This is a genomic window from Paenibacillus sp. S25 (assembly GCF_019454085.1).
Classification (GTDB): domain Bacteria; phylum Bacillota; class Bacilli; order Paenibacillales; family Paenibacillaceae; genus Paenibacillus; species Paenibacillus polymyxa_B.
Genome location: NZ_CP073683.1, coordinates 2,241,616 through 2,299,286, shown reverse-complemented (window position 1 = coordinate 2,299,286; position 57,671 = coordinate 2,241,616). Strand labels below are relative to the sequence as shown.

The following is a 57,671-nucleotide window of genomic DNA, read 5'->3' as shown; positions in this document are numbered from 1 at the left end:
TTAAACTATTAAAAGTATCCGATTTACGATCAATAGATTGAACAAAAATAGACTCTCCCATGTCTTGCAGACGATTTCTCAATTTCCGTTTCAGAGCCACATCTGAAATCTCACCATAACCATCATAATTTTGCCGCGGACGATTACCATTCAGGGGATCGCCATTGGGATTTGCTCTAGTAACCGACAATACAACTGCAAAATCAATTTTGTGATCCAACACGGACATATAATTACTCTCCTTTAATGTACCTACATATTTTTAAAGTTACTTAGGATTTCTGCTGTTCATTCATGTCTAAGGTGTTGTTCTCTTTGTTGTCGTTATTACCCTCAAGATCTTTTTTATGATTATTATGGTAGATTTCATAGCGTTGGCTACTGAGTCCTAGCAAGTATTTCCCAGTCAATGGCTTATTGTTGAATTCGTTGAAGGGGATTTTGTGAAGCACTTCATCAATCATATTGGAATAATAGCTTAAGCGTTTACCAAGTCTGGCCTGATGTGGCTGCAAGGCATTCTGAATGGTCCTCCAGGTTCTTTCCGGATGTTGTGAGAATGCATTCATATATCGGATTGCATTGGTAGATCGCTTCTCATCCTTGTCTAATGCGCTTCGTTCCATCACATCTGCTATCGCTAACAATCTGCCAAATAAATAACTGCGATCCATATTTTCTTTATCTAATGCCACATTGTATCCCTCCCGTTGGTTAACCAAAGCACATGTCACGCTCAGTGTTTTCTCCCATTCCCACTTGTCCATGGATACCGGGTTAGAGGCGCGGTTAATAGCACTCCTCACAATATCCTGAGGAATGTTTTGACCATCTACTATACAGGGGAGCATTCGTTCCATCAAACCCTTAACGAGTTTATCATTAGCCTTTGAACCGTATGCTGCAAAAGCAATATCTTTCGTTGCTGGAGCACCCCAAAATTGTAAATATTCACCCTGCTCATCCTTCCGATAGCGATGAAGCCATACACAGGTGGAATGCCAGTGAATAAGCTTTTCAAAATACAATTTTTTATCCAAATTACGATAATAGATCACAGCCATCCGCCCTGTTGTTGCTGAGTCAAGTACAAGAATATTGACTTTTGCTTTGGAATTAGATTTGACAGCTAGTGTATTGGCATAACCCGTTAACGCTTTGGCTAATTCAAAAGCAAACTCTTCGTTTGTATGACTTTTTATTTCTTTAGCCTTGGATGGCAAGCCCATTGCAAAGATATTATCATTTTCGGTAAAATTCAGAATACTCGGTTCATCATTTCCCCACACTAGAAAAACTCGTTGCTCCATGACTTTACCTTGACGGTTAATGAGCCATTTTAAGGCATTATGAGCCTTTTGAGATACTTCATAACTGATACTTGCAGCTTCATGACTGTGGGCAAATCGTCCTCTGAACGTGAATCCACTCGTATCATTGGCGGAAATCAACTTCGCCTTATCCCCGGAATTTCTGATTTTATTGGCATGCTTGTCTGTGCTAGGGAGCTGCCTTCCGGTAACATAGCAAATGTCTTCTTCTCCCAGTAATTGACTATAGTAACCAACAAATGAATCGTACACTTCTTTATCTTCCCATACTTTAGCTAAAACTTTATCTGGAGAATACACATTAAAACGAATGAATACACTCTCTTGTTCACCAGGAACTGCTGTAAATATAGGTGGTTTTTCCCCATGAATAGGTTCGTACTTCTTGTCCCATGTACTTATTAATTTTTGATCCGCATCAAGATATAAAATAGACATGTCTACTAAGTCTTTAATCAGGCAGCGCTTGCTTAAGTAACGGTATATGCTTTTCACCTTAGAAGTAGCATAATCTGAAGTAGCCCAGCCTTCCAACTGCTGAATATAAGCAGAAAACGGCTCTTCTTTTTTTATTTTTCCACCATATGCTACAAAATCTCCGGCAACATAGCTTAATTTATCATGCAGCGGATAAGGTGATATGACAGAGCCGGCTCTACTGGCGGATTTTTCAGTAGAAGGAATCAATGTACTAAACTCATTTTTATCCAATATCCTGGCTGAATGAAAATCACCTTGTTCTGTAACTTCGACTTCGATCTGCGCATTTTGGGTCGTGTGGGAAATAGGCAACAATGTATATTCACGATCATTATGTTTCTTCTCAATCACACCAACACGGTCAAGATTAGATTCATACGTTTCATATAAATTTAGCAACCAGCTCATTTAATTCCCCCACCCTTCCCATTGCGCAAGCAGCTCATCAGCGGATTGAACGTTATTTTCATCAAACCGTTTAGGTTGCATATTCGCTATTGTGCGAACTTGAGTGCATTCCTCCGGCCGAATAAAATCAATGACTCCGTCCTTCATTACTGGATTCCACAAACGGACTTCCATTTGATCCCTGCCTGTCTCATCTGGATAGTTAATTCCATGTACCATATTGCCTAAATGAATGTCACCATAGTTATCGTAAAAACCTGCTTCTATACCAAATTCACAAGGCTCTACATAAGCTTGACATTCTCGTGTACCTAGAAAAATATCTCTACGTCCACCAGCAAGTAATGATCGCTTGAGAATGTTATGATGCTTATTCTCATTACGGTCATATTCCATCTCGGGACGATGCGGATTAAATACAAAATGAGCCTGAACCTCATAACAGGGATCTTTCAAGTAAGTATAATTAGCAAGGGTATTACCACCACCATATTCGATGGGACGAACGCCTTTGGATTCCATCCGAATTGCATGAAGGACACGAACTTTGTCTACTACCATCATAATCGTAGGCTTCCAATAAATACTTTCGACAATACCTTTTAACGCCTGATACGTTGGGACACTATAAGTTAATTTCTCTCCACCAAGTTTGGTTAGTGGATCTGTGAACAGTGCATAATCTCCATAAACTTTAAATTCGATCGCATTTCTCAACTAGCATTTACCTCCTTTCTATGACTATTTTTTCTAAACCCAGTACCAGAATATTACTTTTGGCAGGGTCAGTCAATGTAGATTATAAGTCCCTAGTCCCAATCAAAGAGTTTTTAAAGGATAAATCCACTATGCAGACTGTCATTTTCAAGGTTAAGTCCATAACAGTCATCATAAGCTCCATCGGTTAGTGCATATATTTTTCCATCCAAAAAAGAAACTAACCCCTTATTTTGATCTAATCGGTCTTTCTCATAGTTAAATATATTAATAGTGAATTGTTGTGCCCTGCGTAACAAATCGGTAAGGTCTTCTATGCTTTGCTGTCCATTTAGGTCTGCGATGATCTCCTTTCCTTCTTTTTCTCCATCCCCATAAGGAACAATTACCGCCGTAGTATGATCCTCAATGACTTGAAAATGGTCCGCTGCGGTCCTATAGCTATTCGCTAAGAATAAGGGAAGAATCGTCTCATTTTCTTTGCAATAAGATTGAAAATAAGTATTTTCTATACGATTGGCATATAATAGTTCAGTCATGTTTTTTCTCAATTTAGGAATAAAATAATTTAAGTCGGTCTTTAACTCGGAATAATATTTTTGAAAATATATTTCCATGGACTGAGCTGATAATACGTTTCCGCCTAAGCAAGTTTTGTTACGTTTTAAGTCAATGAACATTTTTCTGGAAATCTCTTTACCTATTCTGATTTCTTTTAATCGCTTGAGATCTTCTTCTTCATGATCAATGACATATACTTGCTTCATTCTATCTTCTCCGTGGCGATTACATCTGCCCGCCGCCTGAGCAATGGAATCCAAACCAGCCAAGGACCGAATGACACACTTAAAACTGATATCCACTCCCGCTTCAATTAATTGTGTACTGATGCAAACGACAGGCTCTTTATGTTGCAGGTGATTTTTAACTTTCTCCAATATGGAATTGCGATGAGCTGGACACATGGATGTACTTAAATGGTAGATCGGGACTGTACCGCTTCCTTCTTTTAATCTGTGATATAGGTTTTTCACCACTGTTTTTGTATTTAAAATAACGAGCACGCTTTGTTCATCAGCAAGTCTTTCCTCAACAAAGTCGGCAAGTTTCTCTGTATTAAATTTCATATCCGTTGCTTTATCCACAATTTCAACCCGCTTAAACGCTTCTATAACCTGGTTCAGGTCATGCACCATTTCTGCATCTGGTTCGATCTCTAGCTTGTTATGTACAAAATCCAATTCGGGTTGTGTAGCCGTGCAGAGAACAATACCTGAATGAGCATATGTTTTCAAAAAATTCACTGCTTGATTAAATAATGAAATACAATGAGTAGGGACTTTTTGTACTTCATCAAAAATAATGACAGACTCGCTTAAATTGTGAAGTCTACGGATATTTCTACTGCCGCCAGCATAAAAAACATTTAAAAATTGCACCATTGTGGTGAAAATGATCGGCGAATCCCAATTGTCCTTAGCCAGCTTTAATTTTTGACGCGTACTCACAATTACATCTTCAAGCTCATTACTCTCTCCCTCTTCTACATCGTCCATGACCACATTAGAGTGATGTTCCAGAATATTCGCATCGTCCACTATTATTTCGCGAACTTCTCGGGCATTTTGTTCAATAATGGTCGTAAATGGAACGACATAAATAATATGTTTCTTCTTAAATGTTACAGCATGTTTTAAGGCATAACGAAAGCTGGCGAGCGTCTTTCCACCGCCTGTGGGGATCGAGAGCGTATGTATTCCAGAGGGCCTTTCTGCAAACTGTTCGCATTGTTCGGACATTTCTTTTCGAAGTAGATTAATAGGTGTATTGGCATCCCTGGCTGCTTGTAGGGATTTGATGTGCATCATTAATTTTTCGTAATACTCATGAAATAACATTTGGTGATTCATTGCTTCAACTGCGATCTTATCGCCTGTGTTCTTATTTTCTTCAAAGCAGCGAGTATTGGTTCGATCTGCATCGATCAAAGCGCTAAACACAAACTTGGATAAATACATCAATTTGAGTTCAAAATCTGCCTCATCATCTCGGTTCATATATTGATCCAACTCAGCCTTTGCTTGATTCACATAATCAAAAAATGTAGATTTCTCCATGACCTGCTTATAGAAAAACGCTACTGCATCTTCAAACCCTTCTATCTCTAGGTCACGCACCCGATACAAAAATCTTGATTCCAGCTGTGGGTTTAAAAAATCCTGCAAATAAGAATGGTGTGAAATAATAGCGTTTGCTACAACTTCGGTCAATACATATTTGATAAATAAATCCTGCTTATCGAATGTGCCTTGAGGTTGAATGTGAAAAAGATTAAATAATAACTTTCCACCCGCACTAGAATGATCTACACTTCCTCGTTTCGGTGGATTGTCAGGATTTTGTACCGCCAAACGTATGTAATTTTGAAACTTTTCCGTGTACTTCCCCAAGTCATGAAGCATGCCAGCGAGTCCGGTGATATGTCGAATACCTATTTTGTCTCCATAAATTTCTGCTAATTGTTGAGTTTCCAATAGATGTTCGGCAACCGTTTGAATCTCTTGGTCGCTTTCCCGTATGTGGGCGATATATTGCATTTTTTAATCTCCTTTAATTTTCTTCGTGAATAACCTCTTCCAAGTAATGACTAACCACATCGGAAGCCAAAAAAGCATAAATAAAATATAGATCGCAGCAATAACACCTTTCTGACCTATTAAATGATAAAGATCATGTAGAGATTGATAAAGACCCTCTCTAGCTGTTGACAGTTCCTCATCGTTTTCCTCTTGGTTCTCTTGCTGCATTTCCTGTGCACGTTCTGTTAATTCCTTAGATACAAACCAATATCCCACGATAAGGCCTATACCTAGATAGATATAAAAATATAGACCAGGAATGAATAATAAATTCATCTATTTTCCTCCTTTAAGCAAATACTTAATCTGTATAATCGTGCCTTAAGGTAAATAGCGACAGCATCTACAATCCCCACTTGGATATTTCCCGTTGTTAAGTGAATTCATAGATAATGCTAATATAATTGTCCTCGCGTTGTAATTTCTCTTCCTTTCCTCTCTTATCTACTTAATTCAAGGATTTCGGTTTCACACCCATAGCTCTATATTCATTTTATGACTTTTAGGTGGTTATTGTGAAGAGACTTGTATTCCGCTTAAAATACTAGATTCTCTTCTACTTACTAATCATATTAGATCTATTCTCGTTATGTAAACAAATATTATTTATAGTCATGTGGAAATAGTATTTTTAGAGAGAACCAAACTAATAATCTTAAAGTTCATAAAACAAATTATATATTGGCTCCAATCATGTAAATTCTGCTGAGAGTTGTTATGCAAGGTTGCGAACACTATAGATACTTCAATCCACATACTCGTATAGAGTGCGACGTAGTCGAATTTTCCGACAGCTTTGCCTGAATAGTCATTTCAATCCACGCACTCATATAGAGTGCGACCTTTATGGTATGGACGGACTACAAATTGTAATGAACTTATTTCAATCCACGCACTCATATAGAGTGCGACAATAGCACGTCCGCTCGATATTGATTTTTTCGAAATTTCAATCCACGCACTCATATAGAGTGCGACTCCGATACATCAAAAGATCCAAATGTTTTATTTTTATTTCAATCCACGCACTCATATAGAGTGCGACTTAAGTTTCCAGCCAAGAGAAAAGGCAACAGGTATAATTTCAATCCACGCACTCATATAGAGTGCGACGAAAATTTGCAAAGCGTCCCCATCGTTACCCGTTATATTTCAATCCACGCACTCATATAGAGTGCGACTCTATATCCACCGCGGATGTCGAGGACAACCAGATCATTTCAATCCACGCACTCATATAGAGTGCGACGCAATCCTCCAGAAAACTTCCTAAGTGCAACAAATATTTCAATCCACGCACTCATATAGAGTGCGACGGTTTTGCACTGTACCCTATTGTCGTCATGCAGTGGATTTCAATCCACGCACTCATATAGAGTGCGACGACATGGTAACTGCTAAGAGTTTTTGGGTTTGGACATTTCAATCCACGCACTCATATAGAGTGCGACGTAGACGGTGAAGGCGTTGTATATTACAGCCAAATTTCAATCCACGCACTCATATAGAGTGCGACTACGACAGTGTAGATGATTTTAAAAAAGCTGAAGATATTTCAATCCACGCACTCATATAGAGTGCGACTGCGAAAATGAAGGAATTAATACCCTAATAATATCAATTCCATACATTTTCGAAAAAAAACGATGCTAAAAAAGCTTGAATCGACTATTGACTTCTAACCAAGAAAGCTAATCCGAATCCATTTCGACAAATTTCGAGGTGCGAAGGATCCGGGGTTTTTATGTGAGCTTCACATTCGCACCGTAACCAAGACAATACACTCAGGATACCACAAAACATTTCTCCATCCCAGAGAATGCTCTATTTTCTAAAACAATAACGACTCTGCTCCATCAATGACAATTTGTGCGCCAGTAATGTGACGCGAATGATCTGAGGCCAAAAATGTCACCAAATCAGCTACCTGCTCGGGTTGACCCGGTCCATCTGCCAATGGTTGTCCTCCTTCGGGAAACTTGACGGGGATGGCAATTTGCTTTAACCCTTCCGATTTCTCCGTGGTTTCATCAATATTCGTCGAAATGGCACCCGGATAGATGACATTCACACGAATACGAAACTTAGCCAGCTCCAGCGCAGCCATTTTAGCAAAACCAGTTTGACCCGCCTTCGATGTGCTGTAGGCTGACATCCCAAAGCTGGTAAAGCGCTGATTTCCATTAATGGAGCTGGTAATGATAATGCTACCGCCACCGTTCTTTTTCAAATGCGGTACTGTATACTTCACCGTCAGAAAGGTGCCATCCAGATTGGTAGATAATGTTTGCCGCCAATCCTCAATGCTCAGATCCTCGATCGGTCCGACGACCCCGTTAATCCCGGCATTAGCAAAAATGATATGCAGACCGCCAAATAATTCAACCGCTTCCAGAACTGCTTTTTCCACACGCACCGGATCGGCAATGTCCACGTCAAATGCCCGCGCTGACCCTTCACGTATAGCATTAATTTCTCTTTCTGTCTCCAAAATGCGCTCATTACTTACGTCAAAAAGAGCGACATTCGCTCCTTCTCTAGCCATTTGAATGGCCGTTGCCTTGCCAATGCCAGAACCAGCCCCCGTGATTAGAGCGGTTTTGCCTTCAAAGCGTGCTCCTCCTGCATATGTGTAGCTCATATGTATCGCTCCCTTTCAGTAATCTGTATAATCACAAGATTACCCAAAAGGATATACTTTATAATCACCATTTTGCGCATTTTTTGCTATTCCTTTGCGATATTTAAGAAAGGGACGAATATTACGCGCATTAACGCGTCTTTCCTTCTCCTCCTCGTTACATTCTATAAATATCTTAACGAATCGTATTTTTCTATGTATTCATCAAAAAAAGGACGTTCTACAACCATGGATATGGATGTAGAATGTCCTTTTGCTTATTTACCACTGCAGCTCAATAAATGCAGCATCATCATCAAGTCCCCCGGTATGGGATGCATCCAGCAATACCTGTATCTGCTCATCAGGGACAGGCTCGCGAATGGGGTCCAAATCGGATAAACCGTCCGTATACACCTGTAATCTCATCGGCATATCTGCGGGTATACTTCTTTCATACCAATGAGGCTTCCCTCCAATCGGCCCACGACTTGTAGACCAGCGCTCCGCTGTAGAAAAGGTATGATCGAACAACTCGCTAATTTCCTCGGCACCGTTCCATAGTCGCAAACGTGAATCCCCTTGCCAGGCAAGTCGGAGACGGCCACGGCTACCACGCTTCGGCAGTTCGATTTTTCCGCAAATATACATGGACTGACTTCCCTGACGACGTTTATCTTCCAATACAGAACGCATTAAGCCTGATTCGTGATCCAAAGGCTGCCGATCCAGTTCCTCTGCCGCTGTACCTGCCAAACGTTCAAGGTACACTCTCAACTGATCAGCAGACAGATCTTGTCCCCGTTCCATCCAATCCAGTAAAGAAGAACCCAGATAGCGGGCTGCAAAATCTCCTCGGTAACTGAGCCCGACACCATCACACAAGACAAAACAACAGACGGATTTATGAATACGTACTGCGGCGAAATCCTGTCCGCTTTCTCCCATACTGGCAGATTCGGCAGATCTTCCATAGCCATAACGACACATAAAACGACTGTGATGAGATGATAAAGGCTGATCGCCTGTCTGAGAGCTTATGTAAGCAAATTGCTGAGTCAGCCTTGCATTCATTCCCTTTTTTTTGCTCGCGGGGAGCAGGGACAGCAGTGGATTCATGCTTTTACCTCCTTACCGTACAGGCGTTGCGGCCGACATTTGGAACCCAATGGACACCAGTTCCGCACAGGTTCCGGGCAGCATCATAATGGCTCCTTCACCTAACTGATAATCTGCCTCAAATAGCATTTCTCGATAGCTTTCAGGCAGTACAGAAGACATATCACGCAATTTCACAGCATGTTCATCCTGCAACGGCGTATTATGCGTCAGACCTCTCCAGCGACGGGGGTCCTGAATAGGCGCTTCTAGCAACCTGTCGGATAAAAATATATTTTCCACTAGTACATTACCGTCCGGTACACTCATGCTCATAATGCGCTTCGCAATTGGTTCCGGATCATCGCCTGTGGAAACCCCATCTGTCATATGACAGACCAAAGGTGCAGGACAATCCTGCATTCCTGGTAATTCAGCCTGCAAAATACGTTCAGCTTGCAAGAAGGCTTTTGCTGAATCTGAGAATCGTTTGGGTGTCAAATCGGGCAACGAACCAATGGCCGCGATTTCATCAATTCCCTTGACACCATTCAGCAGATCATACACGTCGTCACTATAAGCTAAAATCGCAATCCGATAGCGTGCTGTCAGCCGATTTCCTTTGGTTGATCGGAAAACCATCTGCCGGATCGCCAACGATATAGCTTCATATACAACGTCAATACGCCGCCGCCCCTCCATCAGCATGTTCATCGACGCGCTGATGTCAATCAGGTAAATGATCAGGGCGGGAGTGCGTTGTGAAGCCTGTATTGTATAATTCATGGTTTGTACATGCTCCCCTCAGTTACCTTCTATCTTCATCTGTTTTGTAGCTATCATTCCGCCCATATATAAACATATGAAATATTAAATTTTAGGCAGTCTAAAATTCGTATCGCCTAAAAAATTATAGATCGAGGAAGCCCGATATCCCACTTCGCCTACCGAACGATAATAAGAAGGATTACTATCATATAGTGTTCTAAAACGCTTCGCAAAGCTCTTTGCCTTCGCAGCGCTTCCACCTTCCTGAGAGGCATATGCCTTGTTGTACAGGGAAATAAGCTGAAGAACGTTCTCCTTGTTTCGTGCATGCATGGACTCTTTTTGCTTTTGTTCCGCCTCGGCTGCTGCCTTACGAGCTGCCTCTTCCTGGGCGGCACGGGCTTCCTGCTCCTTTTTCAAAGCCAAGTATTTTTCATACTTTGCCTGTTGATCATACGCTTTTTGCTTCGCCAACTTGGCAGCCGCCTGCTTATTTTGTTCCTTTTGGGCGAGATAAGCTTCATATTTAACCTGTTGATCGATAAGGGCTTGCTGTTTCTTCTGCTCTTCCTGTTGCTTTTGAGCAGCAAGTACCTGCTGTTTGGCCTGCTGTTCCGCTTCCTGGCGTTGTTTCTCCGTCAGCAATTTTTGAGCGGCTTCCTGCTCGGCTGCCAGCTTTTCCTCGGCCGCCTTTGCAGCCTTCGCTGCCTCTTCCTGCTTGGCTGCCTCGATTTGTCGCTGATTGGACTGATCTGCAAGAATATTCACGGCTGGGATTCCAGCTGCCAGCAGAACAACCGCGGCCGCAGTTGTCACGATAAACGCTTTGGAGCGATACCAGGCTTTTGATTTTTCAGGTTGCTCCGGCGTCTTGGGATTCAACTGCTCCTCTAGCCCTGTGATCGCAGCCGACACCTCCACATGCAGAGGACTGCCGTCTTCTACAAAATGATACAACGACCGGTATACTTCCAACGCTGCAGCAGGTTTGTTTTGCTGCTCCAAATCACGTGCCTGTTGGAACAGCTTATCCGTTACCCCACGCTCTCCCTGCTCCAGGGCAGCCTGATTTAGCAGTGCAGCCTGTTCAGCTTTGAGCGGTGCAGGTGCTGACAAAGAGGGTGCAGCTTCATTGGCAAGGCCACTTGCCGCTGCCGATTCTATTGTTTCTGTCGCAGCAGGCTCCGGTTCTATAGCCTCAACTGGAATTTCCTGCTCAGTAACCGCATTAAGTACAACCAGCCATTCGCCAAAAGTAGGGCAACTGCTTAAATCCTGACTATCCCAGGCACGACTGAACAATTCTACCACCTTGCTGCCCCAACGGGATTCAAGTGATTTTCGTAAAATAAAATAACGTTCGCAAGGCGTCTGCATTTCATGCTGATCAAAATAACTTTCGCCCCACGCTTTGTCGACTACTACACGGTCAGACCAGCCTAGCATTTCTCCTATAATAATTGCCCCTGCAAAACGGTCTGCATACGCACTCCATAACCCGCTGTGGACGGTACGATGTGCGGCATACCCTGGCGAACCTGCCAATAGAGCGTCTGGACGATCCATTTTAGTACTATACATTTGTTCCACGTCCACCAATTCCACAGCTGACGTGCCTTGAGGCAGTTCCACTTCAGAAAAAAACGGAAGCATCACATTCGGCGCCGATAAATCACAGTGCGCCAATCCTTTTTGCTCCATAGCTGAACCGATCCCTGCCAATGCTCTGGCTAAAGCCAGACTATCGGAAGCCTCAAGCTGACGCTGATCTGTGAGACAATCGAACCATGTCATACCATGAACCCATGGCATCAGCACCGCATACAGCAAATCAGGCTGCTCGGCAATCAGACTTCCGTTTCTTTCTGGAGTGAGCACATCACGCTTGCATACCTGCAAACCAGGAATATCCCCGTATGCTTCCATATGCTCAGATTGATAAACCATAGCCGGGATGCGGAACTTCGGAAAAAACACTTTAAGGGCTTTTGCCTCATGCGGTGCTCCGTTTTTGGCATTCAGTTGATATACAATTCCCTGCCGCCCTGCTTGAGCATAGGCTAAACCGGGTGCAGCGGGATGTCGTCCAACCACATAAGCTGTGCCGTTTATGATCAATTCGTCTCCCGGATTCGGTTGAAAAGACATGAAACATCCCTCTCCTTACATCATTCAGTATGCTAGTTTTCCTCACCTTATTATATACATCTATGGATGGCAAGAAAACCGGGTATCCGAAGATCGCCCGGTTTTTCCTGAACATCCTGTGCCAAACCGTGAGGAATGGCTCACATATTGCTTCTTATAGAGTGGTATATGATAAGTTAATGCCTATCAGGCAAGGCAACTTATTTCGTTTGGTCAACCGTACGGAATTTGTTAGCGATAGCTGTCAATTCTTGGCTGATGCTGTTCAAAGTCGTTACGAAAGCTTGCATTTGTTTGCTAGCTTCCTGAAACTCTTGGAAGAAGCGTTGTTTAGTCATACCTTCCCATTGACCTTCCATACCTGAGATGGACTGTGTCAAACTGGAAACGATCTGTTGGCTTTGCTCACCACTTTGTTTAAATTGGTTAGCCACCTGATCAACCTGTTCTGGGGTAATTAAAATGCGTCCTGCCATTTTTTGCGTCCTCCTTGATGATAAAGATGTTTTTGTTTTATCTAGTTCAAATTGTACTATGGCTATTTAATTCCCTACAAAAGGCAAAGGACCTAATTGTAACAATCCCACTTTTTAACTATAAAACAGCACCTAACAGTATAATATTAACAAAACAACCACCTAATAAGTCCCATAAAACCGGGAACTGCGAAACGAATCAAGTAAATTTTGCAGTCGATCCAGAATGTCCCGGAACGCGATCCCAACTAAGCGACCGGTTGATCTCTTGCTGTAGACGGATCAGTAAAATACCAATCCTGCGGACTGCTAGAAGATGCCTGCATCAGAATATCCTGATGCAACGTTTCTACATCCGAAGACTGTACGCCAGCAATGGCATGTACGACAGACTGCGGGTTTGAAATCAGACTGCCTGCTTCCGAAGCTTGCCCAGGCAGAATAGACGGCGATTGCTGATTCGACCAATCGAGCATCGTGACAGGTCGTCCCAATGGTTGGCTGGCAAATGACAGAATCGTTTGATAGTTGTGGTCAACAGACTGAAACTGCTCTGCCTTTCGGTTCAGTTGTGTACCTGATGTATGGAGGTAAGCATGGATCTGTTCTGACATCCGCTTGGCCTGCATCCAATGATTCAAGATCGCCTCGCGTGCAGATACATCCCAATCCAGCGATTGTAACGCCTGCTCCAAACCTGCTGTTAACTGTTGAATTTGCTCCGCCGCATGCTGTAGCTGCCCGCTAAGCCCCCGAAGCACATCCGGTTCAACTCGAATGCGCATATCCATCACCCTTCTTCTGTCACTTCTTCATTCACTGCCGACTGTTTCAACCAATTTAATAATAAATCCACAAACTGATCCCTTGAAGCCATAGCTGCAATCAGCCAGTCTCCGTTACCACTTGAGCTCATTCGAAATATCCAGTTCATTGCAGGACACAGGACAAAGGCTGCCCGTTGTGATTCCCACTCCCTGCCGTTCCATACCAGCAATTGCAGTTCTCCCTCGGCTACACGGGAACTCAAAGACTGAGCCAGTCTTGCAGCCCCCTCTGCATCTCCGCTAGCCTCGGTCAGTTTACTGCTGATCAGAGACACACTTTCTCCTGTCGATTGCTCGTGAATTTTATTAAATGCCTGCTTGGAGAACATAAGTGCGGGGGATTCAGGCACAAGTCGATCTACCCAACCCATTTTATCAATCAATGTCTCGCAAGCCTTTTCCACATTACCCAGATCATACAGTCGATACTCATCGGGTTCATCAGCGGATTTCACGAGTTCCACTACACGCTCGTTCGTGCAATGGAGATAGCCTTCAAACTGCTTACCTCCCCGCACATAGCGTATACGGCAAGCCCTGTTGGATAATCCCGCGATCGCGACTCTTGAGAAAACGGTAGGAGGCATTGCTAGCTCTTTGCCCTTATCTACCCGCTTTAGATAACCCTTTTCCAAAAGAGTAGCTTTTACCTGCTCCCACTCTTCCGCCAACTCCTCTGCTAGATAGCCCTTAAACGGATCTTCCACCCCAAGCAGTCTGTCAGAACCCAGTACGCCTGCCAGAAAAAACAGTTCCTTCGCCTTGAGGGTTATTAACTTCTGCTTGGAAGCTTGAAACGTTAACATTATGAGCCACCTCCCTTCAAACTACAACATGCCATCGGTCACGAATTTTCGTTATCCAATCCTCACAGCTAACTTGCTCTGAGAAGGGAATTGCCGCTTTTATCCTGGTAAATTTGCGCCGTACGTAGTATCCCTGCCCAGGTGGCAGGACTTTTAGGCCACCAGCAGCGGCGTTCGCCTCCGAATAAGGGATACGAAAGAACGATAGATCATTCGAATCTAGTGTTCCAAATAGCATACCGCTTTGGCTTGCCTTGACATCATTAAACCAGTCCACACCAAAGGTAGGGAAATCAGATGGCACACCCGATAGCACGACATGCACATTGCGATCACGTCCCAACCGTACAATGGCGGAGAGCTGATCCTTTATCATAAAATCGTTCAGTTGCTTACTTAACATATCCGCATCATCAATGACCAGGAGCAATTCGGGATCATTCCCCTCCTTGTTCCGCTGTTGAACGATATCATACACTTTCTGTACCAGAGGTCCCATTTCTTCCTCGCTTTCGGCAGCAGCCTTAACATGAGGAAGATGCCGTAATCTAGATAGTCCTCCGCCTCCATAGCGTGTATCGATCGTATAGACTTCCAATTGATCAGGTGATGTGTAATAAGCAAGCGATATAATCCAGCTCATTAGAAAAGAGGTTTTTCCACCCTCCATTGGACTACCCACTATAAAATTGGGTCCTTCTTTCAGATTCAGGAGAAAAGGCTCAAGATCGTCACTCTGTAGACCTACAGGTACTTCATAAGGAAGTGCACCCGATGGTCCACTTGTTCGATCCCACTGCTGAAGCAGTTCCGACAGTGGAATCCGCTCAGGTAATTGGAGGATGGCTGGTGCGTGCTTGCCTTTCCATTCCTGCACAATGCCAGTAATATTGCGGCGTAGCCGTGCTGATCGCTCCGCCTCATCTTCTCCTGGTGAAGGCAATGCCGTCTGGAACTCCAGCGGAGGAACATGCCCTTTAACCAGAGCGCGGCCTGGAATTAACGGTCCTGGCGTTTTGGCTGGTCGTCCTACCGCATAGTAATAGTCACTCGGGTCGGACATTTCAAAAGAAACAGCATTCGGTATGTTACTGCGGAATTTCTCAAACACATCGGTAATCCGGTTCGCTGTAATGATAAACGTAATACCTAGACTGCCTCCTTCTCGCAAAAGAGATTCCAGCAGTTCATTTTCATCTGGATAAGCATTGCGGAAATTAAGATATCCATCAATAACTACGACAATTTGCGGAATATCCTCGACAGCAGAACGTCGATAAGAGCTTATTGTTTTGACACCAGCCTCGGAAAGCATTTCCTTGCGTATGGCCACCATCTTGAACAGATAACGGAACAGTCGCTTGATCCGGTCATCCTCCTCAGCCATCATAACAGCCCCGATTTGGGGAAGCTCCCCAAAGTCGCGCATCGTTCGACCCATATCAATGATATAACCGTTCCAATGATTCGCTGCAAAACGCTGAGCCGTGGACATCAGCAATGTATGCAAAAAGGTCGTCTTTCCCATGCCCGGCATGCCATACACAGCCCAATGACCATGATCCAGCGATGCATAAATTGGCTCCTGCCGCTGATTCGGCAAATCATCGACCAGACCAATAAGGGCCTTCAGCTCCAAAGCTGATGATGTACTATCTATTTCGGTGCGTGCAGGCAGATTTGTTAAATCCAGCAATTCAGGCAGCGGCGGAAGCCACGGTCCCTGAAGTCGTTCGATCCCTGCCTTAGCAGCCTCATTCGCAATATAATCAATAAATACTTGAAGCTGTTTAGGGGCTTCTTCTCCTTTTAAGCCTGAGCTTGCCCGTTCGCCGCCCGTCAGTAGCGCTTCACGTTTCCCGTTCAGTCTCACTTCATGTACAGGTAGTGCAGAAGAAATATCGCTGTTGCCTATATACGGCGCACCGCTCCAAGCAAACTGCATCTCTTCAAACACCTCGTCGCTACCGACCTGAAAATATCCTCGGCCCGGCTTCGTAATCCACGCGGCATTCGGTATTTTCAACATGTCACGGCTATCACCTTCGCTTTGCACCCGTAAGCAGATGCGGAACCTGGAGTTACTCCAGATCTTATCATCTACGACACCTGCGGGCTTTTGCGTCGCCAAAATCAAATGGACACCTAGTGTCCGCCCAATCGCGGCAATACTGATTAGCTCGTCCATAAACTCTGGCTGATCCCGCTTTAATTGTGCAAATTCATCAATAATAATAACTAGATGAGGCAGCGGTTGTTCCTGCCGCTGCCGGAGTAGTCTGTAATATTCATCAATATGCTGTAAATTGCCTGCATCGTTTAATATCTTCTGTCGACGAACCAGTTCTGCTTTGAGAGATATTTTGGCACGTTCAATCAAATTATTGTCCAAGTTCGTAATCGTACCCACAACATGCGGCAAGTTAACGAACGTGTTGGACATGCCTCCACCCTTGTAATCGATCAGCATAAAAGCAAGATCATGCGGATGAAACTCGGCAGCAAGCGAGGCTACGATGGACTGGATAACCTCACTCTTCCCTGAACCGGTTGTACCGGCGATCAAGCCATGGGGACCATGTCCTTGACGCTCTATCTTATCATGCAGGTTAATCATAATCCTCTTACCGCCTGCTCGCACGCCCATCGGCACAGGTAAGGTATCGGGATGGCGGTTACGTCGCCACCGATCTGCCACGTCCAGTTCTTCCACACTCGCTACGCTCATCATATCAAACAGAGGCAACACAGCGGGAATATCAGAAGCAGAGGAACGCTTCAAGCGAATAGGAGCCATGTACCGTGCCAATGCATCGGCTTCCTCTTTTGACAAACGATCCGGTTTAAAACTTTGCTGTTCAACCTCTGCCGATTCTGATTTGCGGGCATATACGCCCTGCTCTTTGGAAGCCTCCACAATCAGCTGACACTGCATCGGCAAAGCCTCTTTACGAGAAGCCAGCACAATCGTACACGCATCAATGGCTCGGCCATCCTCCAGTAACAACGGCAGCAACGGTTCTTCCTCAATCAGCTGGGTGTCAGATAAAACAACGACATAACACGGGACTTCCATCCCTTTGCCCTGGCGATCATTGCGATTATTTTTACGGCGGTTCAGTCTGGCAAACAGAAAATCAGCTAGTTGATGTGCACTGCTACTGCGGTCTGACATCATCCTCTGGATTCGGTCATCATCCCACACATGTGGGAGCCAGCGCATCCAAGTCCATTCACTTTCCTCTCGCTCGTCATAGAAGGAAGCGATTTTCACTTCATCTGGCGAGTGACGAACCGTCACTTGTGCCAAGATGACTCTTAACGCAGCAAGGGTATGCTCCCGGTCGCCGACCAATCCAACCACTTTGGATTGAAACAGCGGTAATGCAATGGAAGCAGCGTCTACCAGACGAAATTCCTCTTCCAGTTCATCCGCAGCTCCCAACAAAGGATCTCGGTCATAACCGTCTGGGCGTGGAATTTGCAATTTAATATGAAAGGGAACTTGTCCAGTCCCAATACGCACCTGCAAAAAGTCCTCATCCTCCGGTGATCGTTCCCAGAGTGAACTATTGCGGTTTTTGACGATTTGAGTGCATATTTGCGGGTCACCGTGAATTTCATATAGTGTGCGAATTTGCTCCTCGCGTTTCATTTCAAGTTCTTCACGATGCTTTTGGAGCTGTTCCCGGTACATCCGGTCCCGTTCCTCCAGCTTACGCTTGTATTCCTTCTTATTATTTAAATAGACGAAAAAAGGAATCGTATAAGATGTAAGCATCATGACCACGGTGACCATCTGAAACATCAAATAGTTACTGTTACCCATCTTGCCTGTTTTGCTCATATATACGTAAAAGCCTATAGTCACCAACGTCATCATTAACGGAATAAGTATAGATATAATAGAAAAAGACGGCTTGCTCGGCTCAGCCGGAGGCCGTAAAATCTCCAGCTTCTCCTCTCGGAGTGCCGGCCTTAATCTCGGGGATCGCTGGTATAATGCATTCAAGACAAAAGTCCCCCTTTTCGCTTACTATTTCATTTTACCAAGGTTTCATATAATTTCATGTGTGTATTTACCCATTTTTTTCACTTTGAAACAGAGAACGCCTTCCATACACAGGCGCTTCGTCCTGAGTTGTCGAAAAAGCGCGCTGAATACGTACAGTACAGCCTTCCCGCAAGCCTGATCCTGTGAGTAGCTGGTTATCCCCCACCCTGAACCAAAGCCCTTCCGGGAACTTTGCTTCCATAATATATTGCATGCCTTCTGCCGGAGGTTCGCCGAAAATGCGCACACCCAGCATCAGCTTTAAATGTTCCACCGAGTATTCATCAGCTACCTCGATGTCAAACCACTCTGTTTCCTGTCGTCCTGAAAGCACGGTCAGGATCATCTGTCATCCCTCCCGATCCTTAATATATAGCAAAGTTCACGCAAAAAGCCTATTTCTACGGAAATATGGCTATCGTAACTGTAGCATCCGACTATTAGACTGTCAATTTGTTACAAAATACCCACTCTAAAAATAAAACAGCGACTTTAGTCATATTTTCTTACATTAGTAGAGTCATTGGTATCAATAATATGTATTTAGTCGTTTCTAATACGGCTATATACGTCATTTTGTCGATTAGTTAGAACTAAATTCGATTGTTCCCTAGATTGTTGTGAACACTTTGTAAATTTTTCAGACCTTTATGTTTTTATAAGGTGTTTTTAAGGTAATTTTAAGAAACGGGCACTACAATAAAGCCATGAAATAACTCAGGCGAGGTGATTTTTGTGAGAACATTAATTACATTTCAAAACAAACGTATTCCCGTATACTTCAATCAAGAAAATAAGCAACCGGTACAAAAAACTTTAAAACTTCTAAGTAACACTTTGGAGAATAAAATCTCCAGCGGCAAGCGTGCCCTTCAAAAATGTCTTAACTCTTTGATCAGTATAGAGATTGTCGGTTGTGAAGCCATCCTGCATAGCGTTAGTGAAAATGATTCATTGGCATTGTCCCTCTATTAAGAGGGACTTTTTTTTGTCCACATTAGACACAAAAAAGAGAGGGGCATTTCAGCACCCTCTCCATATCAGCAACTTTGAAACATGATACATGTGACTTACCGCAGCTTATGCATTTGATCAGACTCTATTTAAAGTATTCTGCGATAACCTTTTTTACCGCCTCGTTCCTTATTCTGCGCCTTCTCAATCCGTATTCTAAACAGTTCTAGTAAATTAGCGCGTGTATGCTCTTCCCGGCAGTTGTCCAGCTTTTTTAAGATAAAACGGTCAATGGACATATGACTCAGGCTCCTTTACAGCAAGCTGCCCCTGCTTTTCAAGGGGATGATCAGGCTATCCATTTTTAACCATTCTGTACGTTGTTTAAACAGGTACGTTCCTTATAGGATAAAGCAGGCGGGATTACATAGCCTTTAATTAGGGTAAATACATAAAGTTTCGAAAATTTTATCACGTTAAGCCTGGAAGCTATGGACAAGGAGCGAGCAAAAACCATGAGTAAACACATGATTACAAAAATAGGCTGGAACCTTTTATGTGCATTCTTAATCCTAACGATGCTGGCTGCATGCAGCAGGGAAAAAGCTTCAACCCGGAGTATGGCCCAACATGAAGCTGAAGCACGTGCCTACACCGTAACGGGTAATCCCAACCAAGGCGCATCATCCCTTGATGAACGAGCTGCCAATCATACACCTGTTCATCAGCAAAGCAGCAGCTATGTCGAAATATCAGGTGGCGTTAGCATTGATAAAAATACCGTGAAAGTTACAGGACATTCCAACCTCCCGGCCGGAGCACGGATCAAAGGGAATCTTGCGGTCAAAAACTCCCTGTTAACTGGGTACACGGATGAGACCACCATTCAAAAGGACGGAAGTTTTGTACTTCAGGTACAACGCCCTGGAATACAGGGCAGTATGGATCTGACTGTTCTGTTCCGTCCGGATGACCAAGACAATGAGATACGAAATCTGTATGGTAGCGGTGGAAACAAATTGGAAGGTCCTTATGTATATCAATACGAAGAAAACAAACAGCTTTTGCATGAAGTTCGGATTGGGGCTGAATTTGATCCTGAACAAGAACGCAATACTCCTTTAGTTAAGCCCGTCTGGAACAAGCCTAAGGACTACGGTGGCCCTCAAGTGTGGATTAAGCCTGATGTGAAGCAAGAAGGTAACTATTATCATGTATATGCGCGCAGCAATTTGCTGGAAGGGTCGGACGTCAAACTCACGATTGATTTTCCGGGACGATGGCAGTTTGGCTACGATGATCAAACCCAAGTTATGCCTGACGGCTCCTTCAGCATGAGGGTTAAAAAGCCGAGCCTCGCCAACCGCTACACCATAGTCATAAGTTTCGAACCAAACGAAGATATGTGGACCAACGCCAAACAGGCGTACGGTACACAAGGAGAACGTCTTTCGGGACCGTTAGTCAAATCCGCAGACGACAAAGAGGGCTCCAAACAGATTGAAGCCCGTATCCCTATCCAACCCAAATCGTAACAAAACGCAGCATCTAACTTAAAGTTACGGCTGTTCGCCATGAAATACACTTCACAGATACAGCCTATGACACGGTTTCCACGTCTGAGCAGGTACAGAATCTAGTGTCGTCTAACCGCTACGGCTGTATCGTGACTGGCGTGCCTATACTTACCTTCTCCTGAAGCTCAAGCACATCCTTATTCTGCATTCGAATGCAGCCATGTGACACCAGCTTGCCAATGGACCATGGCTCATTGGTGCCGTGAATGCCATAATGCGGCTTGGACAGCCCCATCCAGAACGCTCCGAAAGGGCCGCCGGGATTGGGCTGTTTGTTAATAATCGTAAATTGCCCATGCGGTGTCTGTGTAGCCAGCTTGCCAATACCGACTGGATAACTAAGAACAATCTGATCTCCATCTTTCAAATATAAACGACGATCCGATAAATCCACCACAATGCTGTAGTTCGGCATATATTCACCCCTTTATACCATATGCCGACTACAACATAGATTTTCTTATATTTTTACATTTGATGCTTCACTGCAGTTCGGCTTACCACTCCACATCACGTCGCCAGCCGCTTCGCTGATCCCTACGACCCGGGGTTGTGCTTGAACGGCTATCTTTCCTGCGCCGGTCTGCCTCCTTACGCGCCTGATATTCCAGTTCCCGCTGCATTTTGCGATAATTGTTCACTCTGGATTCCGACAATTCCCCTCTCTCTATAGCTTCCTCCACTGCACATCCAGCTTCGCCCTTATGCTTGCAATCTGCAAAACGGCATTGCTGCGCCGTTTCCATAATATCCGTAAAGGTATGAGCGACACCCATGGAATCATCCCACAGATTTAACTCGCGCATACCAGGTGTATCCAGCAAAACGGCTTGCTTTGCGATGGGAAAAAGCTGTCGGTGAGTGGTTGTGTGCCTGCCCCGGCTGTCTTCCTCCCTCACATCCTGTGTCAGTTGAACCTCAGACCCGGAGAGCCAGTTTACTATCGTGGATTTTCCACTACCGGAAGAGCCTGTCAAAGCAACTGTACAGCCAGGTTGAAGAAACGCCTCCAGTTGCTCTCTGCCTTCGTTCTGCAAAGCAGAAATAACGATAACAGGTACACCAGGGGCAACTCCCTCCGCTTCAGCAACCCGTTGTTCGACATCTTCACAAAGATCACTCTTACTCAAAACGACAACTGGGTTTACCCCGCTGTTCCAAGCCATAATTAAATACCGTTCCAGTCTGCGCATATTAAAATCATGATTCAGCGCATTAACAAGGAACAACGTATCCACATTGGTAGCGATCAGCTGCTCCTTCGTCTCAAAGCCCGCGGCCTGTCTAGATATTCGACTTTTCCGTGGCAAGACGGCATGGATGACTGCATCCGACACTTCATCTGGCGTAGTGATTGCTAGCCAGTCCCCTACGGCAGGCATTTCCGCCGGATCGACAATAGCATGTCGTAGCTTACCTGAAGCCGCTCCCCAGCGTTCTCCATCCATTGTGATAAGCTTCACCTTTTGTCCATAATCGGCAATCAAGCGGGCAGGACGTACCTGTGTATTTCCTGCGCGTTCTTCAAAACTTTGTTTCCATTGGTCCCAAAAACCGTTCCAGTAATCAGACCAACCGTATTCATGTATACTCATTGTTTTCCTCCTGAAATCATTGTTAATTTTTTGATCGTAGTGTTATTGGATCGGTATACATTTTTCTCCCCGCATGCAAACAACGCAAAAAATCCGCAGGGGGTTTCCCTGCGGAGAGTATACGATTCAGGCCGATGTGATCCGTTCGTTCACTTAAGCAAGCAGTCCTCACAGACCACTCCCCCAGAACCAGCAACTGGATAACAAGACGCCTAACCATAAAAAATCCGCAGGGAATCACTCCCTGCGGATTTCGTTGGTTCTACTGTCCAACCAACTGCTAAGCCAAGACTATAGATCTATACAGTCTTTAACCGTGCATCGTCCGTGCGGGAGACAAGTCATTCTGCTGCTGAACCCATCCATTCATGTTCGTACGCATATAACATCGCCTCCTCCTAAAATTTCCTTTATCATACAGGTCCATCAATTGTCTGTCAAGGCTGCCCACGAAACTTTTTTGAAATCTTTGTCAAGTTTCGTTTAGTGTACCTGATCCCAGCGCGTCCACATCTCACGCGGGTTCAATTCGTACATTTCCCGTTCCCTGTACATAAACTGATGCATAATCAGCTCACGACGAATCGTTGCAAAATCCTCATGGTATTGCTTGATCCACTCGTTTAATTCACGTTCAGGATATATGCGGCCTGGCTCCAGCTTTTCTGCCAGCATCTGAAGTACGATTAATTTTTTCTTATACTGCGCAGGGATTTGGCGCAACTTGCCGTCCTTGGAAAAAAAATTGCGTAAGACCGACGCCTCCAACGTTTCATTCAACTCTGACATCTCTTCCTCCCCCTCTCCTTTTTCGAAAATAAATCGCACCGTCGCCTCGGCATGCTGCCGGATCAGCTCTGGATTCAGTGTAAAATACACCATGTTTTTATCACGTCGTTCCTTAATCACCCCTGCCTCACGGAGTTTGGAAGCATGATGTGTAACAGTCGGCTGGGACAAATTCAGCTTTTTCGCCAAAGCTTGACCATGCATCTCCCCACGGGACAAAAGAAGTAATATTCGCATACGCGTTGGATCAGCAAGTGCTTTATGATAATTGACCATTTTATCCAGTTGCATCGTTATTGCACCTCTTTTCACTAGTACATACTTGATATGCAAGCGAATTCAATCACACAAATTAGATATATATCTAATTATATGTTTGATAAAAGTAGCTGTCAATCTTCACCGTCCATCATCTCCTTCTGAAAACGGCTGGATATTGTGTTCGCATTGCGGTAGGATTATTATTTGAAAACTTCTCACATACTGAGCTATTTGTTTCAATCCTGAGATCCGTTTTTAATCGTCAAAATAATGTTAACCCTACAAAACTGGCGTAATAAACCAATACAACTGGAGGTTCATCCAAATGTACGACGTAATCATTATCGGTGGCGGACCCTGCGGACTATCCGCTGCAATCGAATGCAGCCGCAGAGGTTTGCAAACTGTCATTATTGAAAAAAGCAACATCGTTCACTCCATTTTTCTGTATCCGACGAACATGCAGTTTTTTAGCACCGCCGAACTACTGGAAATCGGTGATGTTCCATTCAGCACCCCTAATGACAAACCTTTTCGTCATGAAGCACTGGCGTACTATCGTAAGGTAGCCACTCATTATAACTTGAACATTCAGCATTATGAGGAGGCCCAGTCCATTCATCGCCAGGATGACGGTACATTTACCGTACATACACTGAGCAAAGGGGAAATAACCAAAGCGTATTCGTCACGCTATGTCGTTGTGGCTACAGGATATTTTGATCATCCGAACTATTTGGGCATTCCTGGGGAACAATTGGATAAAGTCACGCACTATTTCAGCGAAGCCCATCCCTATACAGGAACCCGGGTCGCAGTCATCGGTGGCAGTAACTCTGCGGTAGATGCTGCAATGGAATTGGTGCGGGTCGGAGCTACGATTGATATGGTATATCGTCGAAGCGAGTTGTCCCAATACATCAAGCCGTGGGTTCGTCCACTGTTTGACAGTATGGTACAAAAAGGGAAGATCACGCTGCACTTAGGCGCACGCATTACCGAAATTCATCCAGACCATGTCGTAGTCACTCCGCTGGACACTGAAGCATTCCGGCTCGAAAATGATTTTGTACTGGCACTGACTGGATTTCACCCGGAGCGAAAACTGCTGGAGTCTGTCGGCGTCCACATGGCTGAGGATCTGGACAAACCAGAATTTAATCCTGCCACGATGGAAACGAACATCCCAGGTATATATGTCGCTGGGGTCATCGCTTCAGGCAGCAATGCCAATGAGGTGTTTATTGAAACAGGCCGCTGGCACGGGCGACAAATCGCCGAACATATCCAAAGCTAAATAAACGAAGGAGAACATCTGTATGGATTACAGCTCACTTATCTTACTGGTATTGGCTGGTCTTGGGATTGTTAGTGGCAACTCTACCGTGACTATTGCCATGGTTGTATTACTGCTGCTGCGGGTAACCAGCTTTCATTCTGCTTTCCCCTGGCTTGAAAGGTATGGCCTGACGATCGGAATTATTATTTTGACGATTGGGGTCATGACCCCGCTAGCCAGCGGTAAAATCAGTATCAATCAGGTGATGGAGTCTTTCCTGCACTGGAAATCACTGCTCGCGATTGGTATCGGAATTCTGGTAGCCTATCTTGGCGGCCGCGGAGTAACTTTGATGTCTGGACAGCCCATTATTGTGACAGGTCTACTGATCGGGACCGTCATTGGCGTTGCCTTCTTTAAAGGAGTTCCTGTTGGACCTCTGATTGCTGCCGGATTGCTTTCCTTGTTAATCGGCCGCAGCTAAATTCGCACAACAAATATAGGAATAAATGATAGCAATCTGCATGTCGGGCTGAATTCAGTCCCGCTTTGTGGTATACTCATATCGCATAATTTGGTAAATGCAGGAGGCTTGACCGATGTCTCGACAATTTGTAACGGAAGCTGTAATGGTGGCTATATACGGCCAACTACTTACATCTCCCGCCCCTGTGGAATATATAGTGCCTTACACATCACTGCTAGAGCTATACGAATTCCAGGATAGCACAGAGCCGCTCATGGATAATCCTATGGACGATCAACATGTGAAGCGGAAGGTAAGCGAGTTGATCAGTTATTTTGAGGAACCGTTGAATCAGAAGAAAATTCGGCGTGCCCTTCAGATGCCTTGGGCCAAGAGCTTGCCTATTCTATTCGATGCCAATACATCACTCATTATCATTAATGCTGTTGATACTGCGCATTACGGAGAATATTTTGATCCGATTGAGACTGAACTGGTGTTGACAGCTCAGCGTGAATCATTACCTATTCTGACGGATCAATTGGACTGGATCCACCGCATTATCGAAGCTTCCGTACCTGTACATGTGTACGACATTGATGATTTTGATTTTGCACTCGATGGCCCGATACTTAACAACCCTTAACATACGCCATACCCGCCTTAACCACAAAAAAGCGGCGGAGCATCATGTACAGGTTCATCTCCTGTAACACGATACTCCGTCGCTTTTCATGTCCAAGAACAACTATTTGCACGCTATGATTGACAGTGGAGCGCTAAGCTTGTCCATCCTCAACATAGGTGTAAATAATGTCATCATGTTCCTCCAAATACTTAACTTCCAGATGATGGCCCTTCAGATACCAGTAATCCTGGTCCTCCATATAAAACGTAATGCCAGCCGCTTCATGCTGTAATACGGGGTGCTGCGGAGGCTCTACGGCAATTCCCAGAGAAAAGCCTGGATGCAACCCGCCGCCAGAGCTATAGCGAACAAAAAAACGGATCGAATCTCCACGATTCAAACTAAGCTCCTTAATGTACCACTGTGCCGCAGGTTCAGTTACCTGTATGCTCATACGTTATGCTCATCTCCTTGTACAATGACGTCTGCCAACTATATCATAGCATCTTTTAGAATGACCACCAACCGTCCCAACCCAGCGAGCTTCTTGGACAAGTCATATACATTTTTTTGAAAAAGGTTTGACAATTCGCAAAAAAGGGTGTTAAGATTCAACCATACGAGATCCATTTTGAAATTTATTACCAATTCGAACGATTACTCATGTTAGAATGAACCCATTTTGAGGAAGAAAGGAGTGTTACCGGTGCTAAAATTTCCTATTGCATTTTACCCACATCTACAAACACAACAACTTCATACCGGAGCATCTCCCCTGTCGCATCCTTCAGAATTGGGCCATTCACGTTGTATGGTTTAATACGAGTGGCTGCCTGCGTTTGAGCAGTTTTTCAGTGGTGAGTGTGCTGAAAATACCTGCGCGCCATATGATATTGAGATTTAAGGCATATCGTCTGCGGACGGTATGCCTTTTTTGCGCCTGTTGCCGGATCATATTTGTGGTAGCAAGCCGCTGTTGTTTCTTCAAAATGGTACACAACTCTCGAAAGAACTTGTCATGAAAGGATGGGATTCCTCTTGTTTTCGGTACTTAAAAATTTAAGCTGGTTTTTTAAAAGAGAACGAAGCCGATACTCCATTGGATTGTTTTTGCTGATAGCCGTTGGTGTGCTGGAGCTTGCTCCACCTCGGCTGCTAGGTAGTGCCATTGATGAGATTGTGCGCGGTTCGATTTCCTGGTCCTCACTTTGGCGTTATATTTTGTACATCATAGGCATTCTAGCCGTCATCTACTACATTACGTACATATGGATGCACAAGCTGTTTGGTGGTGCCAATCTGGTGGAGCGCTTACTGCGCACACGCTTTATGAATCATCTACTGCGGATGACCCCTCCATTTTTTGAACGTAATCGCACTGGTGATCTGATGGCTCGTGCTACGAACGACCTTCGCTCCGTAGCAAGTACGGCGGGCTTCGGCATGCTGACACTGACAGACTCTACGGTCTATCTGAGCGTTGTATTAGTTGCCATGGGTACCCTAATCAGTTGGAAGTTGACACTGGCAGCTATCCTGCCCCTACCTTTTATTGCACTGGCTATGAGCATTTACGGTAAAGCCGTTCACGAGCGTTACACACTGGCACAAGATGCATTTGGTGATATGAACGATCAGGTGTTGGAATCCGTGGCAGGTATCCGAGTCATTCGCGCCTATGTACAAGAGCGAATGGACGAAAAGCGTTTTGCTGATATTACCGACGATGTATTTCGTAAAAATCTGGCTGTCGCTCGGATGGATGCTCTCTTTGAACCAACGATTCGTTTATGTGTAGGACTTAGCTATGTCATAGGTCTCGGTTATGGTATTTATCTGGTATTTCATAACGATATCACGCTAGGCGAATTGGTCTCCTTTAATATGTACCTAGGAATGATGATTTGGCCGATGTTTGCCATTGGAGAGCTAATTAACATTATGCAGCGCGGTAGCGCTTCCCTGGACCGGGTCAATGAAACTCTCGATGTCCAACCAGACGTTCAGGATGCAGCTCAACCAGTTCCAGTGGACCGCCTCGAATCCATCAGGATGAAAGACGTTACCTTCCGTTACCCTACCTCTACTATTGACAATCTGTCACATGTGAGTCTGGAGCTCAAACGCGGAGAAACGCTAGGCGTCGTCGGTAGAACAGGCAGCGGGAAATCCACTCTGCTCAAACAGCTACTGCATGAATATCCGACGGGTAGCGGTGATATTTTAATCTCCGGCATACGTTTGGAGGACATTGAAGTAGAACAACTACACAGTTGGATCGGCTACGTGCCGCAAGAGCAAATTTTGTTTTCCAAATCGGTGCGCGAGAACATTCAGTTCGGGAAACCTCGTGCAGATGATGACGACATTATGGAAGCTATCCGTACTGCTGCCTTCGACCAGGATTTAGGTACCCTGTCTGATGGGCTGGATACACTGGTCGGAGAAAAAGGTATCGCCCTGTCCGGCGGCCAGAAGCAGCGTGTTTCGCTGGCGCGCGCCTTTATCGGTGATCCGGATATTCTATTGCTCGACGATGCACTATCTGCAGTAGATGCCCGGACGGAAGCAAGAATTATTGACAATATCCGACGTAAGCGCTCGGGTAAAACAACCTTGATCTCCACCCACCGCCTCTCCGCTGTAGAACATGCAGACCGGATCGTCGTGCTGGAGCAAGGACGCATTATTGAGGAAGGAACCCACAGCGAGCTGCTTCAGGCTGACGGATGGTACCGACAACAGTATGAACGGCAACAAGTGGAATCTGATCTGACCTCAGGGGAGGTATCCTAATGAAACCTAATATCGGCAAAAGGCTATTCCAGTACGCGCTGACGAGCAAAGCAGGCTTTATTGCCGCTCTCATCGCTCTGGCTATCGGAGTAGCCGCCGAGCTGGCTGGTCCCTTCATCGCCAAAACGATGATCGACGACCATATGCTCGCTATTGAAAAACCATTTTATGAAACAACTAGTGTGGACGGAACTGTAAGCTATGCTGGAACCCACTTTAAGCGTGAAGATCGCTTTGAGTCCGGGGAGACCAAAGGTCGCGAAGCGAGGATTTTACAAGTTGGGAAATCTTTCGTATTTGTCGATGGCTCGGTTCAAGTGGCTGACGGTAACCGCTCCTTTACGAACGGAACGCTGACTGTGACACGCGGCCCCGACACCTTTCGCTATGAAGCTAAGGCTCTGACAGCTGATGAACTGTATAGCTTTTACAAACCGGAAATGCCCGGTATCTTTCAGCTGATTGGCTGGTATTGCTTCTTCCTAGTTATTTCCATTTTTGCTGAATTCGGCAAAACATACTGGCTGCAATCCTCGGCGAACAAGGTCATTCAAAAGCTTCGGCTTGATCTCTACGCGCACATCCAGCGGCTGCCGGTTTACTTTTTTGATAACTTGCCCGCAGGCAAAGTCGTATCCCGTGTTACGAATGACACTGAGGCAGTGAAAGATTTGTTTGTGGCTGTGCTCTCCAATTTCACTTCAGGGATTGTGACGATGGCAGGAGTATATGTTGCACTCTTTTTGCTGGACTTCAGACTGGGTCTTATCTCTCTGTTTATTGTACCATTACTGATCTTGTGGATTGTATTGTACCGCAAGGTCGCCACCCGCTATAATACGATCATTCGGTCCAGACTCAGTGAAATTAATGCGATTATCAATGAATCGATTCAAGGGATGTCCATTATTCGCGTGTTCCGGCACCAGAAACAAACGCAGCAAGAGTTTGAAGAACTGAATGACGACTATATGAAGCATCAGAATAAAATGCTGAATTTGAACGCCTTCACTTCGCACAATTTAGTCAACGTGTTGAGAAATCTCGCCTTTGCCGTCGTGTTGTGGTATTTCGGATCTGAGGCCCTCGGAACTACAGGTAATGCTGTTTCACTAGGCGTATTGTATGCCTTCGTCGATGTACTGGGTCGACTGTTCCAACCTATGACGGGTATGGTCAACCAACTCGCCGTACTGGATACTTCCATCGTATCCTCAGGACGCGTATTTGAGTTGATGGACGAAACTGGAGAGCCAGTGACGGACGGTACGATGCCGCGCTACAAAGGCCAGGTAGAGTTTAACGACGTTTCCTTTGCCTACAAAAAGGATGATGTACTTAAACATATTTCCTTTACAGCACAGCCCGGGCAAACAGTTGCCCTTGTCGGACATACCGGATCAGGCAAAAGTTCGATTATCAACCTGCTATTCCGGTTCTATGATCCGCAAAAAGGAACGATCACCATTGACGGAACGTCTGTCAAAGACATCCCTAAGCAATGGCTTCGCCATCATATGGGTATTGTTCTTCAAGATCCATATTTGTTTACAGGTACGGTAGCCTCTAATGTCAGTCTCGAAGACAGCCGAATCACGAGAGAACAGGTGAATAAAGCACTGCATGACGTTGGAGCCGACAAATTGCTGGCCCATTTGCCGCAAGGATTCGATGAGCCTGTTATTGAAAAAGGCAGCACCTTATCAGCCGGGCAACGCCAGCTTATTTCCTTCGCTCGTGCACTAGCCTTTGATCCCGCAATTTTAATTCTGGATGAAGCTACTGCCAATATTGACACCGAAACGGAAGCGCTCATCCAATCCGCTCTTGAGGTACTCAAGAAGGGACGTACGACCTTTATCATTGCTCACCGTTTGTCCACCATTCGCAGTGCGGACCAAATTTTGGTGCTGCATCGAGGTGAAATTGTTGAACGGGGTAGCCATGACGAACTTATGGCCCAAGGTGGTCGTTACTTCCAAATGTATCAGCTCCAGTCGGGAACAGTTGCAACAGATTCGGTTTCATCCTCTGCTACGCCTCCTGCGCAAGATGACCTGCTTGCAGGCAAAGTCAGCATTTAAAGCTTGAATAGCGCTATTGCTTAGGGCTAACGATTAACATTTGGTATGAAAAAAACCAGCGAGTCTCCCCTACAAATTGGAGACTCGCTGGTTTTATTTATATCTATAACATGTGGCTCGTGATTTTATTTAGCTACAGACGTGCCTGTTCCTGTGGGCAGAAGCACTGTTCCATCTACTGCTTTAAGCGTAACCTTATACTTGCTGTCTACCAATGTACTTGTGTGGGTATCCGTAATGACCTGAATATTCATTTCCCCTGGCTTTGGACTAGTCAGCTTGTAGTAAATTACTGCGTTCGTATCATCTACGTAGTCGATGTGATCCACTTCAATGCCGTAACCTGGATTAGGTGCCTGGAGACGGGTGATTGTCACGTTGTTCTGCTGGTCATTTGCCTTCTCTATGCTCATACTAATGTTATTTTGTTGAACCGGATCTACAGGCTCAGCCGGATTTTCAGGAGTAGCTTCAACCGTTTTGTGACTTTGTACAAATTCGGATGCGTTATAGACCATTTCTGCTGCCTCCATCCGCGTTACTTTACGATCCGGGTTAAAGTTGCTCTGTTCGTCCAATTTTGCAATTTTGGTCAATAACAGGAATTGAACGGCTGCATTTGATTCCTGGTCTAGTTTTTTGCCATCCGCTACATTAATTAACATACGGACAGTTGGATATTCACCCGTTGCACTCACTGCTTTATACAGAATATTCGCAAATTGTTCTCTTGTCATACGGGTGCTTGGATCAATATCTGGTGACAAAGGGATTTGGTGTTGGGCTGCAATCCGATAGGACTGGGCATACCATGCAGAAGCCGGAATGTTTGCAAAGGAACCCGTTGTGAAATCAGGCATTACCTGAAGATCCATTGCACGAACAACCAAGTGTACTCCTTGTGCATATGTGAGCGTTTGATCCGGTGCAAATTTATCCTTGGTTATTCCTTGAATAATTCCTTTGTCCTGAAGTGAGTTTACGATCTTCTCCTGTTCAGCTCCATTTATATCACGGAAAGCAGAAGCCGACGTAGCTACTGCCAATGAGCAGATGACAAGCAGGGCAGCTGTCACGCTTTTGTTCTTTTTCATGAGATACACCTCCATGTTTACTTTGCTTCTACACTTACCGACGCAATAAAAGCATCAAATGTTTCAAATATGCACAAATTGGTTGCAAAACAGTGGAATACCTGCGATTAGTGTAACCCGTCTAACTCTTTTCTGCTCACAATCTTTATACATACCCAAAAGTGCCTGTAACCGATTAATTTTTTACAGTATTCCTTTGGAAGAGCCAGGTCTGGGTAGCAGTCATCCCGCCAGCAAAAACTCGCTCCCCTTTGTTCGCTTTGCTTACATCCGATTCGGTGCTTTCAGACCAAGAACTTGCAGCGCGCATGCCAGAATATCGGCAGTTTGTTCCGCCAACTGGATACGCCACTGTCCACCATCGACAATCCTTTCCTTGGCGTAAAAACGGTTAAACGCCTGGGCCGTATCCAATGCAAATCTCGCAATAACCGAAGGCTCCAGTTGGCGAACCGCACGTATCAGTTGTCCGTGATAGCGACCCAACTGCTTAAGCAGCGCCCAACCTGCGTCACCCAACATTCCATCCGATACGTCATACAAATCACGAGAATGGCTATCTTGGACAAGGTCGTTGTCGCTAGGATTAGTATTAACATCGGCGCGAGCGTGAGCTTTCTCCAGAAGGCTGCGGATGCGCGCATGAGTATACTGTACATAAGGCCCGGTCTCGCCTTCAAAGGTCAGCGCCTCCTCCAACAAAAAATCCACTTCATTCAGCCGGTTGTTTTTTAAATCACCAAAAATAATCGCCCCAATGCCAACGTCCTCAGCTACTGCCTGTTGTTCCTGCAAATCGGGGTTCTTCTGAGTAATGATGGCTTGAGCACGCGCTATGGCTTCATCCAGCACCTCCTCCAGTTTGACAACTTTTCCGCGTCTTGTGGACATTTTCTTACCCGCAAACCGCATTAATCCAAACGGCACATGCTCACATTGCTCCGCCCAAGCCTCCCCTGCATGCTTCAGCACCGCAAACACCTGCTGGAAATGCAACTTCTGTTCTCCACCAACGACGTACAGCAACCGATCAGCCTTCATCACTTCATGACGATAAATCGCTGTTGCCAGATCACGTGTCGGATAAATGGTGGTCCCATCCTTTTTTAGAATAAGACACGGAGGCAGTTCCTCATCTTCCAGACGAACCACGAGCGCACCATCACTTTCCTCCAGCAATCCTTTTGCTCTTAATTGAGCAACAACTGCCTGCATCTTATCATTGTAAAAACTTTCTCCCAGCACATGGTCAAATGTAATGTTCAGACGCTGGTACATACGATCAAATTCACCCAGACTGACTTCAACAAAAAACTCCCATAGTTGTTGAGCCTCAGCATCCCCATGCTCCAAACGTCGGAACCACTCGCGGCCTTCATCCTCCAAAGTCGGATCATGCTCGGCCTCCTGATGAAAACGAACATATAGCTTCAGCGATTCACCAATCGGATCATGTTGTAGCTGCTCCTCATTTCCCCATCTTTTATAGGCCGCAATTTGCTTGCCAAACTGTGTTCCCCAATCCCCAAGATGATTCACACTAATTGGAATATATCCGGTTTCACCAAGAATGCGATACAAGGCAGCACCAATAACAGTAGAGCGAAGATGACCGATACCAAACGGTTTGGCAATATTGGGCGAGGACATATCAATAACTACCCGCTGTCCGTGCCCGATATTGGGCCTGAGGAAATCAGCCTTGCTCAATTCAGTAAGCATAAGCGGAATATGAACAGATCGATCCAATGTTATATTTACATAGGCACCCGATGCTGTAGCAGTTAAACCTTCTTCATGATTCACTAGCTCCGCCAATTCCAGTGCAATGTGCTGTGGAGACTTTCGAAACTTTTTAGCCAGCACAAAACAGGGAAACGCCACATCTCCCCATTCAGGCTGCGGAGGCACCTCAAATAATGATAAAATTTCTTTCTCCTCCAAGCCCGTATGGGCCAATATCGCTTGAGCAGCAATCCTCATCAACATGATCTCTCTCCTTCTTTTTATAAGATCTAACAAAAAAAGCCCCCGCCTCTTGAAATAAATCAAGAGACGAGAACTTTAATATCCCCGCGGTACCACTCTTCGTAAATCGGTTGTGTAGCTACAGCTAACTTACACAAAATCGCGATTTCACTCCAATGACTAATAACGGTGTCTGCCGGGCTGATCTACTAGAAGCTCTGCTCGTTGGATCAACCGTCTCCCGGGTGCGCTTCACATCGGACCTCATACCGGCTTACACCTCTTCCGGCTCGCTGTAATGATACGGCTCCGCTGCTACTCTCCCGTTCCATGACGTTAATTCCAATCATTATACAAACCTATTCAGTAGAAAGCAACCTTTTATTTCCTCTTCACGCACTAGTTCCATATATGTAATTACACTGCCACCAATTGGCGGCATGCCTGAACGCAACGACGACAGGCTTCTGCACAATGTTTGCAATGATCATGGGAATGCTTGCTGCATTCAGCAGCACATACCTCACAGGCCTTGGCGCACAGCTCACAGATTTGCTCGGCAAAATCCGTTCCGCGCTGCAGCATTTGAGCAGCAAATCCGCATATTTCTGCACATTCCCTACTCACTCGAATACATTCACGCAGCATAGCTAAATCATATTCCTTCAAACTCGCTACGTAACATACATTGCAAGCGTTCATACATTCCAGGCAAGCATCCACGCATTGTTGGTATGAATGATTCATATTACATTACCTCCCAGTTGTTGACCCTGCTGTACTATTACCCGCTGACCCTTGAGATTAATCATTTGATGTGCGCGCTTTCAATAAAATAAAAACAAAATAATCCCGACTTATGTAAGGAAGTGTACTATATTCCAGTGTGCAAGTGCAAGGATATTAATCACATGGATTTTTAGCCCCTGTTTCTGACTTGCATACGCTCAGTCATTGCTCTATTGTAAAAAGTGTATGTCTAACCACCGATCAAGGAGTGAGCATTTCAATGAATATGTCTTCTGTAGAGGAGCACCGACAGGAATCCCCGCAACAGGTTAATTGCATGGTCGTAACTGTCTCGGACACACGCACTGTGGAAACAGATACTGGGGGACGACTGCTCATGGATCTACTAGAAACCAATGGATATAAGGTTGTTCGATATGTCATCGTCAAGGATGACTACGAAGGTATTCAGCAATTAGTATCCGAAGCAGTGGCACAGAATGACATCGAAGCTGTACTTTTGACAGGCGGCACTGGTATTTCTACACGTGATACTACATATGAAGCCGTCTCCTCTCTACTGGATAAGGAGCTACCTGGTTTTGGGGAAATCTTCCGTTATTTAAGCTTTGCTGAGGACATTGGTTCAGCAGCTATCTTAAGCCGGGCTGTAGCTGGCACTGTGGGCCAGACAGCTGTATTTTCTATGCCTGGCTCACGCGGAGCCGTTCGTTTGGCAATGGAACGCATTATTGTCCCTGAGCTACGACATGTGATGAGAGAAATTTATAAATAAGCTCCTATTTCCTACATGCTGCGACACAAAAAGGCACCCCATACATTATGAGGTGCCTCTTCCAACTATTCTTTTTCTTCAACTTCGGGCTGCATATAGCTGTCGATCAGCTTTTGCTTCAGCTCCCATACCTTCTCGCTCAGATTTACACGATAAATTTCAGGGTTCAGCTTCCGCAAATATTCTGGCCAAAACAGTTTCAACTGTGAAGTATGGTAGGCACGAATTTCATCCAGTTCAGGAAGCTCATATACCTTCTGTCCATTTATAAAAATAGGCTCAAGCATTGGTACAGCTTCATAATTTTCTACATACTTCTTCATATACGGATGCAAAGGGTTAAACAGCTTCAGGCGCTTACCATTACGCGGACGCTCTTCATCCGGGAAAGAAATATAATCGGCTACAGCTCTCCCTTTCTTCTTATCCACAATGCGATATACATCCTTCTTGCCTGGTGTGGATACTTTTTCTGGATTACCCGAGATCTTAATCGTCGGCAACATTTCGCCATCCACTTCACGCTCAACCAGCTTGTACACCCCGCCAAGCGAAGGTTGATCTGAAGCCGTAATAAGCTGTGTTCCTACACCCCATACATCAATACGTGCCCCTTGTGCTTTCAGGTTAAAAATCGTATTTTCATCCAAATCATTGGAAGCTACAATTTGTACGTAATCTAAGCCTTCAGCATCGAGCATTTCCCGCGCCTGAATGGATAGATAAGCCAAGTCACCGCTATCCAGACGGATTGCATTCATACGCTTGCCCTGACTCTCCAGCATTTTTGCTGTCCGAATCGCATGAGGAACACCGCTTTCCAGCGTGTCAAAGGTGTCTACCAACAGTGTAACCTGGTCTGGTAAAACCTTCGCATACACGTCAAACGCCTCCTGCTCCGTCATAAAGGTCTGCACCCATGAATGGGCATGTGTCCCCTTCGTCGGGATTCCAAAGTGCTCGCCTGCCAGCATATTAGAAGTCGCGTCAAAACCTGCAACATAAGCTGCCCGTGCTCCCCAAATCGCTGCGTCAGCTTCCTGCGCACGCCGTGTTCCAAATTCGAGCAGTGTATCGTCACTTGCCACCTGCTTGATGCGCGATGCCTTTGTCGCAATGAGTGTCTGATAGTTCATAAAATTCAGCAATGCCGTCTCAACAAGCTGCGTTTCCATAATCGTTCCTTCGACACGTACCAGAGGCTCGTTTGGAAAAACAAGTGCCCCTTCTTTCATCGAATGGACCGTTCCACCAAACTTAAACTGGCGAAGCGCCTCCATGAACATGGGATCGTACTTCTCCTCCTGTTCAGACAGGTAGCGAATGTCCTCTTCTGTAAACCGCAAATTTGCAATGTAATTCACAATGCGTTCCAGACCAGCGAACACGGCGTATCCATTACCGAAAGGGAGCTTACGAAAATACGCCTCGAACACAGCTTTACGCTGGTGACTTCCGTTCACCCAATGGGCGTACATCATATTAATCTGATATTTATCTGTATGTAATGCGAGGCTCGTTGACTGCATCGTAATCATCCTCTCTGACTGTCCCCAGGTTTGTGGCGGCGACCGCCTCATCTGCCCAGATTCAGCAATATACGGCTCCATTTTGTTATCGGACATTGGTGCACAATCGTTAAGTTATTTTACTTCTTCTGGCGTAAAACCGTATCCTCAGCCGACCGTACCGCAGCTCCAAGACTTCCCTCAAAATGACCCAAAGCCCAATCATGTCCAGCTTGATTAAAGTTCGCCACAGCGTCCTTGTATACAGTAATAGCAAAACCTTTGTTATAAGCATCTACAGCCGTATGCAGCACACATATATCTGTACACACACCAATCAGATGGACTTCCAGAACACCACGTTCACGCAGCCTGAGCTCCAGATCTGTGCCTGCAAAAGCACTGTACCGTGTTTTATCCAACCAGTAGATAAGATCACTTTGTTGTTCATAGAGGCTACGAAGCTTTCCATACAAATGTCGTCCGTTGGTTCCACGTATATTATGTGGAGGAAAGAGTTTGCTCTCCGGATGATAAAGGTCGTTCTCCTCATGCAAATCCACAGCCATGACAACAAAGTCCCCTTGATCCACATATGCCTGCGTAATTGCTGCGATCCGTTCATCCAACTCAATCGCAGGTTGTCCTACAGGCAAACTACCGTCCACAAAATCTTTCGTGTAATCAATAACAATTAGTGCCTGCATCGTACGGTCAGCTCCTTATCCTCAAAGTGAAATTGTACGTTCTATGCGTAACCTATTACATTAGACGTTACGTGTAGATAGATAAACGCGGTACTCTGTCACTAAAACGGTACAACTGTGCCGGTCTTTGTGAATACTGGTTGGAACTGAGCGGTTTGCCGTTCTCATCACGCACCTCTTCCAGTATTCCCTGCCTGCTACGAGTCGATGTTATTTTGCGAATAAAGTTTGGCTCTTCGAAATCCGGTACGACACTCTGAATCACCTGATATAATTCACCCAGTGTAAAATGTAGCGGTAAAAACTGCTTGGCTATTGTCGTCTGAAGCATCTGCAACTGAATTTTGCGATAAGCATCTACTATGATATCCCGGTGATCGAATGCCAGCTCCAATTCCTCCAACGCTTCGCGGATCGTGAATAGCCCGACCTCGGAAGCATCATCGGCCGCCTGACGCTGTTCCAACATCCATTCTTCTACCAGCGCAAAAAACGCATGCGATATGATCCACCCGCGCGGATCACGTCCCGGTCCACTATATACACCCAAATACTCCAGATGCCCGCCGTCCACACCCGTTTCCTCTAACAGCTCCCGCTTGGCAGCTCCATACATGGATTCATCTTCCTGACAAAACCCTCCAGGCAACGCCCAGCGTCCTGCAAAAGGCCAACTGCGGCGCTTGATGAGCATGACTTTCAGCTCCCGAATCGGCAATGTCTTTGTTACCGTCTTGCGCTCCCGCTTCGTTAAGGTAAACATAACGATATCCGCCGGAGCTCCATCCGGGGTACGGTATTTCTTAATGTTGTATGACGCCTTTTGCGCCTCTTCGTTTATACGATTGCTATCCATTGGCATCACCATATTATATCGTTTTGATAAATTCATTATGACATAATAAAAATTTTTGTCAAGTGTCAGGCCTTGCCTGAATCACTTGCTTGTGTACGTAATACTCGGAAGGTTGCTGTAGATGTAGAACCAAGTGTGCCTTCACTATCTCTTACTTCCGCCTCAGTGGTTATCGTTCGACCTCCCTGATGGAGAATTCGCGCCCTAACCTCCAGTCGTCCTTGCCTCATGGCTGACAAGAAATGAACATTCAGGTTCGTCGTTACACATGGATCCATATTTCGTGAAGCCATACTGACCATCCCCATCGCCTGATCCATCAATGAAGTAAGTACACCCCCATGGACAATACCCATCACATTGGTATGCTCTTGTTTGGCCTCCAAAGCGATCTGTACCTCGTTTGCATCAGCTGCAACCAGTTCACACCCTAAATACTCCCAAAAAGTATTATTCTCTCCCTCTAGCATCTTACCCAACTTATCCATTCCCTTGCTTCCATCCCTTCTATGTTGTCCCATTTCTCTTGATGTCCTATAACCATATACGACGGCAAAATGCTTTCGAAAAAAAGGCGTGGAAGCTACGCCTCCACACCATAGATTTCATTCTAATCACTGCAATTTGACGAGGAAGTGCTTTTTCCCTCTTCTACGTTTACCTTCTCAGCAACGGTATCACGGATCGCCATAATCACCATTTGCAGTAACTCATTAATTTCCACCTGACTCTGCTGAAACTCCGTTACAATTGGAATACCGTCAAGCTCTTCCTGTAGCTCCTGAAGTTCGGCCTCTATTTTGGCAATCATTTTTTGATTCTTCAAGGATTCAAATGCTACAATTTCCTTTTGCTTCTTTTTCATCGTTGCAATCAGTTGCTGGATGCGCCCATGATCCTGAATCTTTTCTTCTGCTTTTCGGAATACCTGTACTTCCTCACTGCTACCCAAAATACCTGCCAATTCTTTGGCTTTTGCCAATATCATTTCGCGATTGACCAAATGATCATGCTGGCGCGCCGCCGATTGAAGTTCTGTTTGTTGCAACCGCTCCTCTGTCATTGTCCATCGCTCCTTTTCTCACTTAGACGGCCTTGCACACAGCCCTTTACTCAGACCGCATGCAACCCGCTAGAATATTCTTTTATCCGTTAACTGCTACAGCCGTTTCAACCAGATCACCTTTGATGTAAAAGGTCATAGGTTCCGTAATTTTCACTTGAACAAAGGAACCAATCAGGTCCTTAGAACCCTCAAAATGTACAAGCTTATTGGAACGGGTCCGACCGGCAAGCACTTTGCTGTCATTTTTGCTCTCGCCTTCCACCAGCACTTCAACCACTTCGCCACGCAATCGACTATTAAAGCGAAGGCTGTTTTGGTTCACAGCAATGTTCAGACGCCGGAGACGCTCTTTTTTGACCGACATAGGCACATTATCTTCCATCGAAGCAGCTGGTGTACCTTCACGTGGTGAATAAATAAATGTGTAGGCAAAGTCATAGCCGACCTCGCGCACCAGGGATAGAGTATCTTCAAACTGCTCGTCTGTTTCGCCCGGGAAACCTACGATGATATCTGTTGTCAGAGAAGCATGCGGAACAGCTGCTTTAATCTTCGCGGCCAGTTCCAGAACACGCTCACGGGTATATTTTCGGTTCATTTTCTTCAATATATCCGTATTACCGGATTGAACAGGCAGATGGATATGCTCCACCAAATTGCCACCCTTACCAAGCACTTCAACCAAATGGTCATCAAAATCACGTGGATGTGATGTCGTAAAACGTACACGCGGGATATTGATTTTGCGCATATCATCCATCAGATCCCCGAATCTGTAATTCAAATCTTTCAAATCCTTGCCATAAGCGTTAACATTCTGCCCCAGTAAGGTGATTTCTTTAAAGCCTTGACGTGCCAAATCCCGTACTTCAGCAATAACATCCTCTGGACGACGGCTTCTTTCCTTACCACGTGTAAAAGGAACAATGCAATAGGTGCAAAATTTATCACAACCGTACATAATGTTCACCCAAGCCCGCATACCCTCGCGCTTCTTCGGCAAGTTTTCGATAATGTCGCCTTCCTTAGACCACACTTCGACCACCATTTCTTTGCTAAAGAGTGCTTCCTTGACGAGCTGAGGCAGACGATGAATATTATGGGTACCAAAAATCATATCGACAAAACCGTGTTTTTGCATAATCCGGTTAACGACATTCTCTTCTTGTGACATGCAGCCACACACGCCGAGCAGCAGTCCTGGCTTTTCTGTTTTGAGATGCTTGAGGTGACCCAGCTCCCCAAACACTTTATCCTCCGCATTTTCACGGATAGCACAAGTGTTCAGTAAAATGATGTCTGCTTCCTTCCGATCCTCGGTTGCCTGGTAGCCCATTTGCTCCAGCAAGCCTTTTATGGTTTCGGAATCATGCTCGTTCATTTGGCAACCGAATGTGTATACGACATAATGCTTTCCCTTACCGATATGCTTTAGCTCATCCGGGACTGCGTTATCATATAATACCTGTACATCCTCTTTACCGCGTTGCTTTTCTTTTCTATGGTTCGGCTCCGCCATAATGTTGATTTCACGTCCGCGAATACGGATCTTTTTGCTATGCTCATCTTCAGAAATAATCTTCGCATCCGAGAAATCAAAATATTTGGAGTAATCTTTTGTTTTCTTTTCCATTCCTTAGTCACTCCTTACACCATCTATTTCACGAGCTAATTTGTGATTTTACTGTATCTTTGGGCATGGGTAAATTTATTTTAAGTTCTAAAAACCTTTAAAAAAGGCATTACACTAAATTATAGCATGATTTATAGGCCATCGCCATAGATCAGCCGCAGAACCATTGAGTGCAATTTGAACTCATGTTCTTTTTGTACATAAGTGAAGTATTTGTGAACTATAGAGTATGTAAAAAGCCCGATTCTTTTGCAAGAATCGGACTCTTCAAGCCTTCCGGCATTTAAATACGTGTATATTAGTCTACGATTTCAGCGTTGTCACCGTTTTTCACACCGGCTCCGTTCGCTTCATCTGTATCAATGTGCATATCCAAAGCAAAAGAATCGGACACACGTGCAAGAACATTTTCAAATACAAGGCCACGTTCGCCGCCGACACGTACTTTCAGCAACTGCTTGTCCTTAATGTCCCATTTAGCTGCATCAGATGTATGGAAATGAATATGGCGGGCTGCTACAATCACGCCTTCTTGCAGTTCCACTTCACCAGCTGGTCCTTTTACCGTGATTCCTGGTGTACCATCAATGCTACCAGATTCGCGTACAGGTGCTTTTACACCAATAGCAAAGGAATCAGTGCGAGAGATTTCCAATTGGGATGCAGGACGAGCAGGTCCCAAAATGCGAACCTTATCAAATTGGCCCTTAGAACCAATTACAGCTACCGTTTCATTTGCGGCAAATTGTCCTGGTTGGGACAAAGGTTTAAATTCAGTTAATTGATAGCCTGCTCCGAACAAAATTTCAATATGCTCTTGAGTCAGGTGAATATGACGGGCTGAAACGCCGACAGGTACGATTTTACTCATCGTGTGGTCACTCCTTTTTCTCTATACAATACTTTACACATCCATGCTATTATACTCCTATTTTGCCAAGAAAGAAAAGGAGAGCGTATAAAGTTCCCTTTTTCGCCCCAATCAGCGTTAAATATCGTCCATAGAAATCGGATCAAACCGTCGTTTTAGCGAACAAGAGAAAGAAAAGCATGATTTCAGCTACGATGAGATGAGGGGGAACGACAATAAATATATTAAGGATAAACAGGACACAGAGTATTCCAGTTAAGAAAAAAATGACTCTGAGACGAGGTTTAAGATGACTTAATCGGTACTGATGAAATACCAGCAAAACCGACAAAAAGTAAATAAAAACAGAAGCAAAGGTAAAGCAAAGCACAAAGATATAGTCTACTTGTCCCAAAAACAAGAGCTGTATTGAAGCAGCTAGCATGCTAAGGGAAAGATAAATAAACAAATGTCCATAAATAATAGTCTGTCCTGCTGATTGTTTTGATTTATCTACGCGCTTCTCCATATTCTCAAAGTATTGCCACCAGATTGCGATGACTAACACAAAAGCCAAAGCAGCAAATACAACGGAAGAAACTGTAAAATGATCGGATTGTAAAACAGAAAGCATACTTATCACAGATTCGCCAAGCAAAATTAAGGTGAACTGTGCAAAGCGTTCTAAAAGATGCTCCGTATGGATAGGTGTGATCACCAACTTTTTACGGCCAATCAAAGGAACGAGGATATCAATAGCTATACCGGTATATAAAATCAAATATCGAATCCAAGAATCAAAGAAGAGGGAGAAACTAGAGATGACTATTCCAATCCAAAAATAAATTCCGAAAAAACGAGCTGTTTCCTGTTTATGAGCCGTTTCTTTGGGTGCCGAAAGTAAATATTGAACGACAGTCAAACCTCTTAACCCAATATAGCCAACAAAAAAAGATACATAATACGCATCAAAATCTATATTCAGGCTGGCGGTCATGATCAACACGAAAAACAATTGCAGGATCATAAAAATTCGATGTGTTATACTGTCTTGCCCAAAACGATTGTTGTAGACCGTTTGCCCCACCCAAGCCCACCATATTGGGATAAAAATCATAATAAACTTTTCCATATGTTCCCATGAGATACTACCATGCTCAACATGTAGCAAAACATGAGTGGCCTTGGAGACAGCAGCTACGAACAACAAGTCATAAAAGAGCTCAAGCCAGGTAACCTTTTTTATCAACATTATGTAATGGAGCCCCCTCTGATATGGCGGTGCAGCATGGTGACCCGTCAGTCTCGCTCCAACGTCTGCCGTATTTCTGCAAATGTTATTTTAGCACCATGCAATTCTAAGATGCTCCAATTATTTCGTAATCCTTCTCGCTTTGTCAAGAGTGTTCGCAGCTAAAAATCCCCTCTATAAATAGCTATTTAAGAAGAAATTTTGGAAGGCAGATTCGTTTGCAAGTATTCCAGCGCATGTCCTCCCAGCCATCCCTTGACCAGCTCCTCAGGGTAATGCTTCAGCAGCAGTTCTGCAAAAATCGGATATTTCCCCGAGTGCTCCAGCCCTTGCACATGGTGCTCGATACCATCAAAATCAGAGCCAAACATCAAATGCCTTTCGCCGCCTAATGAACAAATATGCTCAATGTGTGGTAGCAGATCCTCAGCAGTTACCATGCCCTGCTCTTTGAGAAACATTGTGACGAAGGTCAAACCAATCCGTCCGTTACGAGCGATCAGTGCACGAATCTGTTCATCCCGTAGATTTCGAGGATGAGCACATCTCGCAAAGGCATTCGAATGCGAGGCGATGGGTGGTAGAGCTGCCTCCTCTAGCACCTCCCAGAAGCCCTGTACGGACAAATGCGATACATCTAGCAGCAGTCCCAGATCATTACAGCGATTGACCAAATCGCGCCCCTTGCTAGTCAGCCCGCCACCTCTATGTTCCATAATGCCGTCAGCTGCCCAGTTCGCATAATTCCACGTCAGCCCAATCAATCGTATTCCCATAGCATAGCACAATTCTGCATAAAATGGCTTCCCTTCCAGCGCATCTACCCCCTCCAGTGAGAGCAAAGCCCAAGGTGCCCATGTATGATCCGTCCCACTACCACCCACATACGTTATCTTTTCCATGCGCTTCTCTTTTCCTGCCTGCTTTACTTGCTCCTTCTGATGCACTGCGGACGTATTTTTACACATTACCAAGTCTTCCTTCCACAGCAATGGTCTCAACCCACCGGAGATAGAGGTAACATGCTGCCTGAACAACTCAATTTGACGAATCACATGCTCAAATCTTGGCGTGCCCAATACCTGAGAAATATATATAGCAAATGTTTGCAACCGCACGTTACCTTCTAGCAAACGTTCTTTTGTCACATCAAGCGATGGATGACTGAAATCGATCTGCGCATCGAGCTGCATTTTACATAACACATCACAATGAAAGTCAACAACTGGCCAATTCACTTTTAGCTTATCATTCATGCACCTTACCTCCATCTATAGATTGAAGCACCACAAATTTATTTTAAAAATCATAGTAACAGACTCACAAAGCAAAAAAGCCCGTTTACAAATCGTAAACAGGCTCAGGCAACTTACATTTATTATCTTGGCTCTACAATCAATTTGATCGCAGTCCGATCTTCTCCATCAATAACAATGTCTGTAAAAGCAGGAATACAAATCAAATCCACTCCGCTTGGTGCGACAAATCCCCGGGCAATGGCTACCGCTTTAATGGCTTGGTTTAGTGCACCCGCTCCAATCGCCTGTAATTCTGCATTTCCGCGTTCACGCAGTACTCCTGCGAGTGCGCCTGCAACTGAATTGGGATTGGATTTTGCTGATACTTTTAATACATCCATAGTAAGTACCTCCCCTGGGAATGATGATGGTTTGATTCCACTATTAGATGTTATTCGAGGGTCAGCAAAAAATTCCTGCTTTTTGGTGACAGTTTTCCTTATTCTTTCCTTAAGTGCTCACAAAAAGGTTAATCCATCCGCCATTCATCTTCTTTGAGTCTGATTTTCTGAATTTTGCGGGCTTTTCCATCATTATCATTCAGCTCTACGCTGATGGCATGAAAATGCCATTTGCCCATGTCCACTTGAAAACGTACCGGAAGCTGGGTCTGGAATTTCTGTAACACAGCCTCTTTCTGCATCCCAAGCACTCCCTCATAAGGACCTACCATTCCCGCATCTGTCTGATACGCAGTTCCTTGTGGCAAAATCGTATCATCATTGCTCTGTACATGTGTGTGCGTACCTACCACGATTGAAGCACGTCCATCCAAATGCCAACCCATAGCGATTTTTTCCGAGGTTGCTTCGGCGTGGAAATCAACTAGGATATGTTTATGTTTTTTGCGCAGCTCATCGACAATTTCATCTGCTGCACGAAATGGATCGTCAATAGCTGGCAAAAAGGTTCTACCTTGCAGATTAACAATAGCCAGCTCCTTACCTCCACCCTTTACAACGGTGTAACCCCGGCCCGGTGTTCCTGGTGGAAAGTTAGCCGGGCGGATGATCCGCGGCTCATCATCTATAAAATCAAATATTTCCTTATTGTCCCAAGTATGATTTCCCATCGTAATCCCATGAACGCCCCAATCAAAAAACTCTCTGGCGATGGCTGGGGTAATTCCTCTTCCCGATGCCGCATTTTCTCCGTTCACAATAATAACATGCGGGTTGTATTTTGATTTTAGCGAAGGGAGATTCTCCCTCAGTGCCTTTCTGCCTACACTGCCGACGATGTCTCCAATAAATAATACGTTGATAGAAAGCCCTCCCTAGTCTGCCTTACATAATGAAAAGTGGCCCTACAAGCAGCGGCCACTTTTCATTGAAATGCTTTTATTTTGCGTATTCTACCGCACGGGTCTCGCGTATGACGGTAACCTTGATATGTCCCGGATAGTCCAGTTCATTCTCAATCGTTTTCGTAATATCGCGGGCCAGTCGGAATGCTTCCGCATCATCAATTTTCTCTGGCTGTACCATGACACGAACTTCGCGTCCGGCTTGAATCGCGTATGATTTTTCAACGCCTTCAAATGATTCGGAGATGCGTTCCAGCTTCTCAAGACGACGGATGTACGTCTCTAGCGTTTCACGCCGCGCTCCGGGTCTTGCTGCTGACAGGGCATCTGCCGCCCCAACCAGCATGGCGATCACTGAAGTCGCTTCGCAGTCGCCGTGATGTGAAGCAATGCTGTTGATGACGACCGGGTGTTCCTTGTACTTCTTCGCCAGCTCCACGCCAATTTCAACGTGCGATCCTTCCACTTCATGATCCAGCGCCTTCCCGATGTCATGCAGCAATCCTGCCCGTCTTGCCAGTACAACGTCTTCGCCCAGTTCCCCGGCCATTAGACCTGTCAAGTATGCAACTTCCATCGAGTGCTTCAATACGTTCTGTCCGTAACTCGTACGGAACTTGAGACGTCCCAAGATCTTGATCAAATCCGGATGCAAGCTATGCACGCCCACCTCAAAGGTGGCCTGTTCACCATACTCACGGATTCGTTCGTCCACCTCTTTACGGGATTTTTCCACCATCTCTTCAATACGAGCCGGATGTATCCGTCCGTCCGCTACGAGCTTTTCAAGCGCAGTACGCGCAATCTCTCTACGAATCGGATCAAATCCGGACAAAATAACAGCTTCCGGCGTATCATCAATAATGAGGTCAATTCCTGTAAGGGTTTCAAGTGCACGGATATTACGGCCTTCGCGCCCGATGATCCGGCCTTTCATTTCTTCGTTCGGCAATGTGACAACAGAAACCGTCGTTTCTGCTACATGATCTGCCGCACAGCGTTGGATGGCCAGTGTGATGATTTCACGAGACTTTTTGTCCGCTTCTTCTTTGGCCTGCTGTTCAATTTCTTTAATCATCTGAGCTGTTTCATGACGAACTTCCTGCTCTACGTTGGTCAGAATAATACTTCTTGCATCCTCCATCGTCAGATTGGAAATACGTTCCAACTCAGTTACTTGACTCTTGTAAATCAAATCAATTTGCTGCTGGGTTTCATCGATTCGTTTCTCTTTGTTGGCCACTTGTTCTTCTTTGCGTTCCAGCGATTCCAATTTTTTATCCAGCGATTCTTCTTTTTGCAGCAATCTTCGTTCCTGTCGTTGAATTTCATTGCGACGTTCACGAGTTTCTTTTTCAGCTTCGGCACGAATGCGGTGGATTTCATCTTTCGCTTCCAATACCGTTTCCTTCTTCAGCGCTTCTGCCTCTTTTTTCGCGTTCTCCACGATTTGCGCGGCAGCTTCTTCCGCACTGGAGATCTTAGCTTCTGCAATAGATTTGCGAATAAAATAACCAATCCCGAACCCAAAGAATAACGCGGCTACAGCAACGAGAACGAACCAGATCGCAGTCATCATACTGTTCACCTCCCCGTTGGTTCCTCCAAGGCATTCCTTGGGACTTTTTGCAATTGTCACATTTACTTTGATCGTCAAACTAAGACAACGACACAAGGTCGTTTCATTTCATATGCACATGCTTTCACATGTACAATTCCGCCTGGCATAGCGGCATCACTTGTTATTTGGCGATGAGAACTCACCGTGGATTCCGCTTTTTTGGAAGGAAAAAGGGCGTTCCACAAGTATCGTTTCATATATATTTTATTATTTGACAAATGGCATTGTCAAGGGAATGCAAACATTAGTAGACTACCGTGCAGCTTTCCATGTAATAACTAGCTCATCCTATCCGTTCATACTAGCCAAAGGTTTAGCAGCCGTTTGGCAACTATTCCTCCCACTGCAACAATTCCTCGTCATCTGAAGCAGCGTCATGCTCGGCCGCAGTGAGATGATTGACTACCCGGCGTGTCATATCCCCCGAATATCCGCGTCTCATGAGAAAAGGGTAGGTTTTCCTTTTTTTCTCCATTATATCACCACGTACCTGATTCCATTTCTTACGTCCGACCGTCAAAGCGCTCTCCCACTCCTCATTATCGGTAATCTCACCTAACGCTTCGCCAATAGAGGCTTTAGAGATGCCCTTCTGACGAAGTTCTTGCCTAACCCACATCTTCCCCTTACGTTGGCTTGTTATGCGCTGCCTTGCCCATTGACGGGCGTATAAATCATCATCTACGAGTTGTTCCCTATACAGTCGGACCATTACTTCGTCAATAACAGACTGATCCAGTTCTTTTTGCGCCAAACGCTGGGCAATTTCCTGACATGTGCGAGGCTTTCGCCCCAAATAGCGAAGCGCAAGTACATAAGCCTGTTGCTTTTCATCTGCCAGAACGATATCTTCCAGTTCTTTTTTAACGAATGACGTTCCTTTGAACATATTGTACTTGATCATTACATCTTCTAATACAGACAGTGAATAAGGACCAAAATGTATGATATACCTTCCACGTTTGCGTCCCTGTCCCTGCTCTACCCTAGTAATCATCAATTCCTCATGATCCGGAAAAAGAGAAATCCCTTGTTGCTTATTTGCTTCCGAAGTGTATTCATCTTCATCGTCCAACTGCAATATACTTCCCTCACTTTGAAATTCACGAAAGCAGCCTTTGAACACCTGCTACGCAAAAGTTAGATTCCACTGACAAAGCAGACTCTAGTTGATGCAAAAATGCCCTGCACAACTGTGCAGGGCATCAGAATCATGCTATTCAAACGGACGTGCCATAACCCTGGCCCCAGTTCACAAACCAGGATTCACCGAGCTTTATTCAAGCTCCAACAATTCCTGTTCTTCCTTCGCTTGCTGTGCCAACTCTTCTTCTGTAGGCGGAGCAACCGTCGTAATCAAATTGCTGGCCACCCGAATTTTTTGTTCGATCGTACTAGCAATATTCGGATTTTCCTTCAAAAATTGCTTAGCATTCTCACGTCCCTGACCAAGGCGCTCACCTTCGTAGGAATACCAGGCTCCGCTCTTGTCGACAATGTCATGCTCCGTACCGATGTCGATCAAGCTACCTTCTTTGGAAATGCCCTCACCGTACATAATATCCACCTCAGCCTGACGGAAAGGAGGGGCAACTTTGTTCTTCACGACTTTAATACGTGTGCGGTTACCCACAATGTCGTTACCCATTTTCAAACTTTCAATACGACGAACATCCAAACGTACCGTAGAGTAAAACTTCAAGGCACGTCCACCTGGTGTTGTTTCAGGGTTACCGAACATAACACCTACTTTTTCACGTAGCTGGTTAATAAAAATAGCAATGGTTTTCGACTTATTAATGGCTCCAGAAAGCTTACGCAATGCCTGAGACATCAAACGTGCTTGAAGACCAACGTGGGAATCTCCCATTTCGCCTTCAATCTCTGCCTTGGGCACAAGTGCCGCTACGGAGTCAACAACTACAATGTCTACTGCTCCACTACGTACAAGAGCTTCGGCAATCTCAAGCGCCTGCTCTCCTGTATCTGGTTGCGATAGTAACAACTCATCAATATTGACACCCAGCTTGCTTGCATACGACGGATCAAGCGCATGCTCGGCGTCGATAAAGGCGGCTTGTCCGCCTGTTTTTTGCACCTCTGCGATAGCGTGAAGAGCTACTGTCGTTTTACCGGATGATTCCGGTCCGTATATTTCAATAACCCGGCCTCTTGGAAAGCCGCCCGTTCCTAACGCAATATCCAAAGCAATCGAACCACTGGGGATCGTTTCCACTTGCATGTGGGTAGACTCACCCAACTTCATAATGGAACCTTTACCAAATTGCTTTTCTATTTGACGGAGCGCCATATCCAGCGCAGCACGACGATCTGACAATAAACTCACATCCTTCATTGTTTGTACTTTAATAATACCTTGTTTTGACACGCTTGCCAAGCATTTTTTCGAACATACATTCGTTTTTTTGTTCACACAGCTCTCTTCTACAATTACACCTGTCTCTTAAAACAAAAAAAGAACCGCTGGCAAAAGGCTTTGCAACGGTTCTTCCGATAAGAAGATTATATCATGAATATCTATCTAAAACAACTCTACGACCCACACCGTACATAGATGTTTAAGAGAGTTTCTCGTTCTCTACCAGTCTGCGCCACAATCTGTACAGGATTGCTTTGACTGATCGCAGTCGGATTGTTTCACGGTTACCACTCAGTCTCAGTTCATGTACTTCCGTTTCCTTGTCGCGTTCAGCAATGCCAATATACACCAGACCGACTGGCTTCCGTTCGGAATACCCAGGCCCGGCAACACCAGTAACTGAAAGTCCAAAATCACTGTCCATGATCATTCTTGCCTGCTCTGCAAGCACAAGGGCTACTTCCTTACTCACTGCACCTGGCGCTTGATCCCCTTCCAAATAATCATAAGGCACGTTGAGTAATTTCATCTTCATTTCATTGGAATAGCACACGATGCCACCTTGAAACATAACAGCACTGCCAGGTATAGAAGTGATGTGTTCCATCAGCATTCCACCTGTACAGCTTTCTGCCGCACTCACAGTGAGTCCGCTTTTGGCCATTAGATCTACGATAACCTTCTCCAGCGTAACATCTTCGCTTGCATACATATATTCCGAAAGACGCTGCTGAATTTCTACTTCCGTAGCCGTCAGCTTAATTAATGCTTCACTTTCGCTGGCCGCCTTGGTGGATATACGGATCGTGACTTCCCCTTCCTTGGCATAAGGAGCAATCGTGGGGTCTGTCTGGGATTGGATCAGATCTAACAAATGGGTTTCAAGAGCTGACTCACCGATCCCTGCAAATTTTAACATTTTTGAATAAATTGGCATTTCTTCACCGCTCAATGCCTGCTGAAGCAACCAAGGTTTCGCTTGGTTTGCAAACATGGGTTTGAGTTCCTTAGGCGGTCCAGGCAAAACTACATAAAATTTACCGTCCTGTGCAATTGCGTCGCCCACAGCTAGCCCTGTCTCATTTTCAAGCGGAGTAGCGCCTTCAATAGAAAGCGCCTGCCGGCGGTTATTCTCGGTCATTTCTACCCCACGGTTACGGAAAAACTGATCTAGCTTATCCATTGCAAGACGATCTATGTGCAATTTTCGCCCCAATACAGACGCTATCGCATCTTTCGTCAAATCATCCTGAGTCGGTCCCAGACCGCCGGAAAACAAAATAATATCCGCACGCTTCTGAGCAATTCTTATTGCTTCCTGAAGCCGATCTATGTTATCGCCAACTACAGTCTGAAAATATACATCGATTCCGATTGTAGCCAACTCTTGTGACAAATATTGAGCATTTGTATTCACTATTTGACCGAGCAATAACTCTGTACCTACTGCAATTATTTCAGCTTTCATCAATTCTTCCTCCTGTACTGCAAATATTATGGGAATTATGTAAAGAAACAGCAATAAGTTTAGTCCCTATTGCTGTTTCCATAAAATTTATCCTGTTAAACTTTGGAGGAACTCAGCAAGTGGATATTTTTCACAAAATAATCAATACCCGAATAAATGGTGATCAACGCCGCTGCCCATATTGCTATTAAATCAAACGGGATACCAAGAAAAACAAACGGGAAATTATTAATGAGCAACGCTACAATAGCAACGATCTGGATGATCGTCTTCAATTTGCCCCAATTGCTTGCAGCAACCACAGAACCATCCAGTAAGGCAATCTGACGCAGACCCGTAACCGCAAACTCACGGCTAACAATCACAACAACAATCCATGAATCGATTTTTCCCATTTCTACCAAGGAAACCAAAATGGCGGTTACCAAAAGCTTATCAGCAAGGGGGTCCAACAGCTTGCCCAAATTGGTGACCATATTATTTTTACGTGCCAAATATCCGTCAAGACCATCCGTGCTGGCTGCTACAAGGAAAATGATAGCCGCAATCAGCTGATTATACGGCAGCTTGAAAGCTCCGATCTCAATCGGCGGCGGATAAAAATCAAAGTCCACCAGCAAAGCCAGCATCATCACCGGAATAAGGCAAATCCGCGTTATTGTAATTCTGTTGGGTAAATTCACAACACACTCTCCCCTGATTATCGTACTTGATTACAAATGGCAGTTTTCGGATTAAATTCAATCCTATGTAAATCGCTATCGACGAGCGCTATACACCTGAATTGTCTGCATTTTCGTTACAAGTATAATATGGCGCAAAACGCATGTCAAAATAACCTGCCGCACATCAAGCAACGTTTTTTCCTACAAAATGTATGAGGGAAAACGGCTTTATTTCATGTTTGTAAATTGAAGCTCCAATGGCAAATCAGCTTTACGCAGCAATTGAATGATCGCCTGTAAATCATCCCTGTTTTTTCCGGTCACTCGGATTTGATCACCTTGAATCTGACTTTTAACTTTTAACTTGGAGTCCCGAATAAGAATGTTAATTTTCTTGGCATTCTCCTGATCAATTCCCTGCTTAAGCGAAAGACGCTGACGCACTGAACCTAAAGAGGCGGGTTCCAATTTGCCATACTCCACATTTTTAAGGGACAGACCTCGTTTGGCCATTTTAGATTGCAAAATATCAATCACCGCATTTAGCTTGTATTCGTCTTCCGATGCAATCGTAAGAGCTTCTTTCTCAAGCTTGAGGCTACTTTTGCTATCCTTGAAATCAAATCGTGTTTCAATTTCACGCTCCGTCTGATGAACCGCATTTGTTAACTCCTGCATATCCATTTTGGAGACGATATCAAATGAATTTTCTGAAGCCATCGTTTCACTTTCCTTTCCACAACAAAGTTCAATATCTAATTATAGGCTAGTCATTTACAAAAATCCAATAATCCGTTGACTAAAAAGGCGTTCTTGCCAGTTTTCCTGACAAAAACGCCTTTATTTCAATTACGGTCAAAATATCTAATTATGGCTTCGTGTTGGGGTTCGGAACATATCCAAAAGTCCAAGCACAATGTGAGCAAGACCAAAGCCCAGTATGCCATAGCCCCATGCATTCGGTGTCAGATAATAGCCCAGTAAACTGACAATTATACCGAGCCCAGTCACAATCCAGCTAACGGTCATAACGTATACACCTCACTTTGCGGAAAATGAAATGACTGCCTTTCCAGGAATTACAGTCATTAGTATTTCCTCGCACCAAGGCGTTTATTCACCATCAGTAGTTGTAGAATCTGTACTACTTTGTGCTGAATCCGTACTGCTACCTGTCGTAGAATCTGCAGGTGAACCCGTCACCCCTGCACTCGTTCCGGTCGAAGAAGCTTCTCCTTGCTGGATCAGTACACGAGTAGTCGATTTATTATCTGTTATCGGTTGACCTGCTACGGAAATATCTGTGGCAGAAGACCGTCCTGATTTGATATATAAACCTTCTGGACCAATATCGAAAGACATGGCATCTCCACTTTTAGTCATACCATAACTCAGCTTTTCTCCACGGGAATTTTCTCCCTTGTACACTTCAAGCCAGCTTTCGCCCGTCGCTTTAATATCAACCTTGACTGCGGCTCCCGTTGAACTGGAAACTTTGAAAATCGTCGTCTTGCCTTGCTTGCCGTCCTGTGCCACTGTTACACCTTGTTGTGGCGTAGTCGTACCCGGCTGCTGTCCAGTATCTGGAGTAGTAGCATCCGTACTCCCCGTACCACCTGGCTGAGTTTGGCCGGTTTGCCCCGCATCAGGAGTCTGCCCACCAGCACCATTTGGAGCCGTCGTTTGACCATTGTTCGGCTGTGTTGTAGTGGTGTCAGGAGTAGACGTGCTTGGTGTGGTGCTTGGTGTGGTGCTTGGTGTTGTAATCGGCGTTGTGTTTTCTGCTGTTTTTGGAGTTGAATGGTTGTTGCTCACCCAATAAGCATAAATAACCCCAACAATGAGAACTAGAAAAAGCCACATTAACGCTGTAGGCAACCATTTAAGATTACCAATCGTGGCGGGACGGCTGGAGCGTTTCTGTGTAACAGGCTCCATGATTGCTTCCGGCTCAGGTTCAGGCACATTGCTTTGATGCCCTTCCAGAATCTCATCGGGGTTTAACCCGACCGTTTCAGCGTATGTTTTAATAAAAGCTCTGACATAAAAGCTTCCCGGCAGCACTTTGTAATCGCCCGTCTCAATGGCTTCCAGATAACGTTTGCGTATCTTCGTCATTTCCTGAACATCGTCAAGGCTCAATCCTTTTTGCAGCCGGGCCTCCTTTAATTGCTGACCCAGTTCTGACATGTCATCATCTCCTTGTGTAATTACGCTTATTTAAAGATCTTCTGTATAACTGGCTGTAAAGGTATCATAAATAATTTCCTCAGCCGGATTATTGCGAAGTTCAATAATGATATTGAAATCGTCAAAGCTGTATCCTGATTCACGTACAAATACATCAGGATGCTCAATCACTTTAGTACTTGGCATACTCATGATTTCCTGAAGCAAATGATAATGTCTTTCATTTGACCGAATTGTACTCACAATACCATCAATAATAAACACATTGTTTGGATTCATTTCTTCTTCAGAGAGCTGACTGCGCACCGTCTGTCGTAGTAACGTTGAAGACACAAAAGTCCAACGCTTCATTGCGCATACACTACTGGCAATAATGGATTCCGTTTTGCCCACACGTGGCATCCCGCGAAGACCGATCACCTGATTGCCGTCCCTCTTTAATACTTCACCCAAAAAATCGACCAGCAACCCAAGCTCATCGCGTGTAAAGCGAAATGTTTTACGATCATCCGAATCCCGATCGATGTAACGGCCGTGTCTTACTGCCAATATATCAACCAGTCTCGGAGCACGTAAGGCTGTGACTGTAATGTTGCTCGCTTTTTTTAACGTGTCTCCGAGAATGCGTATCTTCTCGTCATCGTCCGTTTCAAGCAACATCCCCCGTCTTTCGCCTTCAACACCGTTGATCGTCAGTATATTAACCCCCAGAATACCAAGCATGGAAGCAATGTCTCCCAGCAGTCCGGGTCGATTTTTATGTATCTTGTACTCCATGTACCACTGTTTCGTTTCTTCCGTCACGTTAGCACCTCATTCACATTCAAACCGTCAACAACTCCAAATCAAAGCATTATTGTATCATAAAATAACATCTTTCGACAAAACCAATTATTGAAATTTGATAGGCTGCATTGTGTTGTAAGCCTCAATCACGTTTATGATATATAAATTACAATGGAATTACAAGAACAGCTCTGTAACCATTACAGAAAAGCCCCCAAAAGGGAGCTTTTCATGTTGGTTCCTACTTATGCGTTGCTCTTGGCCAATTTAACCATTAGCCGGGCGATGGTGTGACGCTCGTCCTCATCGGCAACTCCCCACAGTTCTTTCAGTGCGCGGTTAGAGTGGTTGGCTGGATCGACCTTCTCATCCAGAAAATCACCGATTTCATAAGCAAGCTCTGAAATGGTATCTTGGCTGATTCCCAACTTCTCCGCTTGCTCTACACGCTGACCAAGGAACTTTTTCCAAACATCAAAATTCTGAACAACTGTTGACATACTTAAATCCTCCTTAGATGATTCAGATTTAAAATCAACAGTTGTAATATGCTCTTCTCAGACGCTTACTATACTGGTGGATTCCTCCAAGCGCTATTTCCCTTAAGTCACCCATCCTCCGTTAGGACTTATGACCTGGCCATTAATATAACCTGACTCAGGAAGCGCAAGAAAATAAACCAGGGACGATATTTCATCAGGTCGAGCCAATCGTCCGGCAGGAATTTCTTCTTCCAAACTGGTAATTTCGCCTTCATCCAAATGATCCAGCATCGACGTATCCACTGCACCTGGAGCTACAGCATTCACTGTCACCCCGGAAGGTGCTACCTCTTGAGCCAGCGCTTTAGTGAAAGCGTTAATGCCTCCCTTGGTGGTGGAATACAACACCTCGCACGAAGCGCCACATATCCCCCACACGGATGAAACATTCACAATGCGGCCATAGCGTTGGGATATCATATGCGGCATAAAAACCTGCGTGCACAGAAAGGTTCCCTTAACATTGACAGCCATCACTTCGTCCCATTTCTCTTCCGAAACATCTGTCAACAGCCCATAATGAGATAATCCGGCGTTGTTCACAAGAATATCCGGCTTCATCCCGTGATTATCCAGCTTTTCCCGCATGCGTTCGATCTGCTCCTTGCTCCGCAGATCCGCTGACACGGTCATTACCTTACCTGAATAAGCCATGCAACGACGGGCAACTTCATTTGCTTTTTCATGGGACTTCATGTAGTGAATGACCACATTCATCCCTACAGCTGCAAAACGCTCAGCAATAGCCGCACCAATTCCGCCACTCGCTCCTGTAATCAGCACGGTTGTATCGCCAATCGCTTTTAATTCTCCGCCCTCGGTGGTCATCGTTTCCCTCTCCCTGGACATTACGGACTCACCACTAGTGATATTGCGAGTTGATCCCACTGGATATGGTCTTTCAGACGGCGATTTACATCCTCAAGCGTGATACTTTCATAAATCGGAAGCAGTTGGAAAAAATCGCTGCCCCGGAAGCGATGTCTTGTAAATTCATGCGCAATATTTTCTGGTGAATTGAGTGTACGCAGATAACCACCGATTTTCTTTTTGCGTGCCCGTTCAAAATGTTCTGCTGCAAAGCCCTGCTTCTGGATGGACTCCACCTCTTCACGTATTCTCGCCAACAGCCGATCCGGGTCTTTGGTATCCCCACCGATTGCAGAGAATGCATATTGCTGCGTACTATTGTACTCATGACCAAAACTGTCCGAAATCAGATCCTCATCGTAGAGCTTTTGATACAGTTGGGTACTGGAACCAAACAGGAGATCTAACATCAGCTTGGTTTCCAGATCATGACGGAGCAATTCTTCACCCGTTAGACCTACTTCAGCCTCCTTGAATCCAAACAGTAGCTTTGGCAGAGAAACGGCCAGCTTTACCTCACGACGTGATTCTGCAACTGTAGTGGGTTCATCGTCGAAAATCCGCTCGATCTCTCCCTGCGGCTTATAGTCCTTTTTAGCCTGATTGTTACGTACCAGCTCTATTACTTCAGCTGGATCCACTCCGCCCACTACAAAAAGAATCATATTGCTTGGGTGGTAGAAAGCTTCATAGCAACTGTACAGCGTTTCCTTTGTAATCGTACTGATGGATTGAACAGTACCTGCGATATCAATATGCACCGGATGGACCTTGTACAGCACCTCGATCAGACCAAAGTAACTTCGCCAATCGGGATTATCTTCATACATATTGATTTCCTGGCCGATAATGCCTTTTTCCTTTTCTACATTTTCATCTGTAAAGTAAGGATGCTGCACAAAATTGACCAGCGTGGTCAAATTTTCTTGAATACGCTCGGTTGCCGAAAACAGATATACTGTTTGATCAAAGCTCGTAAATGCGTTCGCTGATGCCCCATTAGAAGAAAAGGTAGCAAAAATATCGCCTTCAGGCTCTTCAAACATTTTATGCTCCAAAAAATGGGCTATGCCATCCGGCACCTTTACGGGCTGTTGACCTTCTACGCGGAAATGATTATCAACCGAGCCGTATTTAGTCGCAAATGTGGCGTAAGTCTTCTGAAAACCCGGTTTGGGCAACACATAAACGTGTAAACCGTTATCCATTACTTCATAGTACAGCGTTTCCTGCAAATGCTCATAAGGTATATGCTCCACCGCTATTCCCCCTTCTGGTCTCTCAA

55 protein-coding genes, 1 CRISPR repeat array and 1 other annotated feature (2 of these 57 only partly in view) are annotated in these 57,671 nt (G+C 44.9%); of the genes, 8 read left to right on the top strand and 47 right to left on the bottom strand.

The features are described from left to right. The 14 genes from cas7c to KAI37_RS10105 all read right to left on the bottom strand — a co-directional run. Positions 1 to 229 carry the 5' portion of a type I-C CRISPR-associated protein Cas7/Csd2 gene (gene cas7c / locus KAI37_RS10170; protein WP_076294181.1) on the bottom strand. Its footprint begins 647 nt before the window's first position, so the window shows 229 of its 876 coding nt (coding positions 1–229); the start codon lies at positions 227 to 229; its stop codon lies beyond the left edge, outside the window. Positions 230 to 272: 43 nt separating this feature from the next. After that, positions 273 to 2,219, bottom strand: coding sequence for a type I-C CRISPR-associated protein Cas8c/Csd1 (gene cas8c, locus KAI37_RS10165; protein WP_220031164.1), 1,947 nt, complete (start codon positions 2,217 to 2,219; stop codon positions 273 to 275). Further along, positions 2,220 to 2,936, bottom strand: coding sequence for a type I-C CRISPR-associated protein Cas5c (gene cas5c / locus KAI37_RS10160; protein ID WP_076294183.1), 717 nt, complete (start codon positions 2,934 to 2,936; stop codon positions 2,220 to 2,222). It abuts the gene before it with no gap. Between the two features lie 113 nt (positions 2,937 to 3,049). Then, on the bottom strand, positions 3,050 to 5,533 hold the full coding sequence (cas3, locus tag KAI37_RS10155) for a CRISPR-associated helicase Cas3' (protein WP_220031163.1): 2,484 nt from the start codon (positions 5,531 to 5,533) through the stop codon (positions 3,050 to 3,052). A 3-nt stretch (positions 5,534 to 5,536) separates the two neighbouring features. Beyond that, positions 5,537 to 5,851 carry a hypothetical protein gene (locus KAI37_RS10150; RefSeq protein WP_061829402.1) on the bottom strand — a complete coding sequence of 105 codons (315 nt, stop codon included), beginning with the start codon at positions 5,849 to 5,851 and terminating at the stop codon, positions 5,537 to 5,539. A 466-nt stretch (positions 5,852 to 6,317) separates the two neighbouring features. Then, a CRISPR array of direct repeats spans positions 6,318 to 7,159; the repeat unit is 32 nt; unit sequence ATTTCAATCCACGCACTCATATAGAGTGCGAC. Positions 7,160 to 7,406: 247 nt separating this feature from the next. After that, positions 7,407 to 8,216, bottom strand: a complete 810-nt coding sequence (locus KAI37_RS10145; protein WP_076292683.1) for an SDR family oxidoreductase — start codon at positions 8,214 to 8,216, stop codon at positions 7,407 to 7,409. 261 nt (positions 8,217 to 8,477) lie between these two features. Continuing rightward, positions 8,478 to 9,314, bottom strand: a complete 837-nt coding sequence (locus KAI37_RS10140; RefSeq protein WP_013309993.1) for a hypothetical protein — start codon at positions 9,312 to 9,314, stop codon at positions 8,478 to 8,480. 12 nt (positions 9,315 to 9,326) lie between these two features. After that, positions 9,327 to 10,079 carry a vWA domain-containing protein gene (locus KAI37_RS10135; protein ID WP_220031162.1) on the bottom strand — a complete coding sequence of 251 codons (753 nt, stop codon included), beginning with the start codon at positions 10,077 to 10,079 and terminating at the stop codon, positions 9,327 to 9,329. A gap of 84 nt (positions 10,080 to 10,163) precedes the next feature. Beyond that, positions 10,164 to 12,209, bottom strand: a complete 2,046-nt coding sequence (locus tag KAI37_RS10130; RefSeq protein WP_220031161.1) for a serine/threonine-protein kinase — start codon at positions 12,207 to 12,209, stop codon at positions 10,164 to 10,166. A 200-nt stretch (positions 12,210 to 12,409) separates the two neighbouring features. Beyond that, positions 12,410 to 12,685 carry a WXG100 family type VII secretion target gene (locus KAI37_RS10125; protein WP_013309990.1) on the bottom strand — a complete coding sequence of 92 codons (276 nt, stop codon included), beginning with the start codon at positions 12,683 to 12,685 and terminating at the stop codon, positions 12,410 to 12,412. A 248-nt stretch (positions 12,686 to 12,933) separates the two neighbouring features. Then, positions 12,934 to 13,470 (bottom strand): WXG100 family type VII secretion target, encoded by a 537-nt coding sequence (locus tag KAI37_RS10120; RefSeq protein ID WP_025719059.1) that lies wholly within the window; start codon positions 13,468 to 13,470, stop codon positions 12,934 to 12,936. Between the two features lie 5 nt (positions 13,471 to 13,475). Further along, positions 13,476 to 14,318, bottom strand: coding sequence for a hypothetical protein (locus KAI37_RS10115; protein WP_220031160.1), 843 nt, complete (start codon positions 14,316 to 14,318; stop codon positions 13,476 to 13,478). A 16-nt stretch (positions 14,319 to 14,334) separates the two neighbouring features. After that, positions 14,335 to 18,330 (bottom strand): type VII secretion protein EssC, encoded by a 3,996-nt coding sequence (gene essC, locus KAI37_RS10110; RefSeq protein ID WP_220031159.1) that lies wholly within the window; start codon positions 18,328 to 18,330, stop codon positions 14,335 to 14,337. A 67-nt stretch (positions 18,331 to 18,397) separates the two neighbouring features. Continuing rightward, entirely contained in the window at positions 18,398 to 18,718 is a 321-nt protein-coding gene (locus KAI37_RS10105) for a hypothetical protein (RefSeq protein ID WP_023988263.1), read from the bottom strand. 389 nt (positions 18,719 to 19,107) lie between these two features. On the opposite strand from KAI37_RS10105, the gene KAI37_RS10100 reads away from it, so the two are divergent. After that, positions 19,108 to 19,347, top strand: coding sequence for a hypothetical protein (locus tag KAI37_RS10100; RefSeq protein ID WP_013370782.1), 240 nt, complete (start codon positions 19,108 to 19,110; stop codon positions 19,345 to 19,347). Positions 19,348 to 19,475: 128 nt separating this feature from the next. Here KAI37_RS10100 and KAI37_RS10095 read toward each other — a convergent pair whose 3' ends face one another. Further along, positions 19,476 to 19,625: a hypothetical protein gene (locus KAI37_RS10095; RefSeq protein ID WP_023988262.1), complete on the bottom strand. Its 150-nt coding sequence runs from the start codon at positions 19,623 to 19,625 to the stop codon at positions 19,476 to 19,478. 216 nt (positions 19,626 to 19,841) lie between these two features. On the opposite strand from KAI37_RS10095, the gene KAI37_RS10090 reads away from it, so the two are divergent. Next, the gene (locus tag KAI37_RS10090) at positions 19,842 to 20,861 is read left to right on the top strand and encodes a flagellar motor protein MotB (protein WP_258383060.1); all 1,020 of its coding nucleotides are present in this window, start codon (positions 19,842 to 19,844) and stop codon (positions 20,859 to 20,861) included. 118 nt (positions 20,862 to 20,979) lie between these two features. Here KAI37_RS10090 and KAI37_RS10085 read toward each other — a convergent pair whose 3' ends face one another. From KAI37_RS10085 to KAI37_RS10075, 3 genes are all read right to left on the bottom strand, one after another. After that, positions 20,980 to 21,318, bottom strand: coding sequence for a L,D-transpeptidase (locus KAI37_RS10085; protein WP_013309983.1), 339 nt, complete (start codon positions 21,316 to 21,318; stop codon positions 20,980 to 20,982). Between the two features lie 82 nt (positions 21,319 to 21,400). Next, complete coding sequence (rsgA, locus tag KAI37_RS10080; RefSeq protein ID WP_025719067.1) at positions 21,401 to 22,498, bottom strand: ribosome small subunit-dependent GTPase A; 1,098 nt, start codon at positions 22,496 to 22,498, stop codon at positions 21,401 to 21,403. A 483-nt stretch (positions 22,499 to 22,981) separates the two neighbouring features. After that, positions 22,982 to 23,578 (bottom strand): DUF2087 domain-containing protein, encoded by a 597-nt coding sequence (locus KAI37_RS10075; protein WP_104495336.1) that lies wholly within the window; start codon positions 23,576 to 23,578, stop codon positions 22,982 to 22,984. Between the two features lie 295 nt (positions 23,579 to 23,873). Here KAI37_RS10075 and KAI37_RS10070 point away from each other — a divergent pair, with 295 nt between their 5' ends. The 3 genes from KAI37_RS10070 to KAI37_RS10060 all read left to right on the top strand — a co-directional run bounded on the left by KAI37_RS10070 (position 23,874) and on the right by KAI37_RS10060 (position 25,939). Next, positions 23,874 to 24,845 carry a YpdA family putative bacillithiol disulfide reductase gene (locus KAI37_RS10070; protein WP_076292678.1) on the top strand — a complete coding sequence of 324 codons (972 nt, stop codon included), beginning with the start codon at positions 23,874 to 23,876 and terminating at the stop codon, positions 24,843 to 24,845. Between the two features lie 22 nt (positions 24,846 to 24,867). Beyond that, positions 24,868 to 25,311, top strand: a complete 444-nt coding sequence (locus KAI37_RS10065) for a DUF441 domain-containing protein (protein ID WP_013309978.1) — start codon at positions 24,868 to 24,870, stop codon at positions 25,309 to 25,311. Positions 25,312 to 25,426: 115 nt separating this feature from the next. After that, positions 25,427 to 25,939: a hypothetical protein gene (locus tag KAI37_RS10060; protein WP_023988256.1), complete on the top strand. Its 513-nt coding sequence runs from the start codon at positions 25,427 to 25,429 to the stop codon at positions 25,937 to 25,939. 133 nt (positions 25,940 to 26,072) lie between these two features. Here the strand turns inward: KAI37_RS10060 and KAI37_RS10055 are convergent, their stop codons facing one another. Then, positions 26,073 to 26,375, bottom strand: a complete 303-nt coding sequence (locus KAI37_RS10055) for a HesB/YadR/YfhF family protein (RefSeq protein ID WP_013309976.1) — start codon at positions 26,373 to 26,375, stop codon at positions 26,073 to 26,075. 348 nt (positions 26,376 to 26,723) lie between these two features. Then, positions 26,724 to 26,909: a hypothetical protein gene (locus KAI37_RS10050; RefSeq protein WP_226887697.1), complete on the bottom strand. Its 186-nt coding sequence runs from the start codon at positions 26,907 to 26,909 to the stop codon at positions 26,724 to 26,726. A gap of 50 nt (positions 26,910 to 26,959) precedes the next feature. Between KAI37_RS10050 and KAI37_RS10045 the strand changes: the two genes are divergently transcribed. Both KAI37_RS10045 and KAI37_RS10040 read left to right on the top strand, forming a co-directional pair. After that, positions 26,960 to 28,717 (top strand): ABC transporter ATP-binding protein, encoded by a 1,758-nt coding sequence (locus KAI37_RS10045; protein ID WP_025719077.1) that lies wholly within the window; start codon positions 26,960 to 26,962, stop codon positions 28,715 to 28,717. Further along, positions 28,717 to 30,801, top strand: coding sequence for an ABC transporter ATP-binding protein (locus KAI37_RS10040; protein WP_076292676.1), 2,085 nt, complete (start codon positions 28,717 to 28,719; stop codon positions 30,799 to 30,801). Before KAI37_RS10045 ends, KAI37_RS10040 begins: the two co-directional genes overlap by 1 nt. 125 nt (positions 30,802 to 30,926) lie before the next feature. Here the strand turns inward: KAI37_RS10040 and KAI37_RS10035 are convergent, their stop codons facing one another. The 3 genes from KAI37_RS10035 to KAI37_RS10025 all read right to left on the bottom strand — a co-directional run bounded on the left by KAI37_RS10035 (position 30,927) and on the right by KAI37_RS10025 (position 34,610). After that, a complete protein-coding gene (locus tag KAI37_RS10035; protein WP_220031158.1) occupies positions 30,927 to 31,895 on the bottom strand; it encodes an S-layer homology domain-containing protein in 969 nt (322 codons plus the stop codon). 264 nt (positions 31,896 to 32,159) lie between these two features. After that, positions 32,160 to 33,884 carry an arginine--tRNA ligase gene (argS, locus tag KAI37_RS10030; protein WP_220031157.1) on the bottom strand — a complete coding sequence of 575 codons (1,725 nt, stop codon included), beginning with the start codon at positions 33,882 to 33,884 and terminating at the stop codon, positions 32,160 to 32,162. A 59-nt stretch (positions 33,885 to 33,943) separates the two neighbouring features. Further along, positions 33,944 to 34,203 (bottom strand) — a binding site (T-box leader). 77 nt (positions 34,204 to 34,280) lie between these two features. Further along, the gene (locus KAI37_RS10025) at positions 34,281 to 34,610 is read right to left on the bottom strand and encodes a four-helix bundle copper-binding protein (RefSeq protein WP_023988251.1); all 330 of its coding nucleotides are present in this window, start codon (positions 34,608 to 34,610) and stop codon (positions 34,281 to 34,283) included. Positions 34,611 to 34,872: 262 nt separating this feature from the next. Here KAI37_RS10025 and KAI37_RS10020 point away from each other — a divergent pair, with 262 nt between their 5' ends. After that, positions 34,873 to 35,388: a MogA/MoaB family molybdenum cofactor biosynthesis protein gene (locus tag KAI37_RS10020; protein ID WP_220031156.1), complete on the top strand. Its 516-nt coding sequence runs from the start codon at positions 34,873 to 34,875 to the stop codon at positions 35,386 to 35,388. A gap of 65 nt (positions 35,389 to 35,453) precedes the next feature. Here the strand turns inward: KAI37_RS10020 and KAI37_RS10015 are convergent, their stop codons facing one another. The 24 genes from KAI37_RS10015 to yfmF form a co-directional block, all read right to left on the bottom strand. Further along, positions 35,454 to 36,917, bottom strand: coding sequence for a nicotinate phosphoribosyltransferase (locus KAI37_RS10015; RefSeq protein WP_023988249.1), 1,464 nt, complete (start codon positions 36,915 to 36,917; stop codon positions 35,454 to 35,456). Between the two features lie 119 nt (positions 36,918 to 37,036). After that, entirely contained in the window at positions 37,037 to 37,603 is a 567-nt protein-coding gene (locus KAI37_RS10010; RefSeq protein WP_220031155.1) for a cysteine hydrolase family protein, read from the bottom strand. Positions 37,604 to 37,670: 67 nt separating this feature from the next. Beyond that, complete coding sequence (locus KAI37_RS10005; protein ID WP_023988247.1) at positions 37,671 to 38,459, bottom strand: NUDIX domain-containing protein; 789 nt, start codon at positions 38,457 to 38,459, stop codon at positions 37,671 to 37,673. A 65-nt stretch (positions 38,460 to 38,524) separates the two neighbouring features. Further along, on the bottom strand, positions 38,525 to 38,947 hold the full coding sequence (locus tag KAI37_RS10000; RefSeq protein ID WP_071640561.1) for a PaaI family thioesterase: 423 nt from the start codon (positions 38,945 to 38,947) through the stop codon (positions 38,525 to 38,527). Positions 38,948 to 39,069: 122 nt separating this feature from the next. Further along, positions 39,070 to 39,522, bottom strand: a complete 453-nt coding sequence (locus KAI37_RS09995; protein WP_023988245.1) for a YlbF/YmcA family competence regulator — start codon at positions 39,520 to 39,522, stop codon at positions 39,070 to 39,072. An 82-nt stretch (positions 39,523 to 39,604) separates the two neighbouring features. Then, the gene (miaB, locus tag KAI37_RS09990; protein WP_220031154.1) at positions 39,605 to 41,158 is read right to left on the bottom strand and encodes a tRNA (N6-isopentenyl adenosine(37)-C2)-methylthiotransferase MiaB; all 1,554 of its coding nucleotides are present in this window, start codon (positions 41,156 to 41,158) and stop codon (positions 39,605 to 39,607) included. 298 nt (positions 41,159 to 41,456) lie between these two features. Then, positions 41,457 to 42,029 (bottom strand): phosphate propanoyltransferase, encoded by a 573-nt coding sequence (gene pduL / locus KAI37_RS09985; RefSeq protein WP_013309962.1) that lies wholly within the window; start codon positions 42,027 to 42,029, stop codon positions 41,457 to 41,459. A gap of 142 nt (positions 42,030 to 42,171) precedes the next feature. Continuing rightward, positions 42,172 to 43,260: a low temperature requirement protein A gene (locus KAI37_RS09980; protein ID WP_220031153.1), complete on the bottom strand. Its 1,089-nt coding sequence runs from the start codon at positions 43,258 to 43,260 to the stop codon at positions 42,172 to 42,174. Between the two features lie 188 nt (positions 43,261 to 43,448). After that, positions 43,449 to 44,516 (bottom strand): dipeptidase, encoded by a 1,068-nt coding sequence (locus KAI37_RS09975; protein ID WP_220031152.1) that lies wholly within the window; start codon positions 44,514 to 44,516, stop codon positions 43,449 to 43,451. Positions 44,517 to 44,638: 122 nt separating this feature from the next. Beyond that, on the bottom strand, positions 44,639 to 44,899 hold the full coding sequence (locus KAI37_RS09970) for a stage V sporulation protein S (protein ID WP_007430104.1): 261 nt from the start codon (positions 44,897 to 44,899) through the stop codon (positions 44,639 to 44,641). A gap of 128 nt (positions 44,900 to 45,027) precedes the next feature. Beyond that, positions 45,028 to 45,822 carry a TIGR00282 family metallophosphoesterase gene (locus KAI37_RS09965; RefSeq protein WP_013309959.1) on the bottom strand — a complete coding sequence of 265 codons (795 nt, stop codon included), beginning with the start codon at positions 45,820 to 45,822 and terminating at the stop codon, positions 45,028 to 45,030. A 76-nt stretch (positions 45,823 to 45,898) separates the two neighbouring features. Further along, positions 45,899 to 47,443, bottom strand: a complete 1,545-nt coding sequence (rny, locus tag KAI37_RS09960; RefSeq protein ID WP_013309958.1) for a ribonuclease Y — start codon at positions 47,441 to 47,443, stop codon at positions 45,899 to 45,901. A gap of 373 nt (positions 47,444 to 47,816) precedes the next feature. After that, positions 47,817 to 48,566: a regulatory protein RecX gene (locus KAI37_RS09955; RefSeq protein ID WP_220031151.1), complete on the bottom strand. Its 750-nt coding sequence runs from the start codon at positions 48,564 to 48,566 to the stop codon at positions 47,817 to 47,819. Between the two features lie 195 nt (positions 48,567 to 48,761). Continuing rightward, on the bottom strand, positions 48,762 to 49,823 hold the full coding sequence (gene recA, locus KAI37_RS09950; RefSeq protein WP_023988239.1) for a recombinase RecA: 1,062 nt from the start codon (positions 49,821 to 49,823) through the stop codon (positions 48,762 to 48,764). 241 nt (positions 49,824 to 50,064) lie between these two features. Next, complete coding sequence (locus tag KAI37_RS09945) at positions 50,065 to 51,333, bottom strand: competence/damage-inducible protein A (RefSeq protein ID WP_220031150.1); 1,269 nt, start codon at positions 51,331 to 51,333, stop codon at positions 50,065 to 50,067. Positions 51,334 to 51,428: 95 nt separating this feature from the next. Then, a complete protein-coding gene (gene pgsA, locus KAI37_RS09940) occupies positions 51,429 to 52,016 on the bottom strand; it encodes a CDP-diacylglycerol--glycerol-3-phosphate 3-phosphatidyltransferase (protein ID WP_220031149.1) in 588 nt (195 codons plus the stop codon). A 210-nt stretch (positions 52,017 to 52,226) separates the two neighbouring features. Continuing rightward, on the bottom strand, positions 52,227 to 52,718 hold the full coding sequence (locus KAI37_RS09935; protein ID WP_025722076.1) for a YajQ family cyclic di-GMP-binding protein: 492 nt from the start codon (positions 52,716 to 52,718) through the stop codon (positions 52,227 to 52,229). Between the two features lie 144 nt (positions 52,719 to 52,862). Continuing rightward, positions 52,863 to 53,027, bottom strand: a complete 165-nt coding sequence (locus KAI37_RS09930; protein ID WP_023988236.1) for a hypothetical protein — start codon at positions 53,025 to 53,027, stop codon at positions 52,863 to 52,865. An 84-nt stretch (positions 53,028 to 53,111) separates the two neighbouring features. Continuing rightward, positions 53,112 to 54,188, bottom strand: coding sequence for a RodZ domain-containing protein (locus KAI37_RS09925; RefSeq protein WP_220031148.1), 1,077 nt, complete (start codon positions 54,186 to 54,188; stop codon positions 53,112 to 53,114). A 30-nt stretch (positions 54,189 to 54,218) separates the two neighbouring features. Next, positions 54,219 to 54,992, bottom strand: a complete 774-nt coding sequence (locus KAI37_RS09920) for a DUF3388 domain-containing protein (protein ID WP_013370747.1) — start codon at positions 54,990 to 54,992, stop codon at positions 54,219 to 54,221. 227 nt (positions 54,993 to 55,219) lie between these two features. Then, complete coding sequence (locus KAI37_RS09915) at positions 55,220 to 55,474, bottom strand: DUF3243 domain-containing protein (protein WP_013309950.1); 255 nt, start codon at positions 55,472 to 55,474, stop codon at positions 55,220 to 55,222. A gap of 102 nt (positions 55,475 to 55,576) precedes the next feature. Then, positions 55,577 to 56,344 carry an elongation factor P 5-aminopentanone reductase gene (gene ymfI / locus KAI37_RS09910; protein WP_220031147.1) on the bottom strand — a complete coding sequence of 256 codons (768 nt, stop codon included), beginning with the start codon at positions 56,342 to 56,344 and terminating at the stop codon, positions 55,577 to 55,579. A 20-nt stretch (positions 56,345 to 56,364) separates the two neighbouring features. Beyond that, positions 56,365 to 57,645 (bottom strand): EF-P 5-aminopentanol modification-associated protein YfmH, encoded by a 1,281-nt coding sequence (yfmH, locus tag KAI37_RS09905; RefSeq protein WP_220031146.1) that lies wholly within the window; start codon positions 57,643 to 57,645, stop codon positions 56,365 to 56,367. A 2-nt stretch (positions 57,646 to 57,647) separates the two neighbouring features. Continuing rightward, on the bottom strand, positions 57,648 to 57,671 hold the 3' end of the coding sequence (gene yfmF, locus KAI37_RS09900; RefSeq protein ID WP_025720884.1) for an EF-P 5-aminopentanol modification-associated protein YfmF. 1,257 nt of this gene lie beyond the right edge of the window; only the last 24 of its 1,281 coding nucleotides appear in the window; its start codon lies off the right edge, out of view; it ends in the stop codon at positions 57,648 to 57,650.

Coding starts and splice junctions, on each gene's coding strand:
- argS (WP_220031157.1), bottom strand. CDS start 33,884: ATGTTGATGAGGATTGCTGCTCAAGCGATATTGGCCCATACGGGCTTG.
- KAI37_RS09975 (WP_220031152.1), bottom strand. CDS start 44,516: ATGAATGATAAGCTAAAAGTGAATTGGCCAGTTGTTGACTTTCATTGT.
- KAI37_RS10055 (WP_013309976.1), bottom strand. CDS start 26,375: ATGAGCATACAGGTAACTGAACCTGCGGCACAGTGGTACATTAAGGAG.
- KAI37_RS10065 (WP_013309978.1), top strand. CDS start 24,868: ATGGATTACAGCTCACTTATCTTACTGGTATTGGCTGGTCTTGGGATT.
- KAI37_RS10085 (WP_013309983.1), bottom strand. CDS start 21,318: ATGCCGAACTACAGCATTGTGGTGGATTTATCGGATCGTCGTTTATAT.
- KAI37_RS10095 (WP_023988262.1), bottom strand. CDS start 19,625: ATGTCCATTGACCGTTTTATCTTAAAAAAGCTGGACAACTGCCGGGAA.
- KAI37_RS10150 (WP_061829402.1), bottom strand. CDS start 5,851: ATGAATTTATTATTCATTCCTGGTCTATATTTTTATATCTATCTAGGT.
- KAI37_RS10120 (WP_025719059.1), bottom strand. CDS start 13,470: ATGCGCATTCGAGTTGAACCGGATGTGCTTCGGGGGCTTAGCGGGCAG.
- KAI37_RS09995 (WP_023988245.1), bottom strand. CDS start 39,522: ATGACAGAGGAGCGGTTGCAACAAACAGAACTTCAATCGGCGGCGCGC.
- pduL (WP_013309962.1), bottom strand. CDS start 42,029: ATGAGTAAAATCGTACCTGTCGGCGTTTCAGCCCGTCATATTCACCTG.
- KAI37_RS10140 (WP_013309993.1), bottom strand. CDS start 9,314: ATGAATCCACTGCTGTCCCTGCTCCCCGCGAGCAAAAAAAAGGGAATG.
- KAI37_RS10015 (WP_023988249.1), bottom strand. CDS start 36,917: ATGCAGTCAACGAGCCTCGCATTACATACAGATAAATATCAGATTAAT.
- KAI37_RS10040 (WP_076292676.1), top strand. CDS start 28,717: ATGAAACCTAATATCGGCAAAAGGCTATTCCAGTACGCGCTGACGAGC.
- KAI37_RS10105 (WP_023988263.1), bottom strand. CDS start 18,718: ATGATCCTGACCGTGCTTTCAGGACGACAGGAAACAGAGTGGTTTGAC.
- KAI37_RS09915 (WP_013309950.1), bottom strand. CDS start 55,474: ATGTCAACAGTTGTTCAGAATTTTGATGTTTGGAAAAAGTTCCTTGGT.
- rsgA (WP_025719067.1), bottom strand. CDS start 22,498: ATGAGTATACATGAATACGGTTGGTCTGATTACTGGAACGGTTTTTGG.
- KAI37_RS10035 (WP_220031158.1), bottom strand. CDS start 31,895: ATGAAAAAGAACAAAAGCGTGACAGCTGCCCTGCTTGTCATCTGCTCA.
- KAI37_RS09930 (WP_023988236.1), bottom strand. CDS start 53,027: ATGACCGTTAGCTGGATTGTGACTGGGCTCGGTATAATTGTCAGTTTA.
- KAI37_RS10020 (WP_220031156.1), top strand. CDS start 34,873: ATGAATATGTCTTCTGTAGAGGAGCACCGACAGGAATCCCCGCAACAG.
- KAI37_RS10060 (WP_023988256.1), top strand. CDS start 25,427: ATGTCTCGACAATTTGTAACGGAAGCTGTAATGGTGGCTATATACGGC.
- KAI37_RS10090 (WP_258383060.1), top strand. CDS start 19,842: ATGAGTAAACACATGATTACAAAAATAGGCTGGAACCTTTTATGTGCA.
- ymfI (WP_220031147.1), bottom strand. CDS start 56,344: ATGACCACCGAGGGCGGAGAATTAAAAGCGATTGGCGATACAACCGTG.
- KAI37_RS10010 (WP_220031155.1), bottom strand. CDS start 37,603: ATGCAGGCACTAATTGTTATTGATTACACGAAAGATTTTGTGGACGGT.
- cas8c (WP_220031164.1), bottom strand. CDS start 2,219: ATGAGCTGGTTGCTAAATTTATATGAAACGTATGAATCTAATCTTGAC.
- KAI37_RS10075 (WP_104495336.1), bottom strand. CDS start 23,578: ATGCAACTGGATAAAATGGTCAATTATCATAAAGCACTTGCTGATCCA.
- KAI37_RS10005 (WP_023988247.1), bottom strand. CDS start 38,459: ATGGATAGCAATCGTATAAACGAAGAGGCGCAAAAGGCGTCATACAAC.
- KAI37_RS10070 (WP_076292678.1), top strand. CDS start 23,874: ATGTACGACGTAATCATTATCGGTGGCGGACCCTGCGGACTATCCGCT.
- KAI37_RS09980 (WP_220031153.1), bottom strand. CDS start 43,260: ATGTTGATAAAAAAGGTTACCTGGCTTGAGCTCTTTTATGACTTGTTG.
- KAI37_RS10145 (WP_076292683.1), bottom strand. CDS start 8,216: ATGAGCTACACATATGCAGGAGGAGCACGCTTTGAAGGCAAAACCGCT.
- KAI37_RS10130 (WP_220031161.1), bottom strand. CDS start 12,209: ATGTCTTTTCAACCGAATCCGGGAGACGAATTGATCATAAACGGCACA.
- KAI37_RS10000 (WP_071640561.1), bottom strand. CDS start 38,947: ATGGATAAGTTGGGTAAGATGCTAGAGGGAGAGAATAATACTTTTTGG.
- cas3 (WP_220031163.1), bottom strand. CDS start 5,533: ATGCAATATATCGCCCACATACGGGAAAGCGACCAAGAGATTCAAACG.
- KAI37_RS10025 (WP_023988251.1), bottom strand. CDS start 34,610: ATGAATCATTCATACCAACAATGCGTGGATGCTTGCCTGGAATGTATG.
- KAI37_RS10115 (WP_220031160.1), bottom strand. CDS start 14,318: ATGTTAACGTTTCAAGCTTCCAAGCAGAAGTTAATAACCCTCAAGGCG.
- KAI37_RS10135 (WP_220031162.1), bottom strand. CDS start 10,079: ATGAATTATACAATACAGGCTTCACAACGCACTCCCGCCCTGATCATT.
- KAI37_RS09970 (WP_007430104.1), bottom strand. CDS start 44,899: ATGGATGTATTAAAAGTATCAGCAAAATCCAATCCCAATTCAGTTGCA.
- KAI37_RS09925 (WP_220031148.1), bottom strand. CDS start 54,188: ATGTCAGAACTGGGTCAGCAATTAAAGGAGGCCCGGCTGCAAAAAGGA.
- rny (WP_013309958.1), bottom strand. CDS start 47,443: ATGATGACTGCGATCTGGTTCGTTCTCGTTGCTGTAGCCGCGTTATTC.
- KAI37_RS09935 (WP_025722076.1), bottom strand. CDS start 52,718: ATGGCTTCAGAAAATTCATTTGATATCGTCTCCAAAATGGATATGCAG.
- KAI37_RS10125 (WP_013309990.1), bottom strand. CDS start 12,685: ATGGCAGGACGCATTTTAATTACCCCAGAACAGGTTGATCAGGTGGCT.
- miaB (WP_220031154.1), bottom strand. CDS start 41,158: ATGGAAAAGAAAACAAAAGATTACTCCAAATATTTTGATTTCTCGGAT.
- KAI37_RS09945 (WP_220031150.1), bottom strand. CDS start 51,333: ATGAAAGCTGAAATAATTGCAGTAGGTACAGAGTTATTGCTCGGTCAA.